This window comes from uncultured Ruminococcus sp. (genome assembly GCF_947301925.1).
GTDB lineage: Bacteria > Bacillota > Clostridia > Oscillospirales > Ruminococcaceae > Ruminococcus.
Map to the genome: position 1 here is coordinate 1 of NZ_CAMYUE010000021.1, position 42,531 is coordinate 42,531.

Consider the following 42,531-nt stretch of genomic DNA (forward strand, 5'->3'; position numbering starts at 1 on the left):
TCATATGTGAGAATGCGTAGGCAGGAACAGTATCGCCGCCTGTAATGGTTATCTTTGAGATAGCATAGGGCGAGAAGTCCATCTCGTTGTTTTCCCAGTTGTTCCACTGATAGATGAACAGGTCTGCAACAGAGTCATATGTAGTCACTCCGCCGTCGATATTGGTGCAGTTCCTCATTGTTGCCGCATGGGGGAGAGTAAGGTCTGCAAGGTTCGTACAGCCGTTGAAGATCTGTATGCCGAGAGATGTTACGTTTGCGGGGATAACAAGCTTCTTTATACCCTTGCAGTTCATGAACGCATGGTCGCCGAAGCTCTTGTATGATTTGGGTATGCTTATGTTTCCGAGTTTTTTGCACTCTGCGAATGAATAGTTTCCTGCGGAGGTGATAGTGCCGTTATCGGGGAGAGCGGATAATGCTGTGTTGTAGAATGAGTAGTTGCCGAGAGTCTTGACTGTATCGGGGAGCTTTACTGTGGCAAGCGAGGTACAGTTCTGGAAAGCGCTGTCGCCTATGCTCTGTATCTCGGAGCTGCTCAGGTCGATCTCCTTCAGGGTTGTCATATGTGAGAATGCGTAGGCAGGAACAGTATCGCCGCCTGTAATGGTTATCTTCTCGATAGAGTAACCGGAGAAATCCAGCTCGTTGTCCAGCCAGTTGTTCCACTGGTACAGGAACATATCGGATACCGAATCATATGTGCCTATAGAGCCGTCGATATCGGTGCAGGACTTGTTTGTGGCTGCATAGGGCATGGTAAGAGTTTTCAGTGCCTTGCAGCCGTTGAACATCATTGCGCCCATTGATGTTACCGACTTAGGTATCACCAGATCCACCATGTTTGCGCAGTCTGCGAATGCGTAGCTGCCCAGGGTCTTGTATGTGGACGGTACAGTTGTCTTCACCAGGTTGGGACAACTGCTGAAGGCGTAGTTTCCTGCTGATGTGATGGTTCCGTTGTCGGGAAGGAACTCTATGGCAGTGCCGAAGTATGCGTAATTGCCGAGAGACTTTGTTGTTTCGGGGAGATATACTGTTGCAAGTGATGTGCAGTTGTGGAAGGCGTGATCGCCTATGCTCTGTATCTCGGAGCTGCTCAGGTCGATCTCCTTCAGTGTGGTCATATGTGAGAATGCGTAGGCAGGAACGGTCTCGCCGCCTGTAATGGTTATCTTCTCGATAGAGTAGTCTGAGAAGTCCAGCTCGTTGTCCAGCCAGTTGTTCCACTGGTACAGGAACATATCCGATACAGAATCGTATGTGCCTATAGAGCCGTCGATATCGGTGCAGGATCTCTTTGTGGCCGCATATGGCATAGTGAGAGTTTTCAGTGCCGTACAGCCGTTGAACATGAGTTCGCCCATTGATGTTACCGACTTAGGTATCACCAGATCTACCATGTTTGCGCAGCCTGAAAAGGCGCTGCTGCCGAGAGTCTTGTATGATGAAGGAACAGATGCCTTTACAAGATTGGGACAATCACTGAATGCGTGATTTCCTGCGGAGGTTATAGCTCCGTTGTCGGGGACAGACTTTATAGCTGTACCGCTGTAAGCATAGTTTCCGAGAGTCTTTACAGTCTTTGGAAGCTTTACTGTGGCAAGCGAGGTACAGTTCTGGAAAGCGCTGTCGCCTATGCTCTGTATCTTGGAGCTGCTAAGGTCGATCTCCTTCAGTGTGGTCATGCTTGAGAATGCGTAGGAAGGAACGGTCTCGCCGCCTGTTACAGTGATCTTTTCGATAGAGTAAGCGGAGAAATCCAGCTCGCCGTCCAGCCAGTTGTTCCACTGGTACAGGAACATATCCGATACAGAATCGTATGTGCCGATAGAGCCCTCGATATCCGTGCAGGATTTATTTGTAGCCGCGTAAGGCATAGTGAGAGTTTTCAGTGCCGTACAGCCGTTGAACATCATTACGCCCATTGATGTCACCGACCTGGGTATGGTCAGCTCGGTCATGTTTGCGCAGTTTGCAAATGCGTAGGCGCCGAGGCTCTTGTATGTAGACGGAACAGCTACCTTCACCAGGTCGTGGCATTCACTGAATGCGTAATCGCCTGCTGAGTTTATAGCTCCGTTGTCGGGGACAGACTTTATAGCTGTTCCGCTGTAAGCATAGTTGCCGAGAGACTTGACAGTTCCGGGAAGCTTTACTGTGGCAAGTGATGTACAGTTCTGGAAAGCGCCGTTGCCTATGCTCTGTACAGATGTGCCGCTGAGGTCGATCTCCTTCAGGGTGGTCATGGTTGAGAATGCGTAGGCAGGAACTATCTCGCCGCCTGTTACTGTGATCTTCTCGATAGAGTAGCCTGAGAAATCCATCTCGTTGTCCAGCCAGCTGTTCCACTGATACAGGAACATATCCGATACAGAATCGTATGTGCCGAGCTCTCCGTCGATATCCGTGCAGGTTTTTCTTACAGCTGCAAAGGGGAGAGTAAGTGTCTCAACAGATGTACAGCCGTTGAGCATAAGGTGACCCATTGTTATGACAGTATCGGGGATAACCAGCTCCTTAACTCCCGTACAGTTCTGGAATGCGTAGGAGCCTATGGACTCCAGTGTGCTGCCGAAGCTGAATTCCGATACAGCCGTGCAGTTTGCAAATGCGTAGTCTCCTATTCGTGTAAGCTTTTCGGGAAGTACGATAATTCCGCTGACGGGCTCTGTTTTCTGGTCATTTGATGAGGAGCTGAGAGCTGTGAAGCCATCGAATACATGGTTGCCTATGCCTGTGATGACCAGATCCTTAGCGGGAGCATCGTCCTCGAAAAGGATCTGGGTCACGGTTGCGGCTTTCTTGAATGGGGTTGCGCCGAAATTATACATATCGCCGTAACCGAATACATGGAGATAGCCGTTGTTATACAAGGTACCTGTTATATGATCGCCCAGCTTTACCGATTCGATAATGCGGGGAACGGTTCTTGTTCTTGTGGGCTTTACAGGTGCGGGACGGGCTACCGTAACTGTTGTGGTTGCTATTGCGGGAGCGTCCGGAGTAGTGGTTGAAGGACTGCCCGTCTGAACATAGCCGTCCGTGCCTATTGTTGCGCTTATGTCAATGCTCTTTGCGCTGGCATTTATTACTATGCTTTCAGTTTTTATTTTATTTCCGTCCACATATACGTTTATATTATATCTTCCGGGACGGGCATAGCAGGTGTATGTGTTTCCGACCTTGCGCAACTCGACGTTGTTTATCTTTACAACAGCATTTGTTACGTCTGTGGTATACTCGGAAGGCTCTCCTGCTGCATTGGTCGTCGTAACGATCTTATCGATATCGGTATTTACTGTTATTTTGTATCCGATATTGGGGCATTCGCCAAGTCCTAATCTGATGAGGGATTTGTTGGCTGAAGAGAGCCAGTTACGGTTCACAGCGGGATCAATAGGAGCCAGTGACGGATCGTATGAACCCAGTGACAGATACCAGTCGAACAGCTTGAAGCGGGCTTCTACAGCTGCTAATGTATGTGTGACCCAGCCGTCAAGGGCTTCGACTTCAAGACCTAACGACGCTACAAGCTCTGCATCTCCGTCTATACAGGTACCGCAGAGATGAGCCGTATCTCCTGACAGATCAGTACAGGAGTAGATGTTTGTATCACCGGATACGTCACCGCTGGCATCTGTGCTGATGCTTACGGAAAGTGAGCCCGAGAATTCAACACCTGCTGTTGCGGCGATATCAAATTTAGCTATCTTGCTGCTGATTATAGCTGCTCCTACGGAGAACTCAAATCCGATGAAAACACTTCCCGAAAGCTCAACCGTAAAGTTGGTGGAAGGATCGTTTCTTTCTATTTTCTCCAGACCGTCATCTGTATTGAAATAGAAGCCGGATTCCTTTTCCAAGGAGAATGATACGGTCAGCTCTCCAGAAACGGAGATAACGAAATCAAGCTCGATAGGGATTACAAGTCCGGGTACGGAAGTGGGGATATCGGTTTCAAACAATGGTATCTCTACCATGTGATCGAGACCGCCTACCTGTATTTCACCTGAAATGGAAACTTCAAATGAAGCTGAGGTTGTCACGCTCATTTCAACATCGAGGTAGAACCAGTCAAGGTAATAGTTGAAGCTTACCTCGACGCCTATACTGATAGATGGGGTGACAGATAATGCTCCGGCGCTAAGCTCGGTAGATGATGAGAAATTGAACGAACCCGAGCCGTAGTCGCCGTCGGTGGCGTAGGAGATATATTCCTGCTCTATCTCCTCGGCCAGATCATCGGGATCGAAATGAAGCCTGTCTTCTGCTTCGTCGTACTCATAGCCGATGCCCCTTGCAGAGTTGTCTATCTCGGCTCCTTCAAGGCCTGCTGTGGTCTCGAACTTCATGAAGCGGAACATCTCGTCGATGTCGCTTGTGCCCTTGACAGTGGTCTTGTCTCCGTCAGTTGAGACCTCCTCCACCGCAACGGCGATGATGTCCTTTTCGTTGGGCTGAAAGTAGAAATACTGTCCCTTTTCCAGACCCTTTACAGTATCGTCGGCATTGCCGATGACGAAAACGTTGTTGTCATAGTCGGCGGAGACGAGCTGGTTGCTGTCCTCGGAGATCTCTGCCTTTACGGTGTCGTCGCTGAGAACGAGGAAGTTTGTTTTCTCGCTGTCGTCGAAGTTGACAACTCTCTCTGCGTCGAAATCATTTATGTCAGTAGCGATGATGTCCTGCACCTTGCTGGTGAAGGTGCGGCGGCTGTACTCATCGGAGAGGCGGGTGCCTGCCATGTCGGAGAGGAAGGCCCTGATGATGAAGTATTCGGGGAGGGCAGCCTTGTCCACCATGCCCTCGTTTACTGTGAAATCGCCTTTCTTCAGCGGGATCTTAACGGAAGTGACAAGTTCATTTGTGGTTTCGTCAAAGAAGTTGACTTCGAGGGTACAGTCTGACGACTGTGTGGATATGACGCGGACCTTGCCTGAGTCCTTGTCGAATTCCAGTCCCGATATCCTGTACTGATCCGAGACTGCGTTCTTTTTGTCGGAAAGCTGCTTCACGCCTTCACTGCCCGAAGACGAGGCGTCAAGGTACCTTCCCAGAGAGTTTGAGGCCTTCATTTCCGAAGCGGCAGCGTTGGCGGCGGTATCGCCGCTGCTGTCGAGAACTGCCCGCATGGAACGCGGCGGGGCGCCCGAGGTTACTGCCGATGCGCACAGAAAAGCACTGAGCACAGCGGCAATGGTTCGTTTAAACATTCTAACACTCCTAACATATTTTTTGTATTGATCTGAACCTGTCACACAATACATGTAAATTATATATCGTTTTATACCAATAGTCAATAAAAAAATGAGGGGAAGGCTTATAATTGTGCAATTTGTTCATTATTATATAAGCGTTATGCGGGCGAAAAGTTGAAAAACACATCTGATATGTGTTATAATGTTCATATCAGCATATGATCGTGCAAATACATGATGAATGGAGTGAAGCTATGAACACACTGAAAACAGGCGCGGCAGCTGCCGCACTTGTAATGATCTGCATACTTACAGCGATATTTCCCTCCCTGTCCGCAGAGGCGGCAGGCTATGAAGCGTTCCTGCCGCAGAGTGAGGAAAAGGGCGTCCTCACCCTTGAGAACGGTGAAAAGTGGTACAGGGTCAACGGCTTTGTCGACGGGAACGAATATGTCATAACCGCACTCCGCTCCGATGGCGGGCAGGCCATACTTGCTGCGGTGGACGGCAATAATATAAAGAACGTGTGGACTTACTCCAGAGAGATCATGTCCACCAGCGTATCACCCAGAAGGACATTTCTCAGGTCGGGCTCCATGGACCTTTCATGCCATGAGTCGCAGCTCTATGTGTATGCGGTATGGTACGTGGAGGGGGATATGATATGGGACTACATCGACGGCAGGCTGTGCTACAAGGAAAATGACAATATGTACTACCTGACCTACGACGAAAACAGCGAGGCTCCCTTTTCCTGTACCGACGATCCCCATAAGGCTGCGGCGGTGAACATATATGCAAGGGGAGAGCAGCTCAGCCGCTGCATAAAGGTGCACCCTTCATCTGAGAGCTATGTCACCGAGGGCAGCGGATATGCCGCTCCCGTTTATACTGCGGAGCTCCTGCGCTCCGATATAGTCGTTGACAGCGTAAGGTGGTTTATCGACGGCGAGGAGCAGTCCTGCGGCGGCCTGACCTTTACTGCTGACTGTCTCAGGGACAGGCCTGCGGGAGTTTACCGCGTAAGCTGTATCATCGAGGGACACGACGACAATGATTTCTACTACAAGGAGAAGTCCGCTGATGCAGGCTTTGCGGTGGCAAAGGGAGTGGTACCCGATTCCGTAATGACCTTTTCCGATATACATGAGGAATACGGCCTTATCACCGAGGCTGTGGAGAGGGTAATGCAGCGCACTGGAGGATATATCCCCTCACTGATAGTTTGCACGGGAGATATGGTATACGGTCCCGAGGCAGCGGAGGAAACCATGCTTTCGCAGTTTTATCCCCGCATGGTGCCCTGTGTCTGCGGTATCGACGCGGTATATGTATCGGGCAATCACGATTCGGGAGCGGCAGCCTCCGTCATGTCGGCAGCTGCCGGCCTCGGCGCGGACAGTAAGCTCCCTGCAAGCGGCGGCCCAGTCTTCATCGGTACATCTGCGGCTGTAAAAGAGAACGGTACCAGCAGCCTCAGCGCAAAGGGGCTCATAGTCTACGGCCTCAACTACGAGGCAGTCATTGACAGAAGCGGTGAAAAGCCTTATTATACCTATGCCAATGCCATAACGGAGCTTGACGCCTTCCTGAAAAAAACTGCTGAGGATTATCACGGAGAGCTCGTGATAATATCAGCGCATCCTGGACTTCATTCCCTTGGTATACAGAAGGGCTCCGTCAAGCCAAACGGCTTTGAGGTGTCGCAGTGGGCGGGAGGCAATATGTACAATGTTGACCGCTCATACGATATGGTCTCCCTCATAAACAGCTACGCCGAGAAGTACGATATGGATATACTTTATCTATTCGGCCACAATCACTCCCGACGGGAGGTGGAGTTCTGCATGAAGGACGGCGACGCCATCACAAGCACAAAGAACTTTGCGGATCAGAGCGTCGGCACACAGACTCTCCGCTTCACCTATGCACATTCGGGATATCTCTCCACGGTGATAGGCTGTGCGGATTCCAGCTTCAGCTTCATACGCCGCGAAGGCGATGTCATAAAGGGTGAGCTGCTGAGTACGGCAGGTGACGGGGTGCGCAGCTGGGAGGCGGCTGCAAGGTGGGCTCCCGCAGCTGATGAGACCGCCTCCGCGACCACATCAGCTGCCGCCGCAGGTGCCGCGGACAGTCCGAAAACGGGATATAACGGTACGGCCGTTTACGGCCTGGCAGCAGCGGCAGCACTCATGCTCCTGTCCAAAAGAAAGCGCAGAGCATAAACAATAAAGCCCGTAGGATATGTGTGGCGCTGATATAGATCGGGCTTTGCCTGTGAAAGAGGTGTTGCGTATGAAAACGATAATAATAGAGATAAATCAAAAGAGCAAAACATATAATATAAGGAGGCTTACCATTTGATAAAAATTGAATTATTATCAGAAACAAATTTCTGTATAGAATCATTGGATCTATATAACAGAAAACAGGATGTAAATAAGGTATATCGCAGAATAGACGGAGACTATAAATTGGTCGAATGCAAATATACTGAAGATTGGGATCTCAACAAAAAGCGTTCTGTAGCAAATCAGATAAGCAGTGATGAATATATTACATACATTGCATTAGAAAATGATAAAGTTGTTGGTTTTATAGGTCTGTTAAAGCAGCTGAACGGTCCGTACATGATTCTGGATATGATGCAGGTGTCTTCTGAATGCAGAGGACAAGGTATTGGCAGACAATTATTTGAAGCAGGCAAAGATGAAGCAAGAAAAAACGGTGCGGAAGCTTTGTACATATCAGCTTGTTCTTCAGAGGAGACGATTGCATTTTACAGAGCAATGGGGAGTGACCTGGCGAATGATCCTATAAAAGAAATTGCTGAAAAGGAACCATTTGACCTTCAGATGATTTGTCCTGTGAAAGATTAAATGTCAACACAAACTGAACTTTCTATCGTTCTATGATGTGGCAACAAATTCTGATTTAACTTAGCAGCTATATAAAATACCATGCCCCGAAGCGCTTTTGAACGCTTCGGGGCAAAACTTCTATATGGGCATCCGCTTATGCCTGTGGGCTTTATTGTTTATCCATCTGCTCATGCCAGCTTGACTACAAGGGTGACGCTGAAGCAGTCATCTTTTATACCGGCATAGATCTCGCCGCCCATGAGACTCATGAGCTTTTTGCATATGAACAGGCCGAGACCGTTGCCGCGGATATTCTCCGCATTGCTGCCGCGTTGGAAGCTGTCGAATATCTGGGGCAGCTCCTTGGCTTCGAGGGTACAGCCTGTATTTGACACGGTTATGAGCTCGCAGCCGTCCATTTTATCGAACCCCAGCTCTATGCGTCTGCCGTCGCCGTACTTTATGGCGTTCTCAACAAGGTTCTGTACGCACTCTCCGAGCCTGTCGGGATCGCAGGAGAGGATACAGTCGTCGAAGTCTCCGATGACGAATTCAGTTCCCGTCATAGCCAGCTGAGGAGCATATCTTGCGCTGATCTTTTCTATGATAACGCTCATGAAGACCTCCTGCTGATTTGCTTCAAAGTTCATGAAGTCCTCGCTTGCGGCGCGGGTTATCTCGCTGACGAAGCTCTCGATCTCATCGGCGCGGCTGTTTATGCTCTCGGCAGCTGCGCGGCGCTTTTCCTCGTCCTTGTAAAGGCCCTTTGCCAGAGCCTTTGCGTTGAGCTTTATAGCCGACAGGGGAGTTTTTATATCATGGGAGAGTGAAAGCAGAAGCAGCTTTTTTTCCTTCTGCATGGTAAGCTCTTTTTTGCGGCTGCCCTCTATGTTCTCGCGGAGCATATTTACGCTCCAGGTGAATTTGCCGAAGAAGCGGCTCTTTTCCTCGGGTATGGGAACTGCCAGATTTCCCTTTGCAAGCTCCCGGGGAACGTCCTTCAGCCTGCCGAAGGGGGCGATGATACACTTGTATATATAGCGGAGCAGTATTACTATCATCAGGAATACAGCTGCAAAGATACAGTTTATCAGGAGCAGGCCGCGGCTTGGGTCCTCTTTGGAATACTCTGCGCGGTACAGTTTCCCGCCTGCCTCTATTATTACATAGTGCTCGTCGGAGACATACAGCGGACCGTCCTCCTCGGTGAATACTCCCGTGATATGAGGATAGCCGCTAAGGTCAAAGCTGCCTGTATCAGCGATATCGTCCGCAAGCCTCTTTGCCTCCACGCGGTAAAGTCCCTCTTCGTCCCTGCTGCTTTTCAGCATGAATATATTCATTACGGCTGCCAGAATCAGAAAAACGGCCGTAACAGCGATACAAAGTCTGCGGAAAGCTTTCATACGAACTTATACCCCACTCCCCACACGGTCAGAAGCCTTTTTGCGTTCTTGGGATCGTCGCCCAGCTTCTGGCGCAGACGGTTGATATGCACATGGAGGGTCTGGAGCTCGGAATCGCTGTCGCTGCCCCATACTGAATTGAAAAGGTACTCCTTTTTCAGTGCCTTCCCCTGATTCTCTATGAGTAGAGCAAGCAGGTCGAACTCCTTGGCAGGCAGCTCTGCCGCCTTGCCGTCTATGACAGCGGTGCGGTCGGCAAGATTGAGCACGACGCCGTTGGCGGAAATTGTCTCCATATGATAGCGGCGCTTGAATATGCCCTTTATTTTGGCGATAAGTATATCTATATCATAGGGCTTTTCGATGTAATCGTCGGCACCGAGGCTCAGGCCGCTGAGCTTGTCCTCCTTCTCCGTTCTGGCGCTTACTATGAGTATGGGAGTGTCGGCGTTCTCGCGTAGCTTCGAGCATACCGCGAAGCCGTTGACGTCGGGGAGGTTTATATCCAGCACCACCAGCTTTGCGCCGTAGCGCTCAAAGAGCTGGAGGGCGCGTTCTCCGCTGTCCACAGCAGTTACAGTATAGTTTTCGGCGCGGAGAAAGTCAGTGAGGAGCTCCGCAAGCTCCTTGTCGTCCTCTACAATAAGAATATCTGCCATAAGATCACCACCTGTATCAATTGTACCATATATCCCTCATCAAAGCAAGGGGCAGATGAAGTTCTGCCCCGTTGTTTTTTGTATCACCAGCCCTGTTCCATGAGCCAGTTGTTCAGTGATCTCTCCCTGTCGCGGAGATTGTTCACGCTGCTGTCGAAGTGTCCCATTTCCTTTTCGCCTGCGATGCGTCCGTCAACTATGTAAAGCACTCTGCTGCATTTTGCTGCGACCTTGGGATCGTGGGTGACGCACATGATGGTAGTGCCATCGCGGTTGAGTGAGAGCAGCTCGTTCATTACCTCGTCGGAGCTTGAACGGTTAAGAGCTCCCGTGGGCTCGTCGGCGAATATCATCTTCGGCGAGTTTATCATGCTGCGGCAGATGCAGGCTCTCTGGAGCTGTCCTCCGGAGACCTCGTTGATATCGTTGCCGCCCACATCGTCTATGCCCAGCCTGTGCATGAGAGCACGTCCGCGCTCAACTGTCTGTCTGCGCTCCTCGTTGTTCTTCTTTGACTTCAGTGCGGGAAGGATTATATTGTCCAGCACCGAAAGGTTCTTCATCATGTACATCTGCTGGAAGATAAATCCCATCTCGTCCAGTCTGAGCCTTGCGAGCTCCTTGTCCTTCAGCTTTGCAGTGCTTTTCCCGTTGAATGTGACCTCCCCCGAAGTTGCTCTGTCCATGCCCGAAACGCAGTAGAGCAGAGTGCTCTTGCCCGAGCCCGAAGGCCCCATTACTGCCAGCATCTCTCCCTCCTCAACGGAGAGATCGATGTTCTTCAGCACGTTGTTCTGTCTTTTGTTGACGATATAGGTCTTGCAGAGACCCTTTGTCTGTAATACCGTATTCATATTAATTCCTCCATATATCCTTGTAAATGAGCTTTATTCTATGCTTGCCGTATCGGAAGCCTTGATGGTCTTTGTGTAGAGGGCTGTCAGGAACGAGCCTATCACCGTTATGCCTATTAGTACCAGCGGACACACGATGAATACATCAACGGGATCCACAGCGCATTTTATATCCGAGACATCACCTATCATGCTGCATATATAGTTCATGAGCGCGTTGCCTATAGGCATCAGCACAGCCAGCGAGATAATGCAGGCCAGCACTGATACGATAACGAAGCGAAGGGCGTGCTGTGTGACGATAGAGCGGTTCGATATTCCTACAGCTTTCATAAGTGCGATCTCGCTCTTTTCCTTTGATATGAACGAGCGCTCCATGAGTATCACTATCATGGCCGTAACTATTACGGTGAGTATCATCATCATCAGCTTTATTGCGGCGAGAGTATCCGACATCTGTGTACAGTATTCTATCATATCCACGGTGTTGAATACCTTGTCGCTGTCTATGGCCTTCTTTATTATCTCGATATTCTTGTCGACCGTTGCCTGATCGGGATCACCGTCAAAGATCACCTGTATTCCGACTGTACTGATACTGTCGTTTTTGACGAGATCAAGGTCAGGGTGTACCTGTACTGCATGGCCGCTTCCCTGGAAGGTGTAGAACTTGCCGGTTATCAGGAACTCGTACTCCTTGTCGCCGATAACAGTTTTTATCCTGTCGCCTATACCGACTCCCAGATCCTCCATTGCGTAGCCCGTCATAGCTATCTCGTCGGTCTTTCTCGGAGCGTAGCCCTCGCTGCATCTGAACAGGTCGTTTTTCTCGCCCTTTGTGACAAAGAACCAGAGATTAGCCTTTTTGTCCTTATAGGTCGCTTCGTATACGGTTCCGAAGCACGTGCTGCACTTGCCGGGGATACCGTTGTCGCTGAGCATTTTTTCGGCCCTGTCAAGAATGGTATCGTAACTGCCGAAGTCATCTAAAAGCTCTCTGTAATAATCTATATCGGCGATATGCGCGTCGCTTGATGGTACGTCAAACAGCCAGAGTATCTTTTCACTTTTCAGAGTCAGTGAGAATACCGACATCAGCGTCATCATCAGCATACACAGAGTGAATATCAGAGTGATCACTGCGAACCTCTTGGGGGCGCTCAGTACATCGTTAAGGGACATGAAGGCTGTTGAGGGGAGCTTTGAGCATCCCAGGTGCATAAAGCTCTTCTTTTTGAAGCGCTCGCCTGTCTGGCCGTTCCTTACAGCGTCTATGGGAGAGAGCTTCTTGATCCTGCGTGTGCAGCCGTAGCAGAACAGCAGTATGATAACTACAACTGCGACGGAGCTTACAGCGCCCATGAGAATGCTGTTCTCGCTTGCCAGCACCATGTTCTTGGTGACGTTTTTCATCATCATACGGCTCATTGGTACAGAGCAGAAGAAGCCGATGAAAGCTCCCACGGCCGCTATGGCAAGGTACTTTACTATGTACAGGCTCCGTATGCTGCCGTTGCCTATTCCCACAGCCTTCATCACGCCTATTTCGCGGAACTCCTCGCTGATGGTGAAGCCGATGGTGAAACGGAGAACCACGAATACCGTTACCAGCAGAACTATGCTTATGGCCAGCATGATATACGCTGAGAGCATATCGTACAGGTAGAGCGATTTGTGCTCCTCCCTTGTGGTGAGATAGGTGGTGTCCTTTGCGATAGCGCGTACATCGTCAGGGTCGGAGACGTTTATGTAAAGACTTCTTACTTTGAAATTTTCAAGCTTCGGCTCTCTGCTGATATACTCATAATCATCTTCGTTCATGAGTATGTAGGGCGACGAGCTGTCGTCATTGCCGGACAGCGGGTTCTTGAAGCGGCCCATGTACTTCAGGGGGAGTCTGCTTTCTCCCACATTCAGCTCGAATTCGTCTCCCACGGAGATGTCCAGCTTCTGCAAGAAGGGCGCTGTTGCATAGAAGCAGCCCTTGGGGACGCTTTTTATCAGTCTGTCGTTTTCGTCAAAGTATTTTACGGCCATGTCCCTGGCGGAGACAAGGTAGGGCGGATTGATGAAGTTATCCATTTTCCTGCCCTTGTAGCTGAGATCCTTCGACGATACGAGGCAGATAGCGTCTGATGACTTTACACTGCTTACCGAGGGCAGTGCCCTGACCTTATCCTCAAAATCGTCTCCCGGCTGAATGTTGGCTGTCATGTCGGGGACCTCTGCCTTGTCGAAATAGCTTTCGATACCGCCTGTTACGGCGGCGATGTTGTTTATGCTTGCCGCTGCGAACATGGAACACATTATCACGAACAGCAGCAGGATCGCGTTCATGGTCTTTTTCCGCTTCAGATCCTTTTTCAGCATATTCAGTATCATATCCATCCTTCTTTCTTTCCTTCTTTTGGAGCTCCTATCCTTGGTGTGATATGATTATAGCACGGAAATTCTTAACAAGTCTTTAACTTTTGATCTCTGCTGATATTTCACGGTATACAGGGAACAGATCCCTTATCTGTGCATTGTGTGATGCGTGCTGAAAACAAAAAGTCCCCGCATCGCGGGGACTTTTAAAATATGTCCTGTATTATCAGCTGAGCTGGCTGCCGCCCCATTCAACAACTGTGAAGCCCTTTCTCTCAAAGGTCTCAAGCTGCTGAGGCTGTATATCCACGGCATTTTCAAGAGGGATATATGTCATGAATATGCGGCATATGCTGTCGGGAGAGGGAGTGATGTCAAGCCTTGCCGAATCCGTATAGGCCTTGCCCTGGAAGGAGATGAGGTTATATCTGTTATGCTCCATTCTCGGCAGCCAGTATACGATGAATTCGTTCATTTCGTCCTCGGTAAGACCCATATATGTCAGCTTTTCCCTGAGGAAGCTCTCGGTATCGCTGCCTGCAACGCAGAAGCCCTTTGAGAGGTCGAATCTTGTGCGGCTGTTTACGCTGTCCCAGAAGAGGTATCTGTGATGCGTGCCGTCCGCCTTGTTAAGGAGGCGTCCGTCGGGATAAGCTGTAACGTCCCAGCCGTTATTGTATCTGGGATATGTGGTGGAGAGCTCTGATTCTGTCAGCGTCAGCTCCACATGAACGTCGGTCTCCTCCTCGGGATAGAGGTATATAACAGGCTTGTCGATAGCAGGACTCATGAAAATAACATTCGGTTTTCCGTCGCAGTTTACTCTTACCCAGCCCTGCTTGCCGTTGGCCTCGGTAAATACCCAGTCATCTACCCCTTCGCTGAATCCGAGTTCATGTAATAAGGTCGATCCGTCAATAGTATCCAGTACCATATATTCTGTTCCGGGACCTGCGTACAGGTTATGATCCTCTCCCGTTATGCGGAGAAGGGTGTAGCGGCTGGAGGGATATTCGGGAGATACCACAATTCCCAGCTTTTCTATCAGCTTGCGTCTCATAACGATCATGTCGAAGACGTCGATAACATTGTCGTGGCAGAAATCTGCGGACAGCCAGTTCGGGAGCTCGGTATCGGCATCACCTTTGAGCCAGTTCTGTAAGCTTACCAGATCGGCAATATTGAATTCACCGCTGCCGTTCAGATCTCCGTTGGGACACCATTTCATGAAGACGGTAACTTCCCTGCGGTCGGCTTCCTCGGCTGTGACCTTCATATCTTCAACATCATAACGGCCTGCCTGCGAGTCCATAGAGAAGGAATAGCTGCAATTGGGATCATAGGCATTGTTTAAGGTGATCGTACAGGGATTTGATGAGATATAATACATATCGCTGGTATAGGGTGCCTGCCTGCTGCTTTTCGTGAGTTCGGCACCTTTTCCCGAAACATCTACCGGTTCTTCCGTATCCGCGTCTATGAATGTGAAAACAGCGCTGGTCTTTCTGTTGGCGGACCAGTCGATGATCTCGGTGCAGTTGTTCTTTATCTCGAATTTGCCCTCTGAACTTACCTTTGGTTCCGTGTCGGAAAAGGATCTGCCTATCCTCCATGTTACGTCTGCCATACCGTCAGCTGCGGGCTTGTAGATTATTACCGAAGGAGTAGCTCTGCCGGTACCCGGATCGAGAACAAAGGGAGAGCAGTCAGATTCCAGAAACTCCTCTATGGCTCCCTCGCCGCTCTGCTCCATTTTCAGTGAAGCGCCTACGGTATAGTTGATGTCTGCCCAGTAGGCGACATAGTTGTCATGAACTGAGATGATGCCGTATTCGTTCACGAAGCTGTTGTACTCGGGAACGCAGTCGGGCAGCCAGCGATACATATCGGTTTCAACGGTGGTGCCGTCATGGTTCTCAAAGGTAAAGACCTCGGTGACCTCGTATTTATCGCCGTTTTTTTCATGCCATGTGACCGTCATATCGAGACCGTCCGGCACACGGAACATATCAACCTCGAACACATAACGTGATTCGTTCTCGGCATAGTTTTCAAAGAAGCTGTAGTTGTGGGAAGACAGTCCGAGACTGTCGCAGTACTCCTCGAATGCCATTGATGCCTCAAGATCTTCGGGGTCGGGGTTTTCGGGAATGTCCAGCTCATAGTATTTCGTACCTTCACACACAGGGCTGTTGATCTCTGACGCACCTCCGGAGATACTGAATTCAATATCATCTTTCCGGTTGCTGCGGACAGGTCTTACCATACAGATATAGCCGTCTGACACAAAGCATTTGCCGTGCTCGTTGTAAAGCTTCATTGCGCTGATAAAATCCATTGGCGTCCAGTCGGGGAGTGTGCCTATGACAGAGTCATATGCGGTTTTATCGGCAGCTGCTTCCATCGGCGCAGGCGCCGCGGATAAAAGCATGATACCTGTTGTAAAAAGAGCGATAGTTTTTTTCTTCATTTCAGTTCCTCCATTCTGTTATCAGTTAAGTGTTTCCCCATTATCATGTCATAGGGGAGGATCGTTCACGCGGCATTTCTGCCATTATAATAATGATAACACATAACAGATGGCTTTGTCAATGCAACTTACCCATGAAAAAGTGCAACTTACCGCCAAAAATAAGCAGCTCACATCATGTGGGCTGCTTTTTTGATATGTGTAACTGTATTGCCGAGAATGCTATTGAGGACAGGACGCCTATAACAGCTCCTGCGGAGGTGTCGCTGAGATAATGTGCGCCGAGTATCATTCTTGTGACCATTATGACGATACCGAAAGCAAGTCCGCAGAAGAAAAGAGCGATATGCTTGTCCCTGAGCTTCGGGAAGAGCCATGTAAGCGAGGGCAGTATGCACATTGACAGCATACTGAAAATACTGTGGCCGCTGGGAAAGGATCGGAACTCGTCGGCGCCGATACCGTACTTTGCGGCGAGTTCCTCCGCACCTGCAAAGGGTCTGTACCACGGTACAAAGGTTATGTCCTCATATCCCAGTACAGCAGTGCGGTACCGCGGACGGTCGAAGGAGTTCTTCAGCAGCTCCATTGATATGTATGCGGCAAGCAACACGGAAAAAAGTCCCAGTATCCTCTTTGCGAGCAGCTTGTCCTCCGACTTTCCTGCTGCGTTATATCCTGCAAAGAACAATGGGTACATCAGTACCGCGCTCAGTATGATGATAACGGGAAGATTTCCCGTCACCGACGGGTATATGCTGCCCAGGTTGTTTGCGGAGGTCATGGAGCGGCTGCCGATATATCCTATGAATACTGTCCACAAAACGCAGACCGCGCACATTGACGCTCTGACGGGGCGGCTTTTGTCCGAGCTGAGCCCGCGCTGAAAAAGGGCTCCCCAGAAAAACACCTGCGCCGCATAGAAGGGATAGACGCCAAGGGTCGTTATCAGCTTGGCTAATGTGATATCGGGGGAGAAAAGAGCCTCCGCCGCAGCCCTGTCGCAGAAGGTACCTGCAATGAAGGCGGCGATGAAAAATACCAGTGCAGCAATGCTCAGCTTTATCTGAGCCGAATACTTCTTATCCATTTTGTCTCCTTCGGAATTGTTATAAAGATCACAATAATATTATATCAGTATTCGGACAGTCAGTCAAGCTGTATCCGTTACGGCAAAGAAAGTCCCCGCAGCTGCGGGGACTTATCCATGTATGCTTTATCTTCCCGAAAGGGCTTTTGCCGCAGCAGGCTGACATACAACGTGGTCGGCAGTCTCGCCGCTCACCTTATAAAGCACATCTGCCAATGCCATGTACGCGATATCCTCGGGCATAAGCTTCCCTGTGGGACATATTATCATGCCGTCGGTCATATCAAGATGAGTTACTGCTACGGCTGTTCTTTCGCCTTCTGCTATGTATTTCCTGTCCAGTGCAAGAGAGGCCATGAATTCGGGCAGGTCGAACAGACCGTACCTGAATGTGCCCTGAAATTCATTGGGAGCGTTGGTCTTGTCGTACAGGCCGTATTCCTCAGCGATGGTATCAGACTGTGTATCGAACCTGCCTGCGCCGTGGCGTGTGAAGAATGACCTTGTAACGTAGCATATTTCTGTTTCGCGTTTTTCCAGTTTGTCCAGTATGGCGCGGATATTTTTCATGCCTGTGTCCGAAGGCGTGAGGTGAGGGAAGTAGTCCGTTCTGTTCTGATCCAGCATGAGCCCCTGAGCTCCCTCGAATACAGCCGTATCGTACTCCTCGATGATCTGCTCGTCTCCACGGCGGCAGAACGCCGCCATAGCATACAGGTCATCGAGATAATTCTCGGTTAGCATATGGTTTGCCAGCATCTCGGAAAGCTCCCTTTCCGCGTCTCCTGCGATACCCAGCTCACGGGCACGCTTGCGGCAGTATTCCCCGTTTATCCTGTTTATCATTCCCCTTACAGCGCTCCTGCCTTCTTTCAGCGCATAGTCATAGTCAAAGGCGTACCTGCTGTCCCTGCTGCGGACGACGGTCTCGAATATTCCCACGCCGCAGCTGCCGTGGCGGTTGTTCCCGCGCATAGTCTCAGCCATCTGGTTCAGCAGCATATCGCAGGGGAGAGTCACCCTGCACCGCCCGTCGATGAAGATATTGCCCGTATCGCTGCCCAGCTGCGCCAGCTCTCTTGAAAAAAGCATAGGGTTGAGTATAAAGAACTCTGAAAGGTATGTGTCCGCGCCTGCAAAGCTGCCGGAGCCTATGTGTGAGAAGATATGTCTTTTACCGTCACTTGTGCATACGGTATGCCCCGCCTGTGCGCCGCCGTTGCTCCTGATGTTTATGACGCTGCTGTCTGTGCGGCAGAAAAGGTCTGTCATGAGGCCCTTGCCCTCGTCGCCGAAATTTGCTCCTATGACCGCATATGCTTTTTTCATATTATCACCTCAGAATCTGATTATTCCGTTGAGTACGCTCCTTTTCCGTGTGGGAAGTCCGCCGAGAGCGTTCCTTACGGCAAGCCGTGTATCGCCGTCCCAGGAATTGATGATATCCTCTGTATCTCTTCCCGCAACGCTTTCGAGCAGCGAAACGATTATCTCGGGTATGGCGCTGACGTCTGTTACCGAGACAGCTCTTTCGCCCATTAGTTTCCGCCATTTCGGCAGTTTTACAATGCTTTCGTTTCTCCCGTCCATGACCATAAGGTGGAACACGTCGTAACGTCTGCTTACCTGAGCCAGCAGAGCTGCTGTATCTATATCCTCCCTGACATTGTCGCCGAATACCCTTTCTATTTCCTTTGCAAGCATTTTTTCGGGGAAGCCGTCGTCGCCGAGAGTGAAGATAACTCCCTTTTTGCGACGCTTGTCCCAGGCGTCGGTCTTTGTCTTGTTTGCGGCGAGATACCAGACAAGAGGATAGCTCTCGAAGCTGTTTCCGCCGCCGCCGCGCTCGAACCAGAGCTCTGTCAGCTGGCTTGCGATGCGTATGTCGGATTCAAACTGTGTGGCCTGGAGCGGTGAGCGGTCGCATCTTGAATCGCCTACAGCGCAGAACATTATCTGCGGCCCCTCAACAGGCTGGCGCTCGATGATATCCTTTACCATTTCGCCCAGGTGTTTTGCCGTTACGTCCAGCAGATCGCTCATTGAGCCCGTAACGTCAAGACCTATGATGATAGGCGTAGTTACAGGGTGATCTGCCGAGTCAAGGCTTTCCCTGAAACTGATCTTCCGCGGATCGTATTTCGCGTCGATCCCGGTGGCCTTGTAGATGTCGTTGACCTTTTTTCCACTGATCCTTGCAGACGAATATTTCTTCCAGTCTGCTGAATTCCATGAACCGTATCCCATAATAGTACCTCCTGTGATATTTATTTTCAGCCTGCGATATCAGGCAGTCTGACGTTCATATGTGTGAATCTCCTTCCGCCGAAGCCGTCGGTTATCACCTTTTCCCATTTTTCCATTTCCTCAAATGCGGAGCTGCTGCATATACTCTCGGCGTAATCCTTCACGGCGCAGGGAGCGTCGTCGGAGAGTATCCGCCTTGCCAGAGCCTTTACACATTCAAGGTCAGTGATATGCTGTGCTGTGCCGTCGGTTTTTGTAAGTGACGAGAGGGAAGCGTATACGCTCGATTGCACTCCCGTCATCCTGCCGCCTTCTCTTGCGGCGAACCACCAGCCTCCGCCCACTCTGACCGTGTGCTCTGCGGGATCTATGAAGAGGTTTTCCTCTGCGAGGCAGTTCCAGACTATCCCTTTTGTCTCGGCGTAGCAGCATATCCCCAGCAGCCGTGATATTATCCATGCAGCGTGGCGGCTGTCAAGGCGTCCGCCGTAGAAATCAAGCACCCTTGGCAGGGGAAGCTCTCCCGCACGCTTGCAGGTCTCGACGAGCAGTCCCTCATCGGTGCTGATGACCTGTGTTACCAGCGGCAGGAACACCTCTGCCTGTGCAAGTATCTGCTGCGGGAGATACTCCCTGAAGAACAGGTCAGACCGCGCCTCTGACTGCGTGAAGCAGTCGGAAAGCTCGTCCTTGATAAGGAAGTAAACATTACGCTCGCCGATGTATTCCATGCCGTATTCCTGAGATACTGCCATGAGATATTTTATGCCGACAGCGCGGCTGCCGCAGCGGAACAGTTTTTCCTGGCAGCTGTGAGCCTTCTTCAGCTTTCCGTATAGCTCGTTTATGACCGCCGAAGCCTCGGGAGCTCTGGGGTCGCTGCACCTGTCGGGGTGATATTTCAGCATCAGTGCCATGTATATGGGCTGAGCCAGAGCGATATCCTCGGGAAAGATATCTGTGCAGCATCTGCATTTCAGGATCTCGGATATATCCATATCAGCTTACCTCCTTATGATTGAATTAAAATGATATTAACAGCGGGTAAAAATAAAAGCTGCTGTATTAATATCCTTTTGTTATTATCATAATAACATTAACAGTTCGATTTGTCAAGACGTTCCGAGTGGATTCTGCGTTTTTAACAATCAGATAATATCATTATAATATTATCTATGTGCAGAGTTTACAAAGATCCTCCGCATATTGACAGCCGCGGTGATCTGTGTTATTATTAATCAGATATTATCATCGGAGGTTCCTATGGATTACGATATAACTAAATACGACAGACCCTCGGTCGCTGCGGATATTGTGGTATTCACCGTCCGCAAGGGCGACAGCGAAAGCTACAGACACCTTTCAAAGCCTGTTCTTTCGGTGCTTCTTGTAAGGCGTACAGAATGGCCCTTTGAGGATATGCCCGCTCTTCCCGGAGGCTTCTGCTGCCGCGAGGAGACTATTGAGGAAACGGCGCTGCGCAAGCTCAGGGAAAAAACGGGAGTGGACTGTCCGCCTCTTTCGCTGCTCTGCAATCTTTCAAAGCAGGGCCGAGACCCGAGAGGCTGGATAATCTCGTGCTGCTACTGGACGGTCATCGGGCATACAAATGCGGCTCTGGATAAGAATGCGGAGTGGTATGAGGTATCACTGAAGGAGTCTGACGGAGCATATACCCTTATTCTCACTGACGACAGCGGCAGGGAATTCATCTCCGAGGTCAGGCTGAACAATCCCAACGAGCTGTATAATCAGTCCGCTGAGGCTGAGATACCAAGAAACAGCCTTGCCTTCGACCATGCCGAGATGATCGTAAACGCGCTGCTGAAGCTCAGGAGCAGCCTTGAAAAGCCCTATGCCGCATTCAGGCTGCTGCCGGAAAGATTTACCCTTACCGACCTCCAGCAGGTCTACGAGGCCATACTGGACAAAAAGCTGATAATGGCTAATTTCAGGCGGAAGATCGCTCCGTACGTGGAGGAGACAGACGGTATCGAGGGCGGAGCAGGTCATCGTCCGTCAAAGCTGTTCACCAGAAAGGCGGCGGCAGCAGATAGCAGTCCCCTATAACGTTCCTGACGCTTTGCGTATGAGATAGTGGGCTTGATTTTTTACATTTAATGATATATAATAGTAAAAAATCAAACAACATATAGTCTGGATCCTTATTTCAATAAATCAACATAACTTACAGAAAAGGAGTTAAACTATGAAAAAAGCAATATCGTTTATGGCATCACTTGCAGTTGCAGGTTCTTTAACAGCTTTCGGTGCTGATCCGTTTGAATGTTCGGCGATAAGAGCTGTTACCATCGTTGAAGAAGGCACCTATGAGCTCGGCGACGGCTCGTCTGTGGATTATCAGGTCACGGACAGCGATGAGCTTATCATAAAAAAGTATAACGGTACTGCCGCCGAAGTAGAGATACCTTCGGAGATCAACGGAAAGAAAGTTAATTCCATATCAGGCGTTGCATTCAGGAACTGTACGGCAATGACCTCGGTCACTATACCCGACAGCGTTTCGGAGATCGTAGGCGGAGCTTTTCAAGGCTGTACCGGTCTGACATCTGTGACCATACCAGACAGTATCCAGTACATCTCGGACGGCACTTTCAAGGACTGTACGGCTTTAAAGTCTGTTACTCTGCCGGAAAGCCTGAAGTACATCAGCTTTAACGCCTTTGAGAACTGCACCGAGCTGGATTCTATCAATATTCCCGAGAATATCGAGAATATCTACAGCGACGCTTTCAAAAACACAAAATGGTACGACGATCAGCCTGACGGACTTGTCATCGCAGGCAATGTTTTATATAAGTATAAAGGAACAATGCCTGAGAATACGTCGGTAGATATCCCCGATAATGTAAGAGTCATCGCTTATAATGCATTCGAGAACTGCACGGGTATGACCTCGGTAACTATTCCCGAGGGCGTTAAGGATATAGGTTCGGATGCTTTTTCGGGCTGTACAGGACTTACCTCGGTAACTATCCCCGGAACCGTTCCGATGATAGGATATGCGGCGTTTAGCGGCTGCACAGGGCTGACTTCGCTTACTCTCAGTGAGGGCGTCGAAAATATACAGAACGGAGCTTTTGACGGCTGTACAGCATTGTCTTCGGTAAAGCTTCCCGACAGCCTCCGCATAATCTGTTCATATGCTTTCGGAAACTGTACATCTCTGACCGAAGTATCTATTCCCGAGGGAACAGAGTATATTATGAATAACGCCTTTACGGGCTGTTCAAATCTGACTAAGGTAACTATTCCCAGGATCAAAGAGCAAAATGAGGGCGTGGATACAATTGAAAAGGATGTATTCCTGAATTGCAGCAAGGATCTTACTATCTACGGATATAAGGGCACTCTGGCTGAAAGATACGCCAAGGAAAACGGCATAAAATTCTCTGCTCTGGACGCTGCGGCTGCACAGAAGACCACAACGACAACAGCCGGCGGAAAAAAGGCAAGCACTTCCACTACCAAGGCAAAGGGCGATTCGCCCAAAACAGGCGACAGAGGTATCGGCGGATTTGCTGCGGCAGGCGCGGCAGCAGCGATATTAGCCCTCGCAGCATACAGAAAAAGAAAAGTACAATAATCAATACGGATATTATTAAAGGGATCAGCTTCGCTTTTGCGGGGCTGATCCCTTGTTTTTCTGCGGCTGCTGCTCCATTGCCGGTGCAGCTTACATAACAAAAAAAGCAACTTACCCCCGTATTTTTGCAACTTACCGAAAAACGGTTGACTTGCGCAGCTGCATCATTATATAATGTGGGTGATCTGTTTATTGCGGTGCGCACACAATGGACCGACAGCATTATCTCACTAAAAAATGTACTTTATACGGAGGATCATCAAATGAAACACAAACAGCTTATCTCACTTCTCACTGCAGCAATCACAGGTATATCCGCCGCAGCTATCCCGACGATCATACAGGAGACTCAATGTCTGACCGCTTCTGCGGCAACAGGCGACTGGCATGAGGAATGGCTGAACGGAAATATCATATACGGTTATTACGAAGGTACAAATGAAGCTATCATCACAAAATGCTACGGAGAATACAAAACCCCCGGAAGTGATTTTACCATTCCGTCCTATATCAACGGTATGCCTGTCACTACCATTGCAAGTCTGGCATTCAACGCGAAAATATTTCATTCGGTCACGATCCCGGATACAGTCAAGGTGATCGAACCCCGTGCCTTTGAAGCCTGCACCATCACAAGCGTTTCGCTGCCGGATTCCCTCGAATCTATCGGAGCTTATGCGTTTTCACGCTCATGGCTGGAAAGCGTGACGGTCCCTGCGGGCGTAAAGACCATTGAGGAGTCCACCTTTGCGGGCTGTGACAGAATGACGTCAGTGACCCTTGAGGGCGCCGAGCTTATCAAGGTGAACGCATTCCTTAACTGCAATAATATCACAAGTCTCACGATACCCGACAACTGTAAGGCGGACGGGAACACAATGGCTTTTTCGGACTGCAAGAAGCTTGACACCATCAACGGCTATACTGCTGTCACGGAAGAAACGGACGAAAACGGCGTCAGCTACCCTGTGCTGGATCCGCATATCTACAATGTTGTCAATGAGCATTTTTCGCGCTGCTTCAATGTGAAATTCATTGATGAATACTGTACCAAGCTTTGCAACTATGTTGTTGCAACGGAAACAGACGAGTGGATGAATGACGCTCTGAAGGCAAAGCAGCTGCATGACTGGCTGGTCCGCAACTGTGTATATGATTATGATTATGTGAGCAGCAGATATGATCTGCGCCATTTCATCTATTCCTCGTTCTTCCTGAGCTTCGGCACCAGCTCACCGGGCACTGATCTCAGCGGCAAAATGGGAAAGACCGTTTGTGAGGGATACGCAAAAGCATATACCATGCTGCTGTCGGCCTGCGGTATCGAATCCTATGTTATCAACGATGATAACGGCTCAGACGGCCACGCCTATAACGCAGTCAAGATCAATACAAACGGAACAGACCGTTATTATCAGGTAGATGTGACATGGGATGATGCCGGAGATGATCCTATATACGATCTTTTCCTGAAGAGTAGTACAGATATGTATGCTGCTCACGGAAATAAATATCCTTTCCAAAGAGTGGAAGATCTTTCGGATGAGCACCCTCTGCTGGATCAGTATCATGAATCCTATGAATTCCTGAAAGATCAGTGTACACAGTCTATGCCGGACATAAACGGCGACGGCATTCTTGACTTCGATTTCGATATGGACGGATATGATTTCGGACACGATTTCATGGATGACCTTAATGCGTATCAGACTTATCTGATGTTTTCATTCGGCTTCGGCAGCTCAACGGATCAGATCAATAACAGACTGAGCGATGTGCTCGCCAATCTCCACGCTCTCAATATGAGCTACGGACAGTATATCTACGACTCAGCACCTAAGGATGCGGCCGTTGCATCAGGTGAGACGGCAGAATTCAGTATCAGGCTCTTCGGCGACGACCTGACCTATCAGTGGTATATTTATAACCAGAGCAGCGGTCAGTGGGAGAGCATACAAAGCGAAGATGCTGTCGGACCGACGCTGCATATCACCGCAAATGCCCAGACCAACGGCACGCAGTACAGGTGTTATGTATGGAACAAGGACGGATATTATCTCTATTCAAACCCTGTTACGCTGACATTGACCTGACAGCGTCATTGCAATACGGAAAAAGGCTGACTGTTCATTGACAGTCAGCCCTTTTTTGCTGTTTTATTGTAACGATCCGTCCGTGGACATCCAAGAAGCCGGTAGCTTGACTTTGAAAGGCAATGGGGTGTATAATAATGATAGTATGCAGTACACTGCGTATAATCTGAATAAGTGACGGTACAGACTATGAAAGCTGCTGATTTTTTTAAAAACACGAAATACTTATGGATAGGCGGAATTATGGGTGCGGTTCAGCAGTTTGCCGGAAGGCTTGACTATTATCTGTATCATGGCCGTGATATATTCAGCTTTTCGAACATAATGGGAGGCTTTTCCCTTTACGCTGCTATAATCCTGCTGGTAATAAAAAGAAATGTACCGCCGAAGCAGCAGCTAAAAGACCTCTTTTTGTTTTTTCTGGGGCTTGATTTCTTCTATTATCTTTATATATTCATTATGGAGCTTTGCTATTATCTATCCGATAAAAAGAACACATATGAGAGTATAAGCTGCTATTTTCAGGAGACGTTCACTGAGGTACATGATTTCATAAAATGGACAGTGATAGGCACTGCGGCTGCTGTATGGGCGTATTTTGCAACAAAGCTCCGTCACAGGGGAAAAAAGAAAGCGTATATCGCAATGCTTGTGCCTTTATTTGCCGTTATTATCCTTGAGCTTGCCGGCGATCTGTATTCTTTGGCAATGTATATTATACAGGAATACAAGCGGGCCCATGATCTTCCGCTGCCGGCAGGTATTGAAAGAATCTGCCCCACATCGTCGTTATTGACGTCGTTGGTATTGCTGATACTGTGCAGCTATAAATTCATTTTTGCGAAAAAAGCGGACTCGTAAGAGTCCGCTTCAGCATTTGATATGATCTGTTTTTCAGCACATATATCACGGATACATGATCGCTGAAGAATGTATGGCAATAAGCTGTTATTTCAGTTCGCCGTGCTTTTCGTAATCGGCTACCCTTACTATTTCATTCTTATCGCCGACGAAAACTACCTTAGGACGGTGAGTTTTTATCTCTTCGGGAGTCATATTGGCATATGCCATTATGATAACATGGTCGCCTTTCTGTCCCGAACGTGCGGCTGAACCGTTGAGGCATATGACACCGCTTCCGCGGTCGCCTGCGATAACGTAGGTCTCGATACGGCTTCCGCTGTTTACGTTTGATATGTGTACGCGCTCGTATTCATAAAGTCCTGCGGCTTCCATGAGCTCCTCGTCGATAGTGACGCTGCCAACGTAATTGAGCTCCGCCTGAGTGATAACGGCGCGGTGTATCTTGCTTTTGAGCATTGATATTTCCATAGCAGCCTCCTCATACGTCTTCCGTGAAGAAGTTGTCGATAAGGCGGGTCTTTCCGATGTATACGGCCATTGCGCAGAGTGCAGGACGGTCGAGAGTCTTTATCTGCTGCATTGTTGCACAGTCGACTGTCTTGACGTAGTCGATCTTTGCAAGAGGCTCGGCTTCTATGAGCTTTTTCATAGCTGCGGTAATTGCAGAGCAGTCCTTCTCGCCGTTTTTTACCATATCCATGCCCAGAAATACTGCCTTTGAAAGTACAAGTGCAGCTTTTCTTTCGGCTTCGTTAAGGTATGTATTGCGGGAGCTCCTTGCAAGTCCGTCGGCTTCACGGACGATAGGACAGCCGATTATTTCGATGTCCATATTCAGATCGTCGGCCATATGACGGATAACGGCAAGCTGCTGTGCGTCTTTCTTGCCGAAGTATGCACGGTCGGGCTTTACTATATTGAAAAGCTTTGATACTACTGTACATACGCCGCGGAAATGAACGGGACGGCTCAGTCCGCAGAGCTCCTGAGTGAGCACGGTCATATCAACGAAAGAGGAGAAGCCCTCATGGTACATCTCGGAGGGTTCGGGATTGAAGATGATATCGCCGCCGTGTTCCTCAACGAGCTTTGCGTCGCGCCGGATATCGCGGGGATAGCTTTCAAGGTCCTCCGTCGGTCCGAATTGCATGGGATTTACAAAATCGGACACAACAGTTCTGTCGTTATCTCTGTGAGAAGCGTCGATAAGGCTTGCGTGTCCCTCATGGAGATAGCCCATTGTGGGGACAAGTCCCACGGTGAGGCCCTGTGCTCTCCATTCCTTTACCTGTGCGCGGACTTCATCTATAGTTTTTACAACTCTCATTTCACTTTTCCTCCCTCATAAGCTGTTCGATAACATCATCTTCGATAGCGTAGGTATGCTCCTCGGCAGGGAACGAGCCCTCTTTGGTCTCACTGATATAATCAGCGATACCCTGACGCATTACCGAGCCCACATCAGCGAACCGCTTTACGAATTTAGCGGTGTGACCTGTGGTAAGTCCCAGCATATCCTGATATACCAGTACCTGTCCGTCGCAGCCGTTTCCTGCGCCGATACCGATAGTCGGGATAAAGAGCTTCTTTGTGATGATATCCGCAAGCTTTGCGGGAATACCCTCCAAAACTACTGCACAGGCGCCTGCCTCCTGTATCTTCAGCGCGTCGCCGATGAGCTTCCTTGCCTTGTCAAGGCTCTTGCCCTGCACCTTGAAGCCGCCGAAGGCGTTGACAGACTGGGGAGTAAGTCCCAGATGTGCAACAACAGGAATGGACGCATTCACAATTGCTCTTATCTGCTGGCAGACCTCGGCTCCGCCCTCAAGCTTTACAGCATTGGCGCCGCCCTCTTTGACAAGTCTGCCTGCATTGATAACAGCCTCCTGTACGCTGACCTGATAGGACATGAACGGCATATCGGCTACGATGAAAGCATTTTCCGCACCTCTTGAAACTGCGGCGGTATGATGTATCATATCCTCCATAGTCACGGGGAGCGTGTTTTCATAGCCCAGCATTACCATGCCCAGAGAATCGCCGATAAGTATGGCATTCACGCCGCACTGGTCGATGATCTTCGCTGTTGTGTAGTCGTAAGCAGTAAGCATCGTGATCTTGTCGCCTGATTGCTTCTGCTTCAGAAGGGTTGAAACAGTGTTCTTCATATTCAATTTTCTCCTTAAAAGATGTTACCTTTCCATTATCCTGGATAAGATACAATAGGTAGTATAGCATATGAATATGAACATAATATGAACACAAAGGTTTTTCTTTGGTGACAATTAACTAAGGAGCTTATCCATTTCTGTATAATCTGCCTGTGGATGACGTTCCTTAGCCATTTCTGTCAGCTTCTTCGAGACCGATCTGTAGATATCGGAGTCGTTCTTGCCGCTTATGCAGGCAATATGCTTTTTCACCGTGGATACGTCGTTCCGCTCCACAGGCCCCGTCAGTGCAGCAGTTGGTCCCACGGCGAAGATGCGCTTCATATTGCTCATTGCAAGAGGTTCAAGGGCGGAAAGAGCTTCGTCCGCGGTAAAGCCGCACTGTTCAAGGAGCTCCGCGCTTTCCGCCATAAGTCCGCAGACGAGGTTGCTCGCAACAGAACAAGCCGCGTGATAGCGGCTCTTGATATCGCTTGTGATAATGCGTGCGGGATTGCCCATGCCCGAGAGTACAGCGCTCCATTCCGCGGCGCAGTCGCCCTCTATGCAGAAAAAAGCATTTGAAAGCTCCCTGTACGACTCCGTTTTGCTGCTTACGGGAAAAAGCGGGTGTATTGAAGTGGCTTTTGCACCGTATTCCGCTATATCAGGGAATGTCTCTGCGGCTGACATCGCTCCGCTGCAATGGCATATCTGTCTGCTGCAAAGAAGCTCCTTTGGCAGGGCGTTGTATGTTTCTTTTATGGCGCTGTCGGGTACTGTAAGGAAAACCGCATCACTTGCCAAAACAAGTTCTTCCGAAGACATAAAGGCCTTCGAGCCTGTAAAGGCGGCAGCTTCATGAGCAGAGCTTTCTGTACGGCTGTAATACCCCGATAACTCCGCGCCGTTTTCTGCAAAATATTTTCCCAGAGAAAAGCCGACCTTTCCTGCGCCTATAAATCCGATTTTCATTGAATTCACCTCGTACTTCATAACGGTGTTATTATTAAGATCCGTGCCTCATCATAATTATACTTATCCGATGATATAGGAACAAAGCTGTTTCCTGACAGGCGTCCGTGGTGGTGAAGATACCTGTTGCAGGGGACATATTTCGGGCGCGGAGATATACTTACATTATGCCACCGGCAGGGTGGTTTGTCAAGAAAAAGCGGACTCGTGGGAGAGTCCGCTGTTTTTTTTAATTATCATTGAAGGAGTTTTTTCCCACCATCTATCAATATTTCTAAATCGTATGACATTTCTTCTTCTTTCAGTATACAAAATATGTGGTTTTAGTTTATAGGTTCGGTAGTGGTATCGAGGATATAGTCTAAGCACTTGAAGCAGTTACCGGCTTCAGATACCTCATTGACAGGAGCGGTCCCGCCGGTCGTGTAAAAAGTCTTCCTGCATAATATTGTATATGCGGACTCTGACCTTTCTGCGCTTTTCTGAAAGCAGAAAGGGCAGTGAAACCCCTGTATCTGAAATATGGAACTTATCCTTTGTTTTAATTATATCAAGTCAGATATGTTTAGTCAAGCCGTGATCTGCGGCAGCGACCTGTTCAGTGCTCACTTTTAAAAGCATTATCTCATTTACTGTAAGCAGCGGAAAAGCTGCTGCTGCCGCATAGGGTATTCTTGCCGTATCCGGGGGTTGCGGGGAACTATAGATCAAGGCTGTTTGTCAAGCTTCTCAATGAACCCTTTCATATCCCTGCTTATTCTCTCATACTCAAAGTCGTGCACATAATGACCGCAGTTCAGTTTGATGAGCTGTCCGTCCCTTGATGCGTCCGCCATGGCCTGTGCGGCTTTTTCCCATTTTTCACTATTTTGCATACTGTCGGGAGACTGATGAGCCATTTGCACCCGACGTCCTCACCAATGTGGGAGATCTCTCCGCCGTGCAGTGTGACTATCTGACGGACTATCGCAAGTCCCAGACCGCTTCCGTCACTGTTTGCCGAAGTCATGTCCGCCCTGAAAAAGGGCTGGAATATCTTGTCGATATGCTCCGCAGGGATACCGATACCGTTATCGGATACTGTTATCTCAACATGATCCGCTTTGCCTGATGTGCCGTTTCTGCACCTCTATCCTTGCAAGCAGTTCGTTCAAGCTCCACGGTTTCACAAGATAATCGTCCGCACCGAGGCGCAGCCTGCAACCGCTTCATCTGGCAATGAGCCAACTGCCTTTGAACATATAATACCATGCGGACTCAAAACAGGTGCGATCAGCTTTCCACGGATAATCGCTTGTTTTCCTCTATGGGGTATAATACTGATACTATTCATGTTGATATGAAAAAAAGGTGAGAGTTTTTGCATTCTCAGACGTCTAATAATTAAAGACTGAAAAAGGAAGGTAAAACAATGAAAAAAGCAATTGCTATTCTATTATCTCTTGTAACGCTTACATCAATAAGTGCTTGCAGCGGCAAATCAGGCGGAAGTGAAAACGACTCATCATATGAGCAGGTACAGACGACCGGATCTGCTGAAGCCTCCGAGCCCACAAAGCTCACAAATAAAATGACAGATACCGAGCTTCAATTTACGAAAAAGCACGGCCTGACCCTGCTGGACGAACCCGAAAAGCCGGATAAGGACCCGAATGCCGAGCACACTGTAAGCATTGAGTTCTATAACGTCGACATTGAGAAATGGCGTGCCTATTATAATGAAGAACGTGATAGTATGACAGATGAGGAATACAGCAGCGAAATGGAGAGGTTACGGAAGATAGAGGAAGCAGGAGGGGAATACCGGGTCCCTGATTGTGTTCTCGTAGACGGATATATTCTTCCGTTCAGTATTCCGGATGAATATGATTTTCAGGACGGCATTCTTTTTACTTTTATTGCGCCAATTGATGAAAACGGAGAGAACAATGCGACCAAAAATACATTCGATTCACTTGAGGAGTATCTGGATTACATTCCTAAAGCTGCAAAACTTTTGGGCTACAGCGATGAATTGACTGAGCTTGTGATTCTGTATACGCAGATCGCATATGATGCGCTGAAAAGCGGCGATTATGAGGAACTACCTGAAGGTTCGTCTTATAGTAATGGTGAAAGACCTTATCTCGTGGACGTCTTTCAGAATTACAGAAGCGATTGGGAATATGACCGCGACGCCGTTGAAGCGATAAAGGATTCCGTTGACGAGATAAGCATTTACGACGAAGAACTTGGCAAGGAATTTACAGCCCATGTGACTCTGCCGCCCGATTATGACAAGGACAGGACCTATCCTGTTTTCTTTCTGACCGACGGTATATGGCGCTTCGGCAACTGTCCTGAGCTTAGAAAATGCATGGAGAACGGCGAGGCTGCACCCGTGATACTTGTCAGCCTTTATTACAGCTATGATGTCACCGATCCCGACCAGGAAATGCGCTATGTTGACCTGGTGATCAACCGTGAACAGCTGCTGAATTTTATCACCGACAACCTTATGCCGTATTTGTGCGAGAATTACAGCATTGACTGTGGGAATTCGACTCTGTACGGTCATTCGGACGGCGGTGTATTCGCACATTATGCTCTGTTCAATTCGGACAAGTATGAGAATCAGCCCTTCGGTCATTATATCATCGGAAGTCCTGCATTCTGGGGACTGTATCATGATAATCAGTATATGGGTATCAGCAATGACAATGTGCTGAAAGATTACGGTTATTTTGACAGGAATGAAAAGCTGAATAAGACCGTATTCCTCTGTGCGGGTTCGCTGGAAGATCCCGACTATGCCGACAGGTATCGTGAAGGGGATGATACAACGCTGGAAGGCGTTGCAAAGCTGAAAGAACGCCTTGAAGCTCACGGCGCAGATCTGACCTATAAGCTGTATGAATCCCACCATTATCAGTTTATCCCCGAAATGCTGATGGAATATCTGAAAGAAACGTATCCGTATAAATGATGATATTGATTCCGTCAAGTACAGACTCTTCGTCAGTACAATGTGCAGCTTAGGTTTTTATATGCCGAGCACAGGCACAGGGATATCATGGAAAGCGTCATCATCATATACAAAACGAAAGGCAGCCCATAAGGCTGCCAAATCGTTATATATCATAGTTCAGAATATGTTTTATTATAATATCAATACCGCCTTGCGAACTTAGCTTCTTGCCGAGTTCAGCCGCATTTCTCCGCATTTTTTCTGAATTTATGACTTTATCAGCCTTACTGCGAATGATATCAGCTCTGAACTGTCTGTGCGGAATGATGATACCTGCTTTGTTTTTCGCAACAGAAACCGCATTGTATCTTCGTTCAAATACTTTGCCCGGAACTATCATCTGCGGAACTCCGTGAAGCAGACCATCGACTACACTGTTCTGACCGCCGTGGTTTATAAACAGTACCGCCTCGTCAAGAAGCTCATTGAAGTCCCAGCGCGGGGCTATATGAATATGACCTGTATTCTTGGCTTTCAGGTACTTTGAAGCTATATACACTTCATACTCCGAACCGCTGAAAGCTTTGCCTAACTCCCTTTCTGTCAACCCTGCTGAAACTGTTCCGTTACCCATATATACGACTATCTTGTCTCTTAGCCGTTCAGATGTATTGATATTTTTCAACGCACCGCAGAAAGTTACGTTTTCTTTTTCAATAGGTTCAAGCTCATGGATACTCGGACAAAAGCACTCATCAGCCCAGTCAAAGAGTTCCATCACAGAAATGACCTGCGGAAGCTTTTTCTCGTTCAGATATCTGTTCACGCCCTTTGCGAGCTTAGGAGAACTTGCATATTCAGGCTGAGTTGGATAGCTGACAGTTGTAAACAGCTTTTTCTTTTCAAGTTTTGCTGCTATCATAGCGGGTATACTGAATTCTGAATAAACAACATCAGGTTTGAAACTCCTTATGGCTCTGCGAACACTTGCAACGCTTTTCACAAGATAACTGTAAACAGAATTTCCTGTTAACCGGAGAACCTCATCAAAGCTCTTTACCGTTTTTCTTGAAGTTATCCCCAGCTTCTGCGCCACAGGAAATACGTTTGAAGCTATGATCTTTGGCATTCCAAGCGGAGCAGGAACGTCAAGGAAATAGTTTTTTATACCGCATATTTCGGAATAGTTGACATCTTCTGCTATACAGGTGGCAACATCTATCCCTGCCGCAGCTGCACTTTCGGCAAGCAGTCTGCAACGAGAGAATGGTCCTGATGTTTCAGCCATTGCCGACATAGGTACTATAAGTAGTCTCATAATTTTGTTCTTCCTTTTTTCATTAATGATCATTCATTAAACCCGATAATGATATTTTCTTTTTTGAGAAAATGACGGTAAGCAAGATAAGATACCACTGTATCAAAAGCGTTTCCGAAGCCGAACATCAGCGCTATACCGATGAGGGTTGGCTTCCATACTCCGCAGAGATACAGAACAAAAAATGCTCCGTAATAAATGCTGTTTGTAACTACAGACTCAAAAAGCATATACTTTGTCTTTCCTCTGCCGTAGAAGGTTGCGTCGAACACATTCTGGAATGCATATAAAACGTAGAAACCGAACAACACCATTACAAGCTTAAACAGCTTATCCTGTTCATATTATGTCCCCCCGAATGATAGGTTCTATTATTCATAAAAGCACAAATAATACGTTTTTATCATTATAACATACATGAAATTCGTTTACAATACCGCACAGAAATGTTATAATTGATTATATAAGCTATCCGCAATATTCTAAGGAGGTTGAAAACTATGAGAGCATCACGCATCGCTGCTGCAATTTCCGCGGCAGTTCTTTTGCTATTTTACACATTCATAACACCCATAAGCGTCAATACCGATGTTCATGCAGAAGAAGTATCAGACAGCATACAGCTCCCTGGATGGGTACCGCAAAGCTATCAGGCTGCCTGTCAGTTCTTCAACCTTCACGGTGGAACATACATACAGGACGGTCTGCTGTGCGTTACTTTCTGCGAAAACTACTCTCCAAGTGATGATGCAGCGAAAGCAGAATACAATATATTTGTCAGCGAGGGCGTAATGGACGAAGTGTTCCATGAACAGTACCAGATCGACTCGAATATGGATATCGAGATATTCGTCTACAAGCCTGTCAGCACGGGCAGTTTCAAGACTTCCCTTACCGGTTCGTCAGTGGATACTCTTACCGATCTGGACGGTAATACTTATATTCCTTCTTATGAATTTTTCGTTGATGATATGCTGAATATCACCGAAACTGATCTCTATGCCAAACTTCCGGACTGCATAACCGAGTTTGAGGAATTCTCCAAAGAGCATGATACAGTTTCTGTCATTGATGATAAGCTTGTATTCTGTCTGTCAAAGCAAACGGGCTTATTTTCCGAATGGCATGAGGGCTGCTGCTCAGAAAATATGCGTCAGACAGCAAAATGGAGCTGCACTAGCAAGACGCAGTTCGCAGGCTTTTTCCCGGGGCCGAGACCTATGGCGGATATTGTAGTATATGAAGCGGTTTCGGAAGGACCGGTCTATGTACGCTGGGACGTGGTCGATATATACCACAATGACGATATCCACTGCGGCTATGCAGCTGCTTATCAGGATATCTCCTTTAAAACTCCTTCTCTTTCAAAGGGAGATGCAAGAATAAAGATAACCGACTATGAAACAGGCGAACCTGTGATAATTGATGAGGATACAGGATTCAGCATTCATAGGAGAACCAGTGTAACAGATGCAAGTACGCTTATTGCTCCTATATCTTCAAATCCGTACATTATACCTGATCTGTGCAAGCCTTCGGCAGGCTTTCAATCTGATACGCAGACTAAAGAAACGATCCCTTTGATCGCCGACGCACTCGGTTTCAAACTTGTTATGCCGGATACATATGATATTCCAAAGGATGAATTCGGCGTTGAACTGAAAAATGCTTATGTGACGATTACGTTAGTCAATGGCGAAGCATATGATATAGAATACAGGGTTTCAGCAAAGCTGTCGGGAGATGTGAACGGTGACAGTGAATTCAATACCGCTGACCTTGTAACTCTTCAGAAATGGCTGCTGGGTAAGCCTGATACGGTACTGAAAAACTGGAAATCAGCGGACTTCTGCAATGATAACGTGATCGATTCATTTGATCTCTGTCTTATGCGAAAAGCTCTTATCATCGCACAGCAGGAGCCTCCGATAACCCTGTTCGTACTGGATAAGTCACGCACATACAATACCGAAAAGGGCGTTGAGGAACAGCGCATCATAACTTGTCTTGATAATACCGATCTTGAAGAAAAGGAAGATATACTCAGCCTTACGCAAAGAATATCAGATAATATCGACAAGTATGAGAATATGAAGCTCCGGCGGTTAGATTTCTCGATAGCGGATTACGGCGAAGACGTACTGTATCTGGTATACCGCAAGCCGGATCAGGAGCCGGACAGAATGGTGATCTGTACATATGGAGAGAGCTGTTCATGGCTGGAGGACAAGGACGTTCAGGATCTTGTCATACTATTGATCGAAAACGGGTATTTTGCTGAAGAATCGTATGCTTTAGCGTTTAAGGAAGCACAGTAAGCGTACACTCTCAGTGTGTTATCAGGCTTATGATGATTATTATGCATATCGAGTTGAGCAGAGAAAAATAAGCTATAGTACAAAAACTCTTCTCAGTAATAACCGCAGATTGATTTCCGCGTTTCAAAGCAATAATTGAGCGTAATTCGTATCATTGTAGCTTGTTGACCAATATTAGCCCACAATAATAATGAAATGACAGTCGAATAATTCAAAACAGCTTGTACAATCCGTACAAGCTGACTTTTTTCTTCAGAAATCTTACACTTTCAAAGCTTCAGTATTATATTGAGTCGTTCATTGTTATATTCAGCGGTGATAGTGCCGCCCATGCGCTCCACCAGAGTACGCGCTATGGAGAGTCCAAGACCTGTGGAATGATGTGCAGCTTCGACTGTGTAGAAACGGTCAAAGAGCTGCTCCACATCAACAGCGGAGAGCTCCTTTGCCGTGTTTGAAAATGTTATATCACCCGTATGGGAAAGGGAAATTTCAAGGTCGCCGCCGCTGTATTTAACAGCGTTGTTAAGCAGATTTGAGAAAACCCTTGACAGTGCCGCCTTGTTGACAAATCGTTCCACGCGCTGCTCCGTCAGCTCTATTTTCGGCTCTATGCCGCGGCTTTTCAATGCAGGATAAAAGCTGCTGATACTCTCCGCAAGAAGCTGATTTACAAAGACGTTTTCACACTCCATTTCGGTGTCGTCGGTAACTATGACCGAGTAGCGGAAGAGCTCCTCGGTAAGCTGCTTCATCATGTCGGCACGCTCGTGCATTATGTCAAGATAGCGCTGCTGCTTCTCAGTATCGTCGGTCTTGCTGAACATATCCAGATAGCCGCATATCGCCGTAAGCGGAGTCCTCAGGTCGTGGGAGATATTGGTTATGGCGTTTTTCAGCTCAGTATTGCCAAGCTCATATCGAAGCTGCTGTTCACGAACTTCCTTCAGCTGCTTGTTGAGGCTGTCGGCGAGCTCACGCATATCCCTGTCGCGGCAGGAAATACCGATAAGGGCGTTGGTATCCTTTTTTATTATATCAGGCATTGCAGCTGTGATCTCTTTTGCCGATTTTTTCAAAAGGCAGACCTTGACTGTAAGAAATACGATCACAGCTGCCATGACAAAAAAGATCACATAAATCAACTCAATTACCTCATTTCATATCGTGTTTTCTGAAATAAACTATGGAAAGTATGAGCATTGCCGCTCCTGCTGACATTGCGCATATCGCTGTCAGCCACGGTTTGTCGGGAGCAGTGAGTATGCTCATCACATTCATCTGTCCCTGAGGGAAGAATCGGAATATCAGCTTCGCTGCCTCACTGTCGCTGAGAGCCTCGCCGCCGAGGGTAGCTATAATCATCATGGAGAACTGCAATATGAACATTACGGCTACGCTGCGGACGTCCTCTATGATAACGCATATCAGCAGACTCAGGAACATATTCGCGAATACCAGAACCAGTACCAGCAGCAGGTTTTCCAGAACTATATCAGCTTTCAGCGCAGACAGGTCATATGACATGATAGCTGCCGAAGCGAATGCCGCGCCCTCGTATGCTGCAAGGAACAGAACTGTCACGATAGTAAAGCATACAGACCACGAAAGCAGTATATTCACACGGCTGTGTCCGATGATAAGCTTGTTCCGTATAGCTCCGCTTGTAAATTCGGTAGATACATTGAGAGCAATGACAGAACCGATGAAAAACGGCAGTATCACAAGAGCTCCGCCCTCGGGAATAGAGGCGAATAAATTGTCCTCCTTGTTGAGAAATACAAACAATACCGCCAGCAAAGCCGTGATGAACATTCCGTAATAGAGTGACTTTGCCTTTAATATCCTTGATATATCAGCGTTAAGAAGCTTACTCATCACTGCCACCCCCTACAAGAGAAATAAAGAAGCCTTCAAGATTTTCGTCGCGTTCCGTACAGCTGAGTATCTCGCAGCCCTCTTTCTCGAGCGAAGCCGCAAGCTTTGTGATACTTGGCTTGGCGTAGATATCTATGCTGTCGTCGCCTGTGACATTGTATTCAAGCTTCATATCGTCCAGAGCTCTTACAGCCGCAGAGGTATCCGTTACCATGACTCTTATGCATTTTCTGCAGGCTGCTTCAAGCTCCTCTGCGCTCATTTCGCGGACAATAGAACCCTTGTCGATAAAGCCGTAATGTGTGGCAAGCCTTGCAAGTTCATCAAGGATATGTGATGAGATAAGGACAGTGATATTGCGCTCGCGGTTGAGCTTTAGTATAAGCTCGCGTATCTCAATGATGCCCTGCGGGTCAAGTCCGTTTATTGGCTCGTCGAGAATGAGAAAATCGGGATTTCCGCAGAGAGCAACTGCGATACCGAGGCGCTGTCTCATACCGAGGGAGAAATCCTTAGCTTTCTTCTTGCCGGTGTTTTCAAGTCCTACAAGCTTCAGCAGCTCCGTTATCCCTTCAAAGCTTGGAAGCCCGAGCAGTCTGTACTGGTATTTCAGGTTATCCTGTGCAGTCATTTCGGGGAAAAGTGACGGAGTTTCCACAACAGCGCCGATACGCTTGCGTGAGTCTGATATCGCAGCATCCGTGTTTTTTACGCCGTATATCTCAAACTCGCCGTCTGTAGGGAACTGCATACCGCATATAAGGCGTATCAGCGTGGTCTTGCCTGCGCCGTTCCTGCCTACAAAGCCATAGATAGAGCCCTTTGGCACACTCATGGTCACGCCGCTGAGAGCTTTGAAATCCTTATATTGCTTGCAAAGAGCATTCGTTTTCAGAACATAGTCCATATTATGACCTCCTTTTTGTTTCTGAAAACAGTATATCACACAAAAGTTAAGAAACCGGTTAAGGAAACAGTTAAGATAGGGTTAAGATTTTTCCGTCAGCATAAAGCCAATGCCCCAGACCGCTGAGATATATTCTTTTCCTGTTACCGCTTTCAGCTTACGGCGCAGATTATGGATATGTATTTTCAGTGAATCCTCGGTACAATCGGGAGTATCATCGCTGATACGCTCCAGTATGGTCAGCTTTGCCACCACCTGCTCGGGATTCTGCATCAGAAGCTTCAGTATGGCATATTCCGTCCTTGTGAGCTTTATCTCCGTACCATTAACATCAACGGTATGAGTGTCTGTATTCAGCGTTATACCGCAGAAGCTCAAAGCAGCCCTGTCCCTATTGCCGCTGTTTTTTCTGAGCTGTACAGCGATACGGGCAAGAAGCTCCTGCATATCGAATGGCTTGGTGATGTAATCAGCCGCGCCGCCGAGGAGAAGCTCCACCTTGTCTGCAACATCAGCTTTAGCGCTTACTATAATAACAGGGATATCCTTTATCTGAGGCAGGAGCTTTTCACCGCTGAGTCCGGGGAGCATAAGGTCAAGTAGTATCAGGTCGGGCTTTTCTTTTGAGAGCAGCATAAGAGCCTCAGTGCCCGAATATGCCGCGGAAATCGTGTAGCCCTCGGCAGTCAGGGCTTCTGAGAGCATTCCGCTGATATGTTCGTCATCGTCGATAATAAGAATGTGGGACATAGTTCACCTCGAAGCATTTCTATTATAGCATTTATTATATCATTTATTTTAGTGAATTGCAAGTTTGAAAATCATTTGTGGGATTATTTCTTATGCATTGCAGAGCGCACATACCATGTCAGTGGTATATAAGTGCGTTCTTGGTCTTAACAAGAGAAATATCACTACGGGGGATTCATGGAAAGTACAGTGCTTATGAAGACAGAAGTGCTTGTTTTTTATTGTAGCAGTACAGAAAAATGATTCCTACAAAAGCATTAACGGATTACATTTTTCATTTCAAATAGAGTTCGGAATATGATGATTTTCATTGAAAGTATCCACTGCGATACAGAGAAAAACTGAAAGAGTTTTCGGCTCATTCAGAGCGCTTGGGAGAATAGCAAGCATATCAAGTGTACGTACACTTCCGATTATCTGAAAAATCGAAACACTTGCGGCTTGCTTTACTGGGATATTCCCAGACCCTTTGAACGAGTATAAGCTCAGCTTGCTTTCTGACGAAAAATGTTATATTTGAACACAGTCTTTTCTTCAGAACAACTTTCTACGAAATAGACAATTTTCTTTTGGTATCTTTCAGCAGCTTTCGAGAAATTAAGTATTATGCTCATTCGATGACCGAGAACGACAGACATTGCTGTGAAGCCATAACTAAAATACTTCCTGATAAACCTGAAATCAAGGGAGCATAAAACAAGTTACCGCAGTTGACCAAAAGCTACAAAAGTTGCCCTTTTGTTGACCAAATGCATATTCAGTAATGCAAAAGGACTCTTATGTGGCTTTGTTATGCGGTATAAGACAAGATTGTTCAAGTAAATCGGAATTTGGTGAGCAACAAAAAATAAAACGGAGGAAACACAATGAAAGACTTAGGAGCAAAAGCATTTTTTTACGGTTATGCATCGCCTGTATTGATGGCAGCAACATACAATGGCGACGATACAGTTAATGTGATGAATCTTCACGAAGTAACGAGGACGAATGCCGGAGATCTGGTATGCTGTATCGGCAAGCCGAAAAAGGCAATTTCACAGCTGTGCTTGCGAGAGTAGTAAATATGGCGGCAGATGATACCGTATTGGGCAAAGACGGTAAGATCGACACAGGAAAGATCGGAATGATCTTCTACGAATCCTTCAGTAACAGCTATTATAAACTTGGTGAGAAAGTCGGCAAGGCTTGGAGTGAAGGAAAGGTATTCTTATAATAACAATTCTGATTTAGCGTAGTACCATGTTAGATCAACAACTTATGAAAAAATGATATGGAGAGTCCCCGCGAGGGGACATCTTCGTTCATATACGTATTCTGGACTTTGGGCGACAGTGCGGTGTATAATATGGATAATACATAAGTTATTATGATAAATCGAGATATGGAGGAGCATTCTATGGATAAAGATAAAGTGAGAGTTATCAAAATAAGTAAAGATGCGCTGTTTGAATATATTTATGAAAATTTTATTGCAAATCAAGATAAGTATTTAGATGTAGATAAGGCTGAAGTATCAGATTTTTTTGATATTGATTATGAGAATGGCCATTTTATTTTTTGTGCCATTAAATCTGAAGACGAAGATGGAAATATTCTTTCTATGCCTGGTGAGATCAACTTAAAAAAACTTATGAAAATAATTCCTGATACAACAGATTCAATGCTGTCTACAACATCTAAATACTATAAGGAATACTCTAAAGAAGAATTAGCTGAATTGTCTGAATCCTGATTTGATTAGTACAATGTTAGAAACAATCTACCACATATCAAGTTCCACGCACTCAGGCACTCTTGTATCAGCCTTCTTGCTAATAATACGGCTTTTTCAATGAAGCAGATACAGGATTACGCAGGACATAGTGACTTCCTTACAACTTTTAATGTGTATAGTCACAGTGATGAGTCTGCCAAGAAGAATGAAATGGACTATATCACCAGCTGCTTAACAGATCTCTTTGACAGCAGCAACGAAGAGTAAAACAGAGAGTCCCCGCGAGTGCGGGGACTTAGCTTTATATATGCTTGTTTATCAAATCTCTTGCTGTCAGTTCTGTTCTGTCGTACTCTATTCTGAAATAGTTCAGGATAGCCTTCATATCGTCCTGCATGGACAGACACACGTCAAGCAGGCGATTCTTTTTTTCTTCAAGCTGCCACTCTTTCAGTCCTACGTAATAGAAATGTTTGATGTCCTCATTGATGAAGAACGGAACAATGTTGTTAGCAAGGCATTGCTTAAGCATTATTAGTCTTCCGATACGACCATTTCCGTCGTAGAACGGGTGTATCTTTTCAAATGTTGCGTGGAACTCAGCAACGTCGTATAAGTCAAGAGAAGGCTTGCTTTCGTATTTGCGGAGCAGGTTTTGTATAAGACCTGCAACATCTTCCGGTAAAGCAGTCTCTATTTCTCCGACTTCGTTGGGGTACTTCTTATAGTCGCCTATGACGGCGTAATCCTCATCATCGTCCATAACACCGTTTTTCAGCATACGGTGTAGCAGCTTTATATAATCCTCGGTTATTGGCTCAGAAATAGTATCAAGGATATAGTCAAAGCACTTGAAGTGATTAGCAGCCTCAAATACGTCGTTAACAGGGACTGTACCGTCGATAGTTCGAGTCTCGTAGATATATCTGGTCTGGTCGTGGGTAAGTCTGCTGCCTTCGATGTGGTTGGAGTTATAAGCAAAGTCTACCTGCATCCTGTTATATATGCTGCCTTTGATCTTTCGGCTTTTCTCTGAAAGCAGAACAGGCAATAATTCTCTTGTATCTGACATAAGGAACGCCTCCTTAGCTTTTCTATTATTATATCAAACTATAAAGGATCAGTCAAGCCGCTTTAAGAATGGTGCTAGCAGCAGCATTGACTTTGGACGAGGTTGTAGTGTATAATATGAATAGTACATAAGTTACTATGATAAATCGAAATTTTGAGATAGCATTATGACAAATAAAGAAAGAAAAATTCAAGAACTTATAAATCTTGCCAAAAATAATAAACCTCTCGCTCCACCATGTTGTGAGGGGGACATATTGAATTTATTCAACAGCTACTTCCATTTATGGTTACCGCAATGTTCAAACAGCGACACCTTTGTGGACGATATAATCAAAAAATATCCAAGTCATTGTAAAACAGATATTGTACGCTTAAAAGAGTATCTATCAGCAGCAAACAAGTATCTTATGGACATATGCTGTACATTTGCTGGAATATATCAAAAATATGGTGGTATGTCACGAAAAGATTATGGGACAGATCAAAAATACTGCGACATTTTGATTCATGCTTGCCTGAACAAGTATACTTGGCTCACAGAAGATTATCTTTATGAAAATCTATATCAATTATGCAGACTGTGTAATTGGTGATTCTGATTTAGCGTAGTACCATGTTAGATCAACAACTTATGAAAAAATGATATGAAAGTCCCCGCGATTGCGGGGACTTTCATATTAGGAATCTCTTATATTAGAAAAAAATTAGAAAACAACGAAAAAAGCACTTCTGAATTTTCAGAAGTGCCTATTTCATGAGGGTGGGAGATGGGATTCGAA

34 protein-coding genes and 1 pseudogene are annotated in these 42,531 nt (G+C 47.3%); 12 read left to right on the forward strand and 23 right to left on the reverse strand.

The features are described from left to right. Window positions 1–5,215 (reverse strand): leucine-rich repeat domain-containing protein (locus Q0Y65_RS14390; RefSeq protein ID WP_297961344.1); only part of this gene is annotated, 5,215 nt, incomplete at its 3' end. A gap of 239 nt (window positions 5,216–5,454) precedes the next feature. Between Q0Y65_RS14390 and Q0Y65_RS14395 the strand changes: the two genes are divergently transcribed. Together Q0Y65_RS14395 and Q0Y65_RS14400 are read left to right on the forward strand one after the other, a co-directional pair. Then, window positions 5,455–7,428 carry a metallophosphoesterase family protein gene (locus tag Q0Y65_RS14395; protein ID WP_297961347.1) on the forward strand — a complete coding sequence of 658 codons (1,974 nt, stop codon included), beginning with the start codon at window positions 5,455–5,457 and terminating at the stop codon, window positions 7,426–7,428. Between the two features lie 135 nt (window positions 7,429–7,563). Continuing rightward, window positions 7,564–8,082: a GNAT family N-acetyltransferase gene (locus Q0Y65_RS14400; protein WP_297961350.1), complete on the forward strand. Its 519-nt coding sequence runs from the start codon at window positions 7,564–7,566 to the stop codon at window positions 8,080–8,082. 170 nt (window positions 8,083–8,252) lie between these two features. Here the strand turns inward: Q0Y65_RS14400 and Q0Y65_RS14405 are convergent, their stop codons facing one another. From Q0Y65_RS14405 to Q0Y65_RS14445, 9 genes are all read right to left on the reverse strand, one after another. Beyond that, window positions 8,253–9,470 carry a HAMP domain-containing sensor histidine kinase gene (locus tag Q0Y65_RS14405; protein WP_297961353.1) on the reverse strand — a complete coding sequence of 406 codons (1,218 nt, stop codon included), beginning with the start codon at window positions 9,468–9,470 and terminating at the stop codon, window positions 8,253–8,255. Further along, entirely contained in the window at window positions 9,467–10,129 is a 663-nt protein-coding gene (locus Q0Y65_RS14410; RefSeq protein WP_297961356.1) for a response regulator transcription factor, read from the reverse strand. Before Q0Y65_RS14410 ends, Q0Y65_RS14405 begins: the two co-directional genes overlap by 4 nt. A gap of 83 nt (window positions 10,130–10,212) precedes the next feature. After that, on the reverse strand, window positions 10,213–10,983 hold the full coding sequence (locus Q0Y65_RS14415) for an ABC transporter ATP-binding protein (RefSeq protein WP_297961359.1): 771 nt from the start codon (window positions 10,981–10,983) through the stop codon (window positions 10,213–10,215). A gap of 33 nt (window positions 10,984–11,016) precedes the next feature. Beyond that, entirely contained in the window at window positions 11,017–13,365 is a 2,349-nt protein-coding gene (locus Q0Y65_RS14420; RefSeq protein WP_297961362.1) for an ABC transporter permease, read from the reverse strand. A 211-nt stretch (window positions 13,366–13,576) separates the two neighbouring features. Continuing rightward, a complete protein-coding gene (locus Q0Y65_RS14425; RefSeq protein ID WP_297961366.1) occupies window positions 13,577–15,820 on the reverse strand; it encodes a dockerin type I repeat-containing protein in 2,244 nt (747 codons plus the stop codon). Window positions 15,821–15,995: 175 nt separating this feature from the next. After that, window positions 15,996–16,910 carry a phosphatase PAP2 family protein gene (locus Q0Y65_RS14430; protein WP_297961368.1) on the reverse strand — a complete coding sequence of 305 codons (915 nt, stop codon included), beginning with the start codon at window positions 16,908–16,910 and terminating at the stop codon, window positions 15,996–15,998. Between the two features lie 126 nt (window positions 16,911–17,036). Then, a complete protein-coding gene (locus Q0Y65_RS14435) occupies window positions 17,037–18,239 on the reverse strand; it encodes an adenylosuccinate synthetase (RefSeq protein WP_297961371.1) in 1,203 nt (400 codons plus the stop codon). Between the two features lie 9 nt (window positions 18,240–18,248). Then, window positions 18,249–19,157 (reverse strand): hypothetical protein, encoded by a 909-nt coding sequence (locus Q0Y65_RS14440; RefSeq protein WP_297961374.1) that lies wholly within the window; start codon window positions 19,155–19,157, stop codon window positions 18,249–18,251. Between the two features lie 26 nt (window positions 19,158–19,183). Then, complete coding sequence (locus Q0Y65_RS14445; RefSeq protein ID WP_297961377.1) at window positions 19,184–20,155, reverse strand: J domain-containing protein; 972 nt, start codon at window positions 20,153–20,155, stop codon at window positions 19,184–19,186. A gap of 265 nt (window positions 20,156–20,420) precedes the next feature. Between Q0Y65_RS14445 and Q0Y65_RS14450 the strand changes: the two genes are divergently transcribed. From Q0Y65_RS14450 to Q0Y65_RS14465, 4 genes are all read left to right on the forward strand, one after another. Beyond that, window positions 20,421–21,227, forward strand: a complete 807-nt coding sequence (locus tag Q0Y65_RS14450) for an NrtR DNA-binding winged helix domain-containing protein (RefSeq protein ID WP_297961380.1) — start codon at window positions 20,421–20,423, stop codon at window positions 21,225–21,227. A gap of 139 nt (window positions 21,228–21,366) precedes the next feature. After that, window positions 21,367–22,764 (forward strand): leucine-rich repeat domain-containing protein, encoded by a 1,398-nt coding sequence (locus Q0Y65_RS14455; RefSeq protein ID WP_297961383.1) that lies wholly within the window; start codon window positions 21,367–21,369, stop codon window positions 22,762–22,764. A 263-nt stretch (window positions 22,765–23,027) separates the two neighbouring features. Continuing rightward, entirely contained in the window at window positions 23,028–24,857 is a 1,830-nt protein-coding gene (locus Q0Y65_RS14460; protein WP_297961386.1) for a leucine-rich repeat protein, read from the forward strand. A 243-nt stretch (window positions 24,858–25,100) separates the two neighbouring features. After that, window positions 25,101–25,718, forward strand: coding sequence for a hypothetical protein (locus Q0Y65_RS14465; RefSeq protein WP_297961389.1), 618 nt, complete (start codon window positions 25,101–25,103; stop codon window positions 25,716–25,718). Between the two features lie 87 nt (window positions 25,719–25,805). On the opposite strand, the gene panD is transcribed toward Q0Y65_RS14465, so the two are convergent. The 6 genes and pseudogenes from panD to Q0Y65_RS15820 all read right to left on the reverse strand — a co-directional run. Further along, window positions 25,806–26,189, reverse strand: coding sequence for an aspartate 1-decarboxylase (gene panD / locus Q0Y65_RS14470; protein WP_297961392.1), 384 nt, complete (start codon window positions 26,187–26,189; stop codon window positions 25,806–25,808). A 10-nt stretch (window positions 26,190–26,199) separates the two neighbouring features. Further along, complete coding sequence (gene panC / locus Q0Y65_RS14475; protein ID WP_297961395.1) at window positions 26,200–27,048, reverse strand: pantoate--beta-alanine ligase; 849 nt, start codon at window positions 27,046–27,048, stop codon at window positions 26,200–26,202. 1 nt (window position 27,049) lies between these two features. Then, the gene (panB, locus tag Q0Y65_RS14480) at window positions 27,050–27,889 is read right to left on the reverse strand and encodes a 3-methyl-2-oxobutanoate hydroxymethyltransferase (protein ID WP_297961398.1); all 840 of its coding nucleotides are present in this window, start codon (window positions 27,887–27,889) and stop codon (window positions 27,050–27,052) included. A 117-nt stretch (window positions 27,890–28,006) separates the two neighbouring features. Then, window positions 28,007–28,867, reverse strand: a complete 861-nt coding sequence (locus Q0Y65_RS14485; protein ID WP_297961401.1) for a Rossmann-like and DUF2520 domain-containing protein — start codon at window positions 28,865–28,867, stop codon at window positions 28,007–28,009. 686 nt (window positions 28,868–29,553) lie between these two features. Beyond that, entirely contained in the window at window positions 29,554–29,745 is a 192-nt protein-coding gene (locus Q0Y65_RS14490) for a hypothetical protein (protein ID WP_297961404.1), read from the reverse strand. A gap of 41 nt (window positions 29,746–29,786) precedes the next feature. Beyond that, a pseudogene (locus tag Q0Y65_RS15820) lies at window positions 29,787–29,933 on the reverse strand (ATP-binding protein); the annotation flags it as partial. Between the two features lie 324 nt (window positions 29,934–30,257). Between Q0Y65_RS15820 and Q0Y65_RS14500 the strand changes: the two are divergent. Beyond that, the gene (locus tag Q0Y65_RS14500) at window positions 30,258–31,811 is read left to right on the forward strand and encodes an alpha/beta hydrolase (RefSeq protein WP_297961410.1); all 1,554 of its coding nucleotides are present in this window, start codon (window positions 30,258–30,260) and stop codon (window positions 31,809–31,811) included. Between the two features lie 145 nt (window positions 31,812–31,956). On the opposite strand, the gene Q0Y65_RS14505 is transcribed toward Q0Y65_RS14500, so the two are convergent. Together Q0Y65_RS14505 and Q0Y65_RS14510 are read right to left on the reverse strand one after the other, a co-directional pair. After that, window positions 31,957–33,111 carry a nucleotide disphospho-sugar-binding domain-containing protein gene (locus Q0Y65_RS14505; protein ID WP_297961413.1) on the reverse strand — a complete coding sequence of 385 codons (1,155 nt, stop codon included), beginning with the start codon at window positions 33,109–33,111 and terminating at the stop codon, window positions 31,957–31,959. 29 nt (window positions 33,112–33,140) lie between these two features. Continuing rightward, window positions 33,141–33,425 carry a hypothetical protein gene (locus Q0Y65_RS14510; protein WP_297961416.1) on the reverse strand — a complete coding sequence of 95 codons (285 nt, stop codon included), beginning with the start codon at window positions 33,423–33,425 and terminating at the stop codon, window positions 33,141–33,143. A 186-nt stretch (window positions 33,426–33,611) separates the two neighbouring features. Here Q0Y65_RS14510 and Q0Y65_RS14515 point away from each other — a divergent pair, with 186 nt between their 5' ends. After that, window positions 33,612–35,429: a dockerin type I repeat-containing protein gene (locus tag Q0Y65_RS14515; protein WP_297961419.1), complete on the forward strand. Its 1,818-nt coding sequence runs from the start codon at window positions 33,612–33,614 to the stop codon at window positions 35,427–35,429. Window positions 35,430–35,698: 269 nt separating this feature from the next. Here Q0Y65_RS14515 and Q0Y65_RS14520 read toward each other — a convergent pair whose 3' ends face one another. The 4 genes from Q0Y65_RS14520 to Q0Y65_RS14535 form a co-directional block, all read right to left on the reverse strand. Next, window positions 35,699–36,565, reverse strand: a complete 867-nt coding sequence (locus tag Q0Y65_RS14520; protein ID WP_363293574.1) for a HAMP domain-containing sensor histidine kinase — start codon at window positions 36,563–36,565, stop codon at window positions 35,699–35,701. 19 nt (window positions 36,566–36,584) lie between these two features. Further along, on the reverse strand, window positions 36,585–37,307 hold the full coding sequence (locus tag Q0Y65_RS14525; RefSeq protein ID WP_297961425.1) for a hypothetical protein: 723 nt from the start codon (window positions 37,305–37,307) through the stop codon (window positions 36,585–36,587). After that, window positions 37,300–38,214: an ABC transporter ATP-binding protein gene (locus Q0Y65_RS14530; protein ID WP_297961428.1), complete on the reverse strand. Its 915-nt coding sequence runs from the start codon at window positions 38,212–38,214 to the stop codon at window positions 37,300–37,302. Before Q0Y65_RS14530 ends, Q0Y65_RS14525 begins: the two co-directional genes overlap by 8 nt. Window positions 38,215–38,295: 81 nt before the next feature. Beyond that, window positions 38,296–38,964: a response regulator transcription factor gene (locus Q0Y65_RS14535; protein WP_297961431.1), complete on the reverse strand. Its 669-nt coding sequence runs from the start codon at window positions 38,962–38,964 to the stop codon at window positions 38,296–38,298. A gap of 1,003 nt (window positions 38,965–39,967) precedes the next feature. Here Q0Y65_RS14535 and Q0Y65_RS14540 point away from each other — a divergent pair. The 3 genes from Q0Y65_RS14540 (at window position 39,968) to Q0Y65_RS14550 (ending at window position 40,945) form a co-directional block, all read left to right on the forward strand. Next, the gene (locus Q0Y65_RS14540; protein WP_297961434.1) at window positions 39,968–40,177 is read left to right on the forward strand and encodes a hypothetical protein; all 210 of its coding nucleotides are present in this window, start codon (window positions 39,968–39,970) and stop codon (window positions 40,175–40,177) included. 183 nt (window positions 40,178–40,360) lie between these two features. Next, window positions 40,361–40,696, forward strand: a complete 336-nt coding sequence (locus Q0Y65_RS14545; protein WP_297961437.1) for a hypothetical protein — start codon at window positions 40,361–40,363, stop codon at window positions 40,694–40,696. A gap of 36 nt (window positions 40,697–40,732) precedes the next feature. After that, entirely contained in the window at window positions 40,733–40,945 is a 213-nt protein-coding gene (locus Q0Y65_RS14550; RefSeq protein ID WP_297961445.1) for a tyrosine-type recombinase/integrase, read from the forward strand. 34 nt (window positions 40,946–40,979) lie between these two features. On the opposite strand, the gene Q0Y65_RS14555 is transcribed toward Q0Y65_RS14550, so the two are convergent. Next, window positions 40,980–41,750: a Fic family protein gene (locus tag Q0Y65_RS14555; RefSeq protein WP_297961440.1), complete on the reverse strand. Its 771-nt coding sequence runs from the start codon at window positions 41,748–41,750 to the stop codon at window positions 40,980–40,982. Window positions 41,751–41,916: 166 nt separating this feature from the next. On the opposite strand from Q0Y65_RS14555, the gene Q0Y65_RS14560 reads away from it, so the two are divergent. Beyond that, complete coding sequence (locus Q0Y65_RS14560) at window positions 41,917–42,345, forward strand: hypothetical protein (protein WP_297961442.1); 429 nt, start codon at window positions 41,917–41,919, stop codon at window positions 42,343–42,345. Window positions 42,346–42,531: the final 186 nt, after the last annotated feature.

Coding starts and splice junctions, on each gene's coding strand:
- Q0Y65_RS14395 (WP_297961347.1), top strand. CDS start 5,455: ATGAACACACTGAAAACAGGCGCGGCAGCTGCCGCACTTGTAATGATC.
- Q0Y65_RS14405 (WP_297961353.1), bottom strand. CDS start 9,470: ATGAAAGCTTTCCGCAGACTTTGTATCGCTGTTACGGCCGTTTTTCTG.
- Q0Y65_RS14410 (WP_297961356.1), bottom strand. CDS start 10,129: ATGGCAGATATTCTTATTGTAGAGGACGACAAGGAGCTTGCGGAGCTC.
- Q0Y65_RS14415 (WP_297961359.1), bottom strand. CDS start 10,983: ATGAATACGGTATTACAGACAAAGGGTCTCTGCAAGACCTATATCGTC.
- Q0Y65_RS14420 (WP_297961362.1), bottom strand. CDS start 13,365: ATGATACTGAATATGCTGAAAAAGGATCTGAAGCGGAAAAAGACCATG.
- Q0Y65_RS14425 (WP_297961366.1), bottom strand. CDS start 15,820: ATGAAGAAAAAAACTATCGCTCTTTTTACAACAGGTATCATGCTTTTA.
- Q0Y65_RS14430 (WP_297961368.1), bottom strand. CDS start 16,910: ATGGATAAGAAGTATTCGGCTCAGATAAAGCTGAGCATTGCTGCACTG.
- Q0Y65_RS14435 (WP_297961371.1), bottom strand. CDS start 18,239: ATGAAAAAAGCATATGCGGTCATAGGAGCAAATTTCGGCGACGAGGGC.
- Q0Y65_RS14440 (WP_297961374.1), bottom strand. CDS start 19,157: ATGGGATACGGTTCATGGAATTCAGCAGACTGGAAGAAATATTCGTCT.
- Q0Y65_RS14445 (WP_297961377.1), bottom strand. CDS start 20,155: ATGGATATATCCGAGATCCTGAAATGCAGATGCTGCACAGATATCTTT.
- Q0Y65_RS14450 (WP_297961380.1), top strand. CDS start 20,421: ATGGATTACGATATAACTAAATACGACAGACCCTCGGTCGCTGCGGAT.
- Q0Y65_RS14455 (WP_297961383.1), top strand. CDS start 21,367: ATGAAAAAAGCAATATCGTTTATGGCATCACTTGCAGTTGCAGGTTCT.
- Q0Y65_RS14460 (WP_297961386.1), top strand. CDS start 23,028: ATGAAACACAAACAGCTTATCTCACTTCTCACTGCAGCAATCACAGGT.
- Q0Y65_RS14465 (WP_297961389.1), top strand. CDS start 25,101: ATGGGTGCGGTTCAGCAGTTTGCCGGAAGGCTTGACTATTATCTGTAT.
- panD (WP_297961392.1), bottom strand. CDS start 26,189: ATGGAAATATCAATGCTCAAAAGCAAGATACACCGCGCCGTTATCACT.
- panC (WP_297961395.1), bottom strand. CDS start 27,048: ATGAGAGTTGTAAAAACTATAGATGAAGTCCGCGCACAGGTAAAGGAA.
- panB (WP_297961398.1), bottom strand. CDS start 27,889: ATGAAGAACACTGTTTCAACCCTTCTGAAGCAGAAGCAATCAGGCGAC.
- Q0Y65_RS14485 (WP_297961401.1), bottom strand. CDS start 28,867: ATGAAGTACGAGGTGAATTCAATGAAAATCGGATTTATAGGCGCAGGA.
- Q0Y65_RS14490 (WP_297961404.1), bottom strand. CDS start 29,745: ATGGCTCATCAGTCTCCCGACAGTATGCAAAATAGTGAAAAATGGGAA.
- Q0Y65_RS14500 (WP_297961410.1), top strand. CDS start 30,258: ATGAAAAAAGCAATTGCTATTCTATTATCTCTTGTAACGCTTACATCA.
- Q0Y65_RS14505 (WP_297961413.1), bottom strand. CDS start 33,111: ATGAGACTACTTATAGTACCTATGTCGGCAATGGCTGAAACATCAGGA.
- Q0Y65_RS14510 (WP_297961416.1), bottom strand. CDS start 33,425: ATGGTGTTGTTCGGTTTCTACGTTTTATATGCATTCCAGAATGTGTTC.
- Q0Y65_RS14515 (WP_297961419.1), top strand. CDS start 33,612: ATGAGAGCATCACGCATCGCTGCTGCAATTTCCGCGGCAGTTCTTTTG.
- Q0Y65_RS14525 (WP_297961425.1), bottom strand. CDS start 37,307: ATGAGTAAGCTTCTTAACGCTGATATATCAAGGATATTAAAGGCAAAG.
- Q0Y65_RS14530 (WP_297961428.1), bottom strand. CDS start 38,214: ATGGACTATGTTCTGAAAACGAATGCTCTTTGCAAGCAATATAAGGAT.
- Q0Y65_RS14535 (WP_297961431.1), bottom strand. CDS start 38,964: ATGTCCCACATTCTTATTATCGACGATGACGAACATATCAGCGGAATG.
- Q0Y65_RS14540 (WP_297961434.1), top strand. CDS start 39,968: ATGCTGTATCGGCAAGCCGAAAAAGGCAATTTCACAGCTGTGCTTGCG.
- Q0Y65_RS14545 (WP_297961437.1), top strand. CDS start 40,361: ATGGATAAAGATAAAGTGAGAGTTATCAAAATAAGTAAAGATGCGCTG.
- Q0Y65_RS14555 (WP_297961440.1), bottom strand. CDS start 41,750: ATGTCAGATACAAGAGAATTATTGCCTGTTCTGCTTTCAGAGAAAAGC.
- Q0Y65_RS14560 (WP_297961442.1), top strand. CDS start 41,917: ATGACAAATAAAGAAAGAAAAATTCAAGAACTTATAAATCTTGCCAAA.